Source organism: Hoeflea algicola (assembly GCF_026619415.1).
GTDB lineage: Bacteria > Pseudomonadota > Alphaproteobacteria > Rhizobiales > Rhizobiaceae > Hoeflea > Hoeflea algicola.
Genome location: NZ_JAOVZR010000001.1, coordinates 3336115 through 3393785, shown reverse-complemented (window position 1 = coordinate 3393785; position 57671 = coordinate 3336115). Strand labels below are relative to the sequence as shown.

Below are 57671 nucleotides of genomic sequence, written 5' to 3'. Positions count from 1 at the left end.
CGTCGAGCGCCACGACATCACCATAGCGATGCGTCGCCTCTACAATTTCGAGCATAGGTGGCGCGGCTGGTGAACCGACATCGGCCTGGAATGTTTGGGTTCTTGCCTCTGGCATCATAGCTTCCTTTTGCGCGCCTGTCGCGAGGGAGGTGGTTTGACGAGACGGCTTTGGCATCATGCAGCACCCCGGTTGTTTTGTTTCGAGAGAGGCGAAGTCGCTGCCGCGACCGAGCCAAGCGTGGCAGCCGTAGCGACAGCTCGCGTCAGCGCCTCGACTGTGATCTCGCATGCGTCGATGATACCGGCCGCATGCAGGTTCGTGATTCGATCGCCGGCGGCGTCATAGCCGGTTGAGGTATCGGAGGAGAGGGCTACGAGGCCGACCATGTGCGCGGCGTCGCGCCCTCGGTTGGAGACGATGGCCCGCATCGGCGCGCCCAACGCACCCGCCAGGACTTTGGCGGCCATCAGTTCGGTCTCGTTGCCGCTTGCTGCTGCGGCCGCCTGAACGGCAGCTCGAAAGAAGCTTGTACCGCCACCCTGCACCACGCCGGCAGCGCGAGCGCTTCTTGTGGCGGCAACCGCACGTTTGGCTACTTCCAACCTTTGGTCATGTATGGGCTTTGTTGCAGCGCCGATCCGCAAGAGGGCAATTGCACCGGAAAGACGGGCAAGCCGCAGTTCATGCTGCTCACGATCGTAGGCGAGATACCGCGCGCTTGCGATTTCGCTCCGGATGTGGGCCATGCGTGCTTCAAGCGTTTGTGGATCGGCACCGCCGCCGACAATCGCCGTATGGGATCTGCCGATCTCAATCCGGCGGGCGCGCCCGACCATTGCAGGCTTGATTTGGGCCAAGCTATGACCTGTCTCGTCACCGATCAAGGTAGCGCCGGTGGCCGCCGCGATATCGCCCAGGTTCATGGTTTTCCAGTCGCCAGCGCCCGGCGCCGCCACCGCGCAAACCAGCGCTCTGCTCTTGCGCCGGTTGAGTACCAGCGTCGCCAGGGCTTCACCAGCCACCTCACCGGCAATGACGATCAACGGTTTCTTGCGCTGGGAAAAGACTTCCAACATCGGCAGGATGTCGTCGAAGCGATCGATGCGACCACTGGCGACGAGGATATAGGCGTCATCGTAGATCGCCTTGCCCAGTGCGTCTTCGTTGACAAAATCCTCCGAAAGCCACCCGGAATCGAAATGCATTCCCGGCCGCGTCTCGATCTCATCGCCCATGCCGTGCCCAGCTTCGACGATGACTGTGCCTGCCCTGCCGACAGCATGAAAGGCTTCACCGATCGCGCCGCCCAACTCGACATCGCCTCCCGCTGCCGTCGTCGCAACCGCTTTCAACGTGCCGATATCGTTTGCCGTTACTGCGCTCGCTTCGATCTGCGCTGCAATCGCCTTGGCACGGCGAACGACCGCCTCGCCGAGATGCTGCGGATCGTAACCTGCGTCCATCATGTTGACCAGCTCGGCCAGAACGGCACGGGCAAGCACGATCGCGGTTGCCGCACCATCTCCGAAATCGCGCGACATTTCCCAGGCAAGGTGGCGAAGTGTCTGGACACCGCATTGCGCCACCGGGTCGGCAATATCGAAGTGTGTCGCGACCGCATAGCCGTTGTCACCTACAAGGGGTATTGCCGCGCCGCGATCAATCAGCACGGCGCGACCGACTGGTCCCAGCGTCAACTCGACCAGATCGGCGAGTTGATCTGCGCCGTGTAGGATGCGCCGAAGCGTTTGGTTTTCGAATGGGGGGCGGTGCTGCAGCATGACGTCAGAGCATCACGTCGCCGCCGTTAGGCGACAGTGTCTGACCAACGAAATATGAGCCCGCCGCCGAGGCAAGTAGTAGTGCTACAGGCGCAATCTCGTCGACGGTCCCGAACCGGCCTATGGGCAGCTCGGCATGTTTCAAGCGCCTCCACCCATCCGTCATTCCGGCAAGTTGCGCCGTTTCGATCGGTCCAGGCGCGATGGCATTGACCGTCACTCCATGGGGCGCGCCGTCATAGGAAAGCGCCCTGGTGAAGCCAACGACACCACCCTTAGAGGCGCAATAATGCGCCATCGCCGGTGCACCCTTATAGGCGAGCTGCGAGGCAAGATTGATTACCCTGCCGAATTTTCGCTCGACCATCTCTGAGAAAAATGCCTGCGTCATCAGAAACGTTCCGCGCAGATTGATATCAATCATGTGGTCGAAGTCCGCGACCGTGATCGCTTCGAAAGCCTTGTCGCCACTCACTCCGGCGCTGTTGACCAGAATATCCACATGACCCAGTTCAGCCTTTGCGAATTGCGCGAAGGCAGCAACCGCCGCCTCGTCGGCGACGTCGCACTCCTGGCCGGATACGGAAAGGCCTTCGCCGGCGAGCCGCGCTGTTAGGGCCTGTGCCTCGGCATCGTCACGGGCGTGGCAAAAAACGACCTTGGCGCCGTAGCGAAGGAAAAGTTCTACGATGGCGGCGCCGATGCCACGGCTTCCACCGGTCACGACTGCCGTGCGCCCGGTGAGAGAGAAAATGTTGATACCCAAGTTTCCCACGTATTACCTCTGCTCTTTAATGGTTTCGGCGAAGCGCCGGATTCCCTCTTCGAGCGAGATAGCCGGCACATAGTCGAGATCTCGCCTGGCTGCCGTGATGTCGAAACGGTGCTGCACGTCATCACCGGGATCGTTGCCCTCGCCGAACCGGATATCAGCTTGCGGCAAAACGCGCCGTACCAGTTCCGCCGTTTCGGTGAGCGTCTGATAGGTGTCACCGGTGATATTGTAAGCGTGCTGGTCGATGCTTGCGGCGTCGACCGCCGCGATCAACGCCGCCGCCGCATCGTCCGCATGGATATATTGACGATGGAACCCCGCACCCCAATCGACCCGGGTAGGCTTTCCTTCAATCGCATCGTCTACCATGCGACGCAGCAGGCAGTTTGTCGTCCTGTTCGGCCCGTATACCCACGAAAGCCGCAACGACACAGCGGCCAGCCGATGCTCTTTCGCATAGGCGGTCACCAGATATTCGGCAGCGAGCTTGGTCGCGCCATAGACCGTGGACGGATGAAGCGGCACGTTCTCCACGACAGGCCCGGCCACCGTTGCTCCATAGACGCTAACCGAGGAGCAGTTGACGAAGCGACGCAGCCGGCGGACGCGGGCAATTTCCAGCACGTTGGCGGTGCCAATCACATTGACAGAAACCAGATCATACGGATTGTCCCGCGCCACCATGGGACCGGAATGAGCCCCACAATGGATGATCGTGTCCAGATCGTGGGCATACGCCAACTGGTGTAGGCGATGCGTGTCGCGCAGGTCGCAATCGATAATGCGCCCGTCGCCCTCGCCAGACGCCATCCGATCAATGCCGATAACGCGATCCCCACGGGCGCGCAGTTGGTCCGTTACCGCCCGCCCTACCAGTCCGCCTGCGCCTGTCACCAAATGAACCCGCGTGCTCACGCCGCTACCTCGAAATTTTCGTATTGAAAACGTTGCGTTCCGCTGCATGGCATCGATCGGAGCAGACGTCCGTACAGCCTCGTGCGCAAAGGCAACCGATCAGCGCAACGGCATGGCGATGGGCCGCATCGGCGAACCAGTCGCCCCGCGAAATCGGATACAGGCGCCAAAAAAAGCGAATTCGTAAACTTTGTCATCGGCGAGATCCTCCAAGTTAGCGATCTCCAAGATTGGCACTCCGGCTTCCGCCAGCAGGTAGGTGTGCACCACCTGCCAGTTTTCTGGATCGGCCGAAGGAGCCTGCTCGAGGCAGTGGTTGTCCGCTCCGATGATGATGGCGCCGGCCTTGGCCAAGAACTCCGCGCCCTCGCGATTGAGACCAGGAGGATTTGGAAGGTAGGCGTCGCGATCGGGCCACAGCCGCATGCGTCCAGTGCGAATCAGCACCACATCACCGGGGCGTAGCTCAACGTCCTGATGCTTCAGGCAGCCGCGCAGATCCGCTTCGCCGATGCCATAACTCGGCGGCAGCACATCGACACCGAGGAGCGCAGCCACATCCAGCATAATGCCGCGTGCGACGACAGGCGGATGCTTGTCGGCGCCGGACTTGCGCCAGGCACGACTACCCAGATGTTCCTTTGCGGAGAAACCGTTGAAGATTTTGCCGTCGTATCCAAAGTGGTTCAGCGCATCGATATGGGTGCCGGTATGGGTGTACATTGAGATAGAGTCACCCGAATAGGAAACTAGATCGTTCGCCTCCTTGCCGACACGCATGATGTCATCAATTTTCTCGCCCTCGGGCGTGTGTGTCATCCAGATTTGATAGGGCTGATCCTCGGCGCCAAACCAGCCAGGCATACCGACAAAGTTGTCGACCGAAAGGTCGTAGACCTTAGTCGGATCGGCACGATCCATGATCGCCTGACGCGAGGCGGCGTCCATTAGGTTGAGCATACCGACCTCATCATCGGAGCCGAACGGGCTGGCGGTCGCCTTGCGGAAAGCCGCACCATGGGCGGCGATGCGCGACTTCATGGCCGCAGTTACAAAGCATTCTGAGCACATGACCCAAACCCCGCTGAGCGATTCGTCACCCATCAACCGGCAGGCGACCATCGAAAATCATTTACGTGACGTGTCTGACACCACTAGTGGGCCAGAGGATTTGAATTGTCAACTATTGTATCAATAATATTGTCGATAATCCATTCGACAATTCAAATCGGATGTGCGAAAGGGAGTGTGATAATTGAGTCAGTCACTACAATCTCATAAGGTAAACATGTCGGAGCCAGCACCTTGAATACATCAGCAACAACAAATGCACTGGCGGCGCCAAAGGGCGCACAGGACGACCAAGTGGGCACAGGGACGGCACTTGATCGCGTCGTAGCCGCGATGGAAGAGGACATCGTCCTCGGTAAACTGCACCCGCGCGAACGACTGATCGAGGAAGAGCTTTGCGCGCGCTTCGGCGTGACGCGTCATATTCTACGGCAGGTCTTTACCGAACTGAGCCGCATGGGTATCGTCGAACGTATCCCCAATCGCGGCGCGCTGGTACGGGCCTTTTCGACCCGTGATGTCGAGCAGCTCTATTCCTTGCGTGAAATGCTTGAAACCTCCGCTGCTGCGCAGATCGAGTTCCCCGTGAAGCCGGAAGACCTCGAAGAGTTAACGGCCATCCAGTCTGATCACGACCACGCCATCGAACAGGAAGATCTCGTTGAGGTGTTTCGCTCGAACCAGCGGTTTCACAGCAAGCTATTCGACCTGTGTGGGAATGCCTACCTCGCCGAAGCGATCAAAACCTATGCCCAGCGGGCGCACGGCATCCGCTTCCATGTCTTGATAAGTCCGGCGAAGCGCCGCAAGGCCCGCGATGAGCATCACATGATGATCGACGCGATCACCCGTCAGGATCGTGGAGCATTGATAGACCTGTGCCGTGGCCATCTCCCTCCATCGAAGAACGCTTATTTGCGGACCTTCGGAACTTTGATCGACTAATCGGCGGCAATCTCTCCCTAACAGCATTTTCATTAATTTTGAGGCGAACAATGATGACCGAACCGTCGGAAACAGGTCTTTCTCGCGGCCTGACCAGCTACGGGGATAAGGACTTTTCCAATTATCTGCGCATGTCGTTTGCGCGCTCCATGGGCCACTCGAACGAAATGTTGGCGCGTCCGGTGGTTGGTATTGCCACCACCTACAGCGAATTCAATAATTGCCATCGACTGGTCCCCGAACTGGTCGCCGCCGTGAAGCGCGGCGTCATTTCGGCAGGCGGCTTGCCACTCGAGTTTCCAACCATTTCGCTTGGCGAAGTCTTTCTCAATCCAACCAGCCTCTTCTTCCGCAACCTGATGGCCATGGATACTGAGGAAATGGTCCGCGGCCAGCCGATGGACGCGGTGGTTCTGATCGGCGGATGCGACAAGACTGTTCCAGCCCAACTGATGGGTGCAGTTTCTGCCAACGTTCCCGCCGTCCAACTCGTTACCGGACCGATGATGACCGGACGCTGGCGCGGCGAGAAGCTCGGTGCCTGCACCGATTGTCGTCGTTTCTGGGCGCGGTATCGCGGCGGCGAATTCGATAAAGACACGATTAACGAGATCGAGGGGCGCCTAGCGACTACTGCGGGCACCTGCGCGGTGATGGGAACGGCCAGCACCATGGCCTCGCTTGCCGAAGCACTCGGCATGATGCTGCCCGGCACGGCCGCAATCCCTGCCGTCCACGCCGACCGCATCCGCGCTGCCGAGGCTTCCGGCGTCGCTGCAATGCAATTGGTCAAGTCGCGCATCACCCCCACCGACATCATAACCCCGAAATCGATTGATAACGCACTTCGCGTGCTGCTGGCCATCTCCGGCTCCACCAACGCCATCCTGCACCTAACTGCTATCGCAGGACGAGCAGGTATCAAGGTCGATCTCCATCACCTTAATGAACTGTCCGATACAACGCCGGTGTTAGTCGACCTGAAACCGACGGGCGCCTACTACATGGAAGACCTATTCGCTGCCGGCGGTATTGGCGCCGTGCTGCGCGAACTGAAGCCGTTGCTTCATCTCGACTGCTTGACCGTCACTGGGACGACCCTGGGCGAACGGCTGAACGACGACGTTCCGCCCTATGTCGACCACAACGTTGTTCATGCCCTAGAAACGCCACTGCAGCCGGTCGGCGGCCTCGTTGCGCTTTTCGGATCGCTTGCGCCCAATGGGGCCATCTTCAAGCGCGCCGCAGCCGATCCGGGGCTGTTCGAGAGCGAAGGCCGTGCCATCGTCTTCACGTCGATCGAAGATATGGCCGAGCGCGTGGATGACCCAGATCTCGACGTACTCCCCAACGACATCCTGGTTCTTCAGAACGCTGGCCCGACCAGTTCTTCCCGCATGCCCGAAGCAGGCTATCTGCCGATCCCCTCCAAGCTCGCACGACAGGGCGTCAAGGACATGCTCCGTATTTCGGACGCACGCATGAGCGGCACCGCCTACGGGACCATTGTCTTGCACGTAAGCCCGGACTCTGCATCTGGCGGGCCACTCAGCCTCGTGCGCAATCACGACCGCATTCGGCTGTCAATCCGCGACCGCCGCATCGATCTGCTCGTCGACGATGCAGAACTGGCGCGCCGTCGCGCCGCCATGCCGCCGCCGGCAGCGCTGCCGGAACGCGGCTATGCTCGGCTTTATAAGCAGGAGGTATTGCAGGCTGAACATGGCTGCGATTTCAAGTTCCTGACGCGATTGCCCAGGGAGGCATGAAGGAGGCGCGACCATGGACGTCGTTTGGAAGGGGATTGTCGGTGGTCTTGCCACGGCGCTCATCGTAGCACTCTCGAAACGTGGCAATGTTCTTCCGGGAATTTTGCCGTTGTTTCCGACCTTCGGCCTGATCGCGCTGCTTATTATTGGTGCTAAGGGCGATATGGTCGCCTTTCGAGAAACTTGTCTTGCGGGCATAAAAACCATTCCGGCTTATGTTGCCTTCCTGATGGCCTGCTATTGGACAATTGCCCGCGTCGACTTCGTCACAGCGGTCTGCGTCGGCATCCTCGTCTGGCTGACTGTTGCCGTCGTCATTTTTCTCGGTGCTGGGCTGTTCGGCCTTTCTAGATGATTGATGCAGCGCCGCATTACCCACGGCGCTCATCTGAGTATGGCCCCGATGATGCCCACCGAACCCGCCCTCCAGCGTAACCATTCAACACTTCCAACAGGGTGCGCAACAGCCGGCGCGTGAGATTGGTCTCGCATCCAAACCAGACCAACCTCACGCGCCAGTACACATCCAGCGACGGTAGCTTTACCAGGGAATGTCCCGCCTGCCGGGCTGTGCATGTGCAATTCAATGCCAGGGATACGCCAAGCCCCCTGCCCACCAATACAACGATGGCGTAGAGCGCACCAAATTCCAGACGCTTGCACAACTTGATGCCCGTTGCGGACGGTAGCGGTCAGCAAGCTTGGAGCTCCAGCAATTGCGGTTTTAGCGAGCTAAAGGCTAGGTCACTAGAAGATGGTCGGCGCCGATCCCGATTCCGTAGTCGCTCAGCCAGCAGTTTCACCGCGCCAAATGACAACACAGTTCATGGGTTTGCCGCTGGTACTGCTGATATTTGGCGTGATGGATTAGAACTTGAAATTCGCCAACGCACTGAATCTGGTTTTCGAATTTGCCACGCCGGCAATAAGACAGCGAAGTTGACGTCTCGATCCACAGATACCTAACTGTCGACAACGCAACGGTCTCGGGCAGCCGGGTTGACCAGGATGGCAATGAGGTCGCCGGGAGAAATACCCTCAACATCGATACGACCTGTAGGAACCCGCTTGATCGTTCGTCTGATGTCTCCATCGTAGAAGGACACATCAACCAGCGCAAAGACGTTCTTGCCCCGCGCTTCATAGTAAGCCGCATCGACAGTCGCGTCGATTTTCATCCATCCAGCCCGGCGCCTTTTCTGGATAACGCTAGCCCCCCCAGAATGGCTACTGCAACCAAAACCATTCCAGAAAGGACCAGATATTCTCCCATTGGGCCTACATACTCGGTTGACTATTTCGACGGTAAATGTGTCGGCGCTAGGTGGCTTTCGTACATGATCAGGTTCCTCGGAAGCAGCCCACCACACGGACCGATCACTTAACGAACCAAATGGCGAAGACACAGTAAACGTGCGTTTGAACCCCTCTTACTGTGTTGCCTTCCAGTGCTCGTAACGAGCCTTGTTTTCGGCATTGGCAGGATAGAGTCCCATCAGCTGATGGCCCGCCTCAACCTCGCCCAGGATCCAACTTTCCAACCGCTCCTGCTCGCTGCCCATTTCGATCACCTCCTCGACCATTTTCGCCGGAATAAGCACCGCCCCATCGTCATCGATAACCACCAGATCATCCGGATAGACCGCAACCCCGCCGCAAGCGATGGGTTCCTGCCAATTGACGAATGTGAGACCAGCAACGGAGGGAGGAGCCGCAACACCCGCACACCAGACAGGCAAGCCGGTAGAAAGGACACCGGCCACATCACGCACCACGCCATCGGTTACCAACGCTGCCACCCCGCGTTTCGCCATGCGTGCACAGAGGATGTCACCAAAGACGCCGGCGTCGGTGACGCCCATCGCATCGACCACTGCGATTACCCCTTCCGGCATTGCCTCAATGGCGGCACGGGTCGAAATCGGTGAGGACCAGCTTTCGGGCGTCGCTAGGTCCTCCCGCACGGGTACAAAGCGCAAGGTGAAGGCGCGCCCCACGAGGCGGGGCTGGCCTTCTTTGATCGACGCCGCACCGCGCAGCCAGACATTGCGCAGCCCTTTTTTTAACAACACCGTAGTCAACGTGGCTGTGGTGATCTCCTTGAGCGCTTCGATGGCCTTTTTCTCGTTATAGGGAAGTTTATTCTCGGTCATATCCGTTCTCTCAGTTCAGGTCAGATACTGGGGATCAGCCCGCCATCCACGCGGATGGTGCAGCCAGTGATGTAGCTTGCCCGCGCACTGGCAAGAAAAGCGACCGCATCACCATACTCGGCCGGGTCACCATAACGGCCCACCGGAATCATGGCGATACTTTCGGCTGAGATCTCCTCAAGGCTGCGGCCTTCGCGCTCGGCCTTTTGATCATCAAGAAAATTGATACGCTGTGTGGCGATACGGCCCGGCAAGATGATGTTTGCCGTAATTCCGTCGCGGCCGATCTCACGCGACAACGTCTTGGACCACCCTACCAGTGAGGTACGCAGCGTATTCGACAGACCCAAGTTTGGAATGGGCGAAATGACGCCCGACGAGGTCGAGGTAATAATCCTGCCCCAATTCTTTGCCCGCATTCCAGGTAAAACACGGTCTGTCAGTGCTATTACCGACAGCACCATCGACTGAAAGCTCGCTTGCCAGACTCCAGATTCTTGCCCTGAAACAGGGCCGGGCTTTGGCCCTCCGGTGTTATTCACAAGAATGTCGATGCTGCCATAGGCTGCCTCGATCTCGGAAACTCGCGCGCTAATTTGTGACAAATCCCCCAAGTCCCAGATGACAGGGATTGCTTGGCCACCCGCGGCACGGATTTCGGCAACAGTACGCTCCGCACCCTCAACCGAGCGGTTACAAACCGCCACGCGTACGCTCTCGCGCGCCAACGATTTTGCAATGGCCCCGCCAAGTCCGCCGCCAGCTCCCAAAACCAGCGCGGTTTTATCTTTGATCCCGAGATCCATTGGATACTCCTTAATCCTGTGTCAGTCGATCGCAAGCGTCCGCGCTGCGCACCACCGCTGGAAACTAGGCACAATAAAACCTCATTATAGATGTTAAGGAAATACGCTAAGTATCGCATTCAAAATTAAGGAAAACTGTCGATGGAGACCCGTTTCCTACAGACCTTGCTAACTGTAATCGAGACCGGTTCGGCTGCCGAAACCGCGCGTCGAATGAACATCACAGCCTCGGCCGTCAACCAGCGGATCAAAGCGCTGGAAGCTGAGATTGGTCAGCAACTGTTGCGAAGAGTGGGGCAAAGGATGCAACCCACCGCTCCCGCGCATGCGCTGGTGGCAAGCGCTCGACAAATGCTGGCGCTGGAAGAGGACATGAAGGCTGTTGCGTCGGCAGATACCGGAACCGGTCGGCTCAGGATCGGTGTAATTCAGACTGTGCTGACTGGGTTGATGCCGGATATTCTGCTCAAGCTGCGCCGTAATCAGCCGGGCATTGACCTGTATCTCGTCCCCGGAACCTCAGGAGATCTCTATACCAGACTAACACAAGGTGAACTGGACCTCGCCATTCTCGTGAAACCACACTTTCTGCTGCCCAAGTCACTCAACTGGACAACCCTGCGCAGAGAGCAGCACCTATTCATTTCACCTCCAGGGCTGGGCGAAGTCGATGCCACGGTCATGCTACGGAAGGAACCTTTTATCCGCTATGATCGCAACCACTGGGGCGGACGCATCGTCGATCAGTATCTTCACGCACAGAGAATTCGACCATGCGAGCAACACGAACTGGATTCGCTCGAGGCTATCGTGATCATGGTGTCGCGGGGGTTGGGCGTTTCAATCATACCCAACTGGCCTGCACCTTGGCCTCAAGGTGCACGGATCAATCAGATGGAACTGACGGACGCCCCTTTGCGGGAAGTGGGTGTTATTTGGTCACGGTCTGCTATCCGGTTACCATTGATCCGCAATTTTATCCGAGAGGCAAAATCGTAGGCTGGTCGCGACTTGTCTACGATGAAAAAACTACTGGAGGGAACTCGAGTCTCAGGTCAAACTAACGACTTTAAATCAAAGAACTCCGAATTTGTGCCTGCTGACCACTCGTTAAAGAACGCTTCCTCTCGGCGCTGATCTGAATTGAACCATCTCTCGCGTGGATGCCAAATCGTTTCAAGCAGCCGATTCAGTGATCTCGTCCTGAATGTGTTGATTTCCACTCAGAACTGAACCGGGTGGGCGCGATTACGAGATTGCCGAGCGCAAACCCCAAGAATGCGCCAACTATCTCACAAATGCAGGATATGCGTCCGTCAAAACATGAAACGCTTTAGGCAACCTGCTAGAGTCGTTGATCTTTAAATGGAAGCAGTTTGATGGAATGGGTTTTCCGCGTCAGTTAGGAAAACACCGCAGCCACGATGCCGCGCATCGTGCGAGGATTTTGACGACGCTGGCGTGGAAAAGACATCCAAGCGAGGCGCGCGGCGGTGCTTCCGACACCCTCAGAGCCAGCGTTGAGAGGCGATCGTGTGAGCTTGTTCTTTCGCGTTCGGGACTGCGTGGCGCACGGCTAACGGTGCTGGCGCCGCGTCACCGCACGCTTCTTGCCAGATCACGAAATTGCGGCGCTCAAACGATTCCATTTAAAGATGAACGGCTCTAAAGGGGCTGTGAAAGCCGCACAAACAAAAGCGCTGCACGCCCGATTGGACGCGCAGCGCTGTAAGAACCTGAATCAATGCATGTCGCAATTGCACGCAGGTTGAGATCAATCGCAAATTCACTCCTCAAAACCAGGAATCCACGGCGACTTCAATTCAATGCGTAAACACAGTTGCTAGGAAATGGTGATGCCGCTGTCGATGGCCAGTATCTGCCCGGTTGTGACCCGAGATTCATCGCTGGCCAAATACAATGCCGCATTGGCAATATCGATGGGTTGCGGATAGCCAAGCAAATAATTCTCGGCAATTTTTGCAGAGACACCATCCTGTTCAAGAATTTTCACGACACGATCCGTCAATGTCGCCGCCGGCGCGAGGGCGTTCACCCGGATCTTGTGCTTGCCGAATTCGACGGCCATCGACCGCGTCAACGATGCCACGGCTCCCTTCGCGGCTGTATAGGCATCCTTGCTCGGGGTTCCCATAAGCGCCACCATTGACGTGGTGTTGATGACCGACCCGCCGCCCCGCTCGATCATCTTGGGAATCGCGTAGTGACATCCGAGCCAAGTGCCAAAGACATCGATCTTGATCTTGCTCCAGAATTCCTCGAACGGCGCAGTTGTCACCGGGCCGTCCCGCAAGGTTGATCCGCCGACATTGTTGTAAAGCACATCAATGCCGCCATAGACTTCAACGGTGCGCTCGACCGCCGCCTTGACCTGAAGATCCTCGGTCACATCCGTCTGCACGAAAATGGCGTCTCCGCCGGCAGCGATGATTTCACGCACCGTATCTTCACCCGCGGCCGTATCGCGCTCGGCCACCACGACCCTGGCGCCTTCGGACGAAAACAACACTGCCGATGCCCGGCCAATTCCTGCTCCACCACCGGTGATCAGCGCGACTTTATTCTTGAGTCTCATATCGTCCGTTCCCTCACTAAAGCATCCATCCGGCACGCTCTCCATCCAGGATCGCGTCGGTGATCAGACGGGGGGTATTGCAATCACCAACCAAATGAATTTCCACAGATGCTCCCGCCAACTCGTCAAACAAACCTCGATCCGCGCGCTGCCCAACACCGAAGATAACCGTGTCGACATCCTCCAGATGCTTCCCGTTCCCGTCGAAACGGTCCTCCAGACGCACACCGTCGTTTCCGACCGACACGACGAGCATGTTGGCCAGGACATCCACGCCCTTGGGGCGCAGACGGCGATAAAAATCAGGAACATGATCTGGATGCAACGCCGATCCGGCATGCAAATAGGGCGTTACAACCATTACGTCATGGCCCTCATCCGCCAGATGTTCGGCGACATAGGCCGCAGACAGATGCGGGTCCTCGTCGATCACCACCACGCGGTGCCCGATATCCTCGGGCCGGCGGAACACATCCCAGGTGGTATGCACACCCGCCCAGTCAGCACCCTGGATACACTCCAACCCCGGCCTGAAAGCGGATCGCCCCTTGCGGATCGGCTGCGATCCGGTTGCCAGCACGATCGCCTCAAATCCCTCGAGTTGCGCCGCTGTTGCCGTGACACCAGTCCGGATATCCACCGGGGACTTGCGGAGCATGTGCTCCTGCCAGCGGGTCACCTCGGCAAACTGGCGGCGCGAGCGCATCGCCGCGGTCATCAGATTTTGCCCGCCCAACCGGTCCGCCGCCTCAAACAGCGTCACCCGGTGTCCGCGTTCATGGGCGATGCGGGCTGCAGCCATGCCGGCTGGACCTCCGCCAACAACCGCAACATTGCGGGAGCGCTCAGCCGGCCGCATGGTCCCGATTCCGAGCTGACGTTCGCGGCCCACGGCGGTGTTATGAACGCAGCCAACGCCACGCCCCTTGTCGATCCCCATCAGGCACGCCTGGTTTGAATAGGTGCACAAACGTATGTCATCGAGCAATCCGGCCCGGGCCTTGTTGGGCCATTCCGGATCGGAAATCAGCGGCCGCACCAGACCGATCATGTCGGTCTGCCCTGACAGCAGCAGAGATTCCGCCAGATTCGGGGTTGGAATCCGGGAAACGAGGCAAACGGGCAGGCCGCCGGCCACTTTCCGAATTTCGCCGGCACCGGCGGCGAATTGCGCCTCGGGCGCGGTCATGTCAGAAATCCAGCCCGGATAGGAAGCCGAGGTCAGGCCGCTGACGTTAAGATAATCAACGGCGCCGGTTGCCGACAGGCGGCTGGCTATTTCCATGGCCGCAGCCAGGTCAATCCCGCCGGGCAACCTGTCTTCAGCGTTCATCCTGACGCCGATGACAAAGCCTGAGCCAACACGCTTGCGGATCGCCGCAATGCTCTCCATCAGGAACCGCATGCGTCCTTCCAGATCGCCGCCATACCGGTCGGTACGCTGGTTGGTGTTCGGCGACAGGAATTCATGCAACAGGTACCCCTGCGCGGCAAACAACTCGACACCATCTCCACCGGCTTCAGCGACATTCCAGGCAGAGGTCGCGAATGCTTCGAGATATTCCTCGATGTCGGCAATTTCCATCGCGCGCGGAATTTCATGCGTCCTGGGACAAGGGATGGCCGAGGGCGCGTACAGCGGAATGGTATAGTTTTTCACACCCGGTGGATGGATTTGCCGGCCACTGGCATTGAGCTGGGATATGAAGCGCGCACCGTGGGAATGGACACCTGAAACCAGACGTCGGTAGTCGGGAATCAGGGCGGGGTCGTCGATCCGGTCCAGCGTTCCCAATGGCGATGTTTCCATTTCGCCGCCCCATGTCGCAAGTCGCCGCCACGAAGGCAGGAACAGGAAATTGGACATGACGATCATGCCCACCCCGCCCTTGGCGCGTTCGACGTGATAGTCAATCACCCGATCGACCGCGCCTCCGTAACCGGGAAGGAAGCCCACGGCATGCGGCGCCATGACAATCCGGTTGGGAATCGTCATCGCGCCTATTTTGAGCGGGGAAAATAATTTCTCGAACATCAGATGCGCCTTGGTTCAGCTTCAGCCAGGAAACTTGGTGAAATCCGGCTCCCGCTTCTCCCGGTGCGACGCCAGTCCTTCGACCACTTCTGGTCCACCAAAACCCATCATCTCGAGCGCCAGCGAGGTATCGAATGCAGGTCCGGCCATGCGCAGCCAGTTGTTCATCGCGTATTTGGTCCAGCGGATGGCGTTAGGCGCGCCATTGGCCAAGCGGATGGCGATCTCAAGCGCCTTGTCCTGAAGCTGATCATCCTCAACCGAGAGCGAAACCAGACCGATCTCTTCGGCCTTCTCGCCACTCACCGGTTCGCACAGCAGGAGGTGGTACTTGGCCTTTGCCATGCCGCAAAGCAGCGGCCAGATGATCGCGGCATGATCGCCGCCGGCAACTCCGAGCCGGGTATGGCCGTCGACAATTTTTGCGCTTTTGGCGGCAATCGAAATATCGGCCAGAATGCCCGCAACCAGGCCCGCACCGACGGCGGGGCCATGGATAGCCGAGACTATCGGCTTGGAGCAGTTGATGATGTTGTAAACCAGATCCTTGGCGTCTTTCCACATTCGGCTGCGTGCCTCGAAACTGTTGATCAGATCGTCGACCACCTCGAGATCGCCACCGGCGGAAAAGGCACGCCCGGCGCCGGCCAGAATGACGGCACGAACCTCCGGATCCGCGTCGATCAACCGCCAGACTTCCGCAAGCTCGGTATGACCGACCCAATCCAGTGCATTGAGCTTCTCGGGCCGGTTCATGGTCAACCGCAAAACACCCTCGGCAGGGCGGTCAAACAAAATCGTCTTGTAGTCGGAATAAGTCTGGGTCACGGAAATCTACTCCAGTAGTGCGATGGCGCTGAACGCTCCGGCAGATGATTTTTTCAGATCGACCGGCGGGAGGTGATCCCGCCGTCGACGGTGAAGATGGCACCGGAACTGTATCCCGAGCGGTGCGACGCCAGATACACAAACAGGTCGGCCACTTCCCGGACGGTCGCAGCGCGACCGAGCGGATAGCTGAGCAGATACTCTGCATAGCGTTCGGCATCGCCAAGGCGTGCGGCTGCGCGGGTCTTCAGCATGTTATTGATCCGGTCGGTCGCCACTGGGCCGGGATTGATCCCGAGAACGCGAATGCCATCGTCGAGACTGCGGCCACCAAGAGCTCGAGTGAGTGCCATGAGCGCCGCATTGCCGGTGCTCCCGGCGATGTAGTCGAAGTCAGGGTTTTCGCCACCATTGCCGATATTGTTCAGGATCACACCGCTACCACGGGCTTTCATCAGCGGATAAATTTCGCGGCACAGGTCGATATAGCCGAAGACTTTCAACTCCCAGCCAGCGCGCCAGTTTTCGGCATCGACTTTCCAGAGATCGCCACCCGGGATTGCACCCGCATTGTTGACGAGAATATCGACATCGCCGGCATTGGCCACAACTTCGGCGACCGAGCCGCTGGCGGTCAGATCCAGTGCCTGCACCCGGACATTGACACCGTGATCGCCGCCCAGGCGGTTCGCAAGCTCGCCCAATCGTTCCGCCGACCGCGCAACGAGATGTAGATCCGCGCCCTCCTCTGCAAAGGCTTCGGCGAGGCCGGCGCCAATCCCTTGTGACGCTCCGGTTATGAGAACCCGTTTTTGTTTCAGTCCAAGGTCCATAAATCAGTTCCCTCCCGCGCAAGCATTCGACGTTCTGGATTTGGCGCAGCCTGGCGCTTCACCATCTGGCAATACCGGCTCCATGCCGGGCCGTCCCGGAAGCGCAATGACGAAAACCGCCCGCATCACGCCCGCGTGGCAGGTCATGCCGGCGGCACAACACTGGCGATTTCATCCAATGCCGATGGGTTGTCGAGCGACGACAGGTCCCCATGTGGCAATCCGCAATAGGCGCTGCGGATCAATCGGCGCATCACCTTCGAACTCTTGGTTTTCGGCAGATCGCGGACGAGATGTACGTTGCCGGGGCGGAACGGTTTGCCCAGACGCTTTTCCACATGCTGGGCGATCTGTTGCGGCAAGGCAGCCATATCGGCCGTCTTTCTGGGAATTGCGAACACCACCAGCTTCTGTCCTTTGACCGGATCATCGACACCGATCGCGGCAACCTCCGTGACACCCGGAAGCTCTAGCAGGACTTCCTCGACCTCTGCCGGGCCAAGGCGCTTGCCGGCGACCTTGATGGTGTCGTCAGACCGGCCACGCATGAAGAAGCCGCCATCGGTGCTTCGAACTGCAAGATCTCCATGAACCCAGGTACCAGGCACTGTGCTCCAATAGGTTTCGAGGTAGCGTTCGTCATCCTCCCAGAACGAATGGGTCATGCCGATAAACGGTTCGCGCATCGCCAGTTCGCCGACGTCACGCTCAAGCGAGTTGCCCGCGTGATCGACAATGTCGATGGCAACTCCCGGCGACGCCGTATTGAAACCTGCCGGAGCGATCGGCTTGATGATCACGCTGCCCAGAAGCGCGCCAGACACCTCCGTGCCTCCGGTATAATTGATTACCGGGCACTCTCCGCGGCCAAAGGTCCGCTGGTGCCAGAGATAGTGTTCGGGTGCGATCCCTTCGCCCGCGACAATAAGCATTCTGATGCTGGAAAAATCGCCCTGAAGCGCCTCAGCCTCGTTGGCTGCCAACCCACGGACCAAGGTCGGAGCAGAGCCATAATGGGTGACATTGTGCCGCTCAATCAGCCGCGACATCCGCGACCAGTCGGGGAAATCGGGCGCGCCATCATAGCAAACCAGCGTAGCGCCTCTTAGCAGCGAACTGGAAATGATCAGCGCACCGGCAATCCAGCCCATATCCGCAGGCCAACAGAATACGTCACCCGGCTTGGTATCAAAGTGGATTGCTGAATCATGGGCGATCTTCAACGGGAAGCTGCCATGCGTATGGACAACTCCCTTGGGCTTTCCGGTGGTGCCGGAGGTATAGATCACCATGAAAGGATCGTTCGCAGACATGCGCGCGGCTTCTCCACCCGGATCTTCCGTGGCAGCGATTTCGCTCCATGCAGTCGCCCCTTCGGGGAGGCCTGAACCATCCTTTGAGAGCTTCATGATCAGGAGCTCGACCGAGGGAAGGCTCTCCATCGCTTCGGCTATGGCAGCGCTTACATTGATATAGCGGTTGCGGCGTTTGAAGCCTTCGGTGGCGATGACCGCGCGTGCGCCGCTTGCGCTGAGCCGTGATATTATGGCATCGGCCCCAAAACCGCTGAACAGCGGCACCACAATGGCGCCCATGAACGAAAGCGCCATCAGGGAGACGGTGGCTTCAACGCCATTTTCCATCAACAGACCGACACGGTCACCGCGCTTGATGCCTTGCTGTTTGAGCCCTGCAGCAAAGCGACGAACCGTCGATTTCAGATCCGCAAACGCCAGTTCGGTGAGCGATCCGTCCTCGTGTTCCGCAACAATGGCCATACGTGACCGGAGCTGTGGTTCGTCAGCCCACTGGAAAACCGTATCAGTCCAGTTCAGCTCCCCACCGGGAAACCACTCGGGGAACTCCTTGCCACGCGAAAGATCGACATAGGCGTCATAATCCTTCGTCCATACGATTTGTAAAAAGTCGACAACTTCACGCCAGTAGCGATCCGGGTGCTCGATCGAGAACCGATAGAATTCGTCGTAATCGGCAATCCCAAATCGCTGCATCAGCGCAATGACATTGGAGTTGCTCAAATCCTCGGGGCGCGGCTGCCAAGTGTCTTGGAGTGATGATGTCATGTCTCTTCTCAAAATATGGAGGGGCGTGGTGCGGCGACGCCGAAACTCAGATACCCAGATATGCCCTTTGAATTTCTTCGCTCTTGGCAAGTTCCGCCGAAGGTCCTTCGGCTGTGATTACCCCATTCTCCAGAATGTAGGCGTATTTCGCGATCGCCAGCGCTACTTCGGCGTTCTGTTCGACCAGCAGAATATCCACGCCGGACTTGGCGATGGTCGTGACTATCTCCGCGATCGTATCGACAATCGCCGGGGCCAGACCGATCGTCGGCTCGTCCAGCAGCAGGATTTTCGGCTTGCTCATCAGTGCGCGCGCGACCGCAACCATCTGCTGCTGTCCGCCGCTCAAGGCGCCTGCCGGTTCGTGCAACCGTCCCTTCAAGGCCGGGAAATAGTCCAGCACCATTTCGATGTCGGCCGCGATTTCCGAATCCCGCCGCGCATAGGCCCCCATGTCGAGATTTTCATGCACACTCATAGGGCCGAACAGTCGGCGCCCTTCCGGGACCAGCGACAGCCCGCGTGTAACGAGATTGTGCGGAGCCAGGCCAGTCACATCCTCGCCAAACAGTGTGACCTTTCCGCCGGTCGGTTTGACTAACCCGCAAATGGCCTTCATCAAAGTCGATTTGCCAGCCCCGTTACCGCCAATCAGAGTAACAATTTCACCCTTCCGAATGCTGACGGAAACGTCACGGAGAACGGGAACCTTGCCATAGGATGCAGAGAGCCCGTCAATACCGAGTGATACATCTTCATTACGCATTGCGAGTCCCCAGATAGGCCGCGATGACCTTTTCGTCACGTCTCACGTCAAGTGGTGAGCCCGTGGCAAGCTTCTTTCCGTGGTGCAGGACCACGATCCGATCACATATCTGCATCACCGCCTTCATATTGTGTTCCACCAGGAGAATGGAGGCACCATGCTCGGTGCGAATGCGCTCAAAAACCTTGAGCGTATTGATCACTTCGGTCTGGTTGAGCCCGGTCAGGGGCTCATCCAGGCAAAGCAGGCGTGGCCGCGTGGCAAAAGCAATCGCAATACTCACCAACCGCTGGATACCGTGCGGTAGCGTGCCGGCCTCCTCGTCGAGGTAGTCCGAAAGACCCAGCATCTCTGCCGTTTCCTCGGTGCGAACCATGCGCGCCTTGTGGGAGCCCCGGCGCAGGGATCCGATCGCGCCGATCAGCACGTTGTCCCTGACTGTCATCCCACGCATCAGGCTGCTGTGCTGGAATGTGCGCGCCAACCCGTGGACACAGATTTTTTCAGCGGGTTTTCCGGTGACGTTGACCCCGTCAATAAAGACTTCGCCGGACGTCGGCTTGTAAAAGCCGGAGATCAGGTTGAATGTCGTGCTCTTGCCAGCTCCATTGGGACCTATCAGCCCGAGTATTTCGCCGCGGTTGAGTTCAAACGAGAGGTCCGAGACCGCGACGAGCCCGCCAAACCGGCATGTCAGGTTTGCCGCACGAAGCAGGGGAGTTTGAATGCTCATGTTCATGCCTCACCTTTTTGCGTTGCAGCTACAGCGGTTGTATTTGTCGCACCGCGATCCCGCCACTTGCCCACCGTGTCCTTTGCGAACCCGATCATGCCCTTGGGGAAAAACAGCACCGCCAGAGCGATCGCCGCTCCGTAGAAAATATGTTCCCCCGCGCCGAAGGTCAGCGCGATGCTGCCAAGGCCAACAAGAACGATGGATCCGGCCACCGGGCCAAGGGGAGAATCTTCTCCGCCGACCTTGAGATAGGCAAGCGCGAAGACCGACAGCATGAAGCCGAAATCTGCCGGGCTGATCACATTATTGACGAATGCCTGCAGCGACCCGGCCAGACCAGCCACGAAGGAGGCCAGCACAAAGCAAAGAATCTTGATCCAGTGCACATTGATCCCGACGGTGCGAACCACATCATCGTTTTCCTTGATGGCAAGCAGCAGCTTGCCGAAATCGGAGCGCTCGACAGCATAGAGGCCCAACAGAATGACAACCGCAAAACTGACCACAAAAAACGTCATCCAGGGATCGAGAGCCAGCGGCGGGAAGACACCAATGATTCCTGAATTTCCGCCAAGGGTGTCGGACTGCGAGTAGCAAATCCGGACGACTTCAGCGAAAGCAAAACCGATAAGCTTGAAGTATGGTCCCTTCACCTTGAGCGTTATGAAGCCAAAGAAGAAACTGACAAACGCAGCCGCGAGGCCAGCCAGCAATATCGCTAGCGGGAAAACGATCTGGTATTCGGTGGTTGCCATGCCGGCGGTGTAGGCACCGATGCCGACGAAGGCCGCGACAGCGAAATTCAATTCCCCGAAGAGCAGCACAAAGCGCATGCTCGAAGCCATCAGTGCCCCGATTGCCATCCAGCTGATCAGACTGGCCGCATAGGGGCCAGTTGGAAACATTGCGATCAGAAGTACCGCGACAATCGCGAGCGGAAGCAGAAACTTTCGACGATTAGACATTACCCATCAATCCTTTCGGCCGAACCACCAGAACCACCATCACCAGTACAAAGACTGCGATGCTTGCGCCCGAAGGATCAAAATAGAAACCGCCAAAACCTTCGATGAAGGCGACAAAAAGGCTCCCCACAATGGCACCCGGAACACTGCCAAGCCCGCCAATAATCACTGCGATAAAGCCCTTCAGCAGATAATCGGTACCGATTGTCGTCGTCACTGCCGAAGTGGGGGCAATCAGGATCCCCGCGACACCGGCGAGAAGTGCGGCGATCAGGAATCCCTGAAGCGCTATGCGTTCATAAGGAATGCCCTGAAGCATAGCCGCTTCATGATCGATCGACGCGGCGCGAAGCGCCTTGCCTGTCCGGGTCTTGGCAAGCGCAAAATAGAGAATGAGGGTGAACACGATGGCAGCGACGCACAATACCAATCGCTGAGTTGTCATAGGCGCGCCGAATACATCGACCGTACCGGTGATCAAGGGCGGGATGGACCGCACCTGGCCGCCAAAGACATCCAGATATATGCCCTCAAGCAGCAGCACAAACCCGAGCGACAAAATGAATGACCCGACGAGATTGCGTTGATAGAACCGGAAGCCGTACTGGAACATCACGAACCCGAGCGACACCGAGGACAGGAGAGCGACCACCGCCGAAGCTGCGAATGCCACCGGTGGGGACCATCCCCATCCGGTCAACATCGGCAACATCACTGCGACGATGATTGCTGAAAGCGTGAACACCTGGCCGTGAGCGAAATTGATAATCTTCATGACGCCAAAGATGAGCGTCAATCCAAGAGAAAACAGGATATATACGGCTCCTATTTGCAGGCTAACTAGACTTATCTGGATAAAATTCTGCATATCAACTCACTCACAGCCAGATTATTCTCACTTATTACTTCGCGAGACGTGCTTTCAGCTCATCAGGAATGATGCGCTCCAGTTCGACCAACTTCCCGTCTTGAATCTGACTGACGATGATTGGCAGCAACATCTGCTGGGGCGAGCCATAGACTTCAGCGCCGCCGAATGCAGTTGTTCCGTGGAACCCTTCAAAAGTGATCTCGGGAAGAGTTGCTGCCACCACCTTGGGATCAAGGCTCTGGGATTTCTCCATCGCAGCCTTTAGCGCAAACAGCGAGTCATAAGCGCCGAGCACGACCGAGTTGACATGCTCACCGGTAGCTTCTTTCAAACCTTCGCTGAGCGCTTTCTGCTTTTCAGTTCCCAGCTTGCCATCGGACGGGATTGCCGCGCCGATATAGGTGCCATCAGCGGCCGCTCCACCGAGCGTGACCAGACCCTGGGTTCCCGTGCCGGTTCCCGAAACCTGAATGCCCTTCCAGCCGAGGATTGCAAGTTCCTTGTATGCCAGACCAGCATCACCGGGCGGCAGCGTCGAAAGATCAACAGCATCCGGGTTCAGTGCAGCGATTTTGGCCGCGATAGGCTGAAACTCGGTGGTGCCGCGTTCATAGGTGTCGCTGGCAACGACATCAACGCCGAGATCGCCCCAGACTTCATAACTAACAGGTGCCGCTTCTTGGCCCGATGCATCGTTGGGGCTGAGCATAGCCACGGTCTTGAGGTCCGGATGCGCGTTCTTCACATATGTCAAGAACGGCTTGAAGAGCTCGAATGGCGTGTTCATCTGGGTGAATGTGAGCGGGAATTTCGGACCCTTGATGCTTGTTCCCCAGGCCACAGTGAACATGAGCGCACCGCTGCGTTCACTCAGCGACTGCAGAGCACGGACCGGCGCGGTGCCAATCGCCTGGGATATGAAGCGAATGCCGTCCCGGTTGAGCATCGCCTGGGCGACCTTGGCGCCTTCGGCGGCGCTGTACTTGTTGTCGTAGGAATAGCATTCGAAATTGTAGACCTTGCCGTCAACGGTCACGCCACCGTCAGCGGCGATTTCCTTGGCTGCAGTATCGCAAAGCCAGTCAGTTGCCTGGCCCCACATCGCCGCGGCACCGGAATGCGGCGCAGACATGCCGACCTTGATTACTTCCTGCGCATAAGCGGACGTTGAAAGGGTCAGGGCTGAAACCAGTCCCGCCAGTACCATTACTTTTTTGATAGTCATATGCTTCCTCCTCAGGGTGTCATTTTGGAATTCAGACTTGCGAATCAATCACCCCCGTGTTCATCGCAATTGGCCAATCCATCCTCCACAAGGATAGAAATTTCTTCTTCGCCATGCCCAAGCGCTTCCAGAATCGATCTGGTGTCGGCTCCCAACCGGGGAGCCGGCCTGAGCGGAGTCATTCCGTGTTCGGAAAGCGACACCGGCGAGCGCATGATGGGGACCGGCGCATCCAGCCCCTCGCGTTCCTGCCAGTCAAAGAACTCACCTTCACTGACTTCGCGTGCCTCGAGGGCTTCGGCCGGCGTCAGCACCTGATAACCCGGAACCCGGCTCGCATGAAGCTTAGTAAGGCACTCCCGGGTGGTGAACTTGCGGCACCACTTGGCGGTCAGTTCACTGAGAATTTCGCCATTCTCGCCACGGGAAATGTCGTCCTTGAACCGGGGATCACCGCGCAACATTTCAGCGCCCACGAGATCAATCCAGCGCTCGAACATGTCCTGGCCTATGACCTGGACAAACATCCAGCCATCGCGGGTGGCAAACAAATCAGAAGGGCCGGAAATCGGGCTGCGATTGCCGGTCGGCACCCTGCTACGTGAACCCGACGCCTCTTCGATCAACATGGAATTGGTCATGGTCAGCGCACTGCCGAGCAGTGATGCCTCGACATGCTGGCCACGCCCGGTTGTCTTGCGCTCCAGCAACGCCGCCATTGTCCCGAAGGCTGCCGACATTCCCGTCGAATAATCAACATAGGATATTGCGGACCGGTAAGGCTGATCTTTGGTGCCGGTGAGGTAGACCGCCCCGCTCAAGGCCTGGCCCGACACGTCAAACCCAACACGGTCCCCGTAACTTCCTCCGGTTCCGAAAGCCGAAACCGTGGTGAGAATGATATCGGATTTGATGCTGCGTAAGGTGTCGTAGTCCAGGCCGAGCTTGGTCCTGGCCTTGGGAGGCAGGTTGACCACGATGACATCGGCCGTCGCCACAAGCTGACGAACAATCTCGGCGCCGCGCCCCTGGGTGATATCGAGCGCCAGGGACTTCTTGTTGCGGTTCATCTGAAGATAGAGAGCGCCCTCTGCTGAATCGCCGAGCGGCATGACATAGCGGTCATCATTGCCGTTGACGCGTTCAATACGGATAACTTCCGCACCTTGGTCAGCCAGCAATGCCGAGCAATATGGCCCCGCAATATAGCGACCAAAATCGAGTACACGTATTCCAGACAAGACACTCTTCGTCATATTATATTATTCCTCTCTCCGGCATCTTCCGTCTCCAGGCAATAGGAACGCGATCCTATCGGAGATCACTTTCCAGCCAACCGCCGCATGGTTGCGATCCGCGACTTACTCTGCCCGGGCCTCCTTCGATAGACGCCGTTGGGGTATATGACTGCCCTATCGGAACCGATTAGGATAGCGCCGAATAAATCGTCCTTTGGAGACCATAGGCATGCCCTATGGGAATGACGCTTCCCTGTTATGGGTGTGATACCTATTGTCGGACGGGCTGGAGAGAGGCTTGTCAGTTCAGGTCTGCGCTATGCTTTTCTGAACGCTTGGAGGAAGCTTGAAGATGACGGACGAGGCAAAGCATTTTCGCTGGGAAGAGCAAAGGGTCGACCATCTTCGCGGCGGTATCACGCGCCGGTTGGTCACCAGCGACAAAGCCATGATCGGCGAAGTCCGATTCGAAAAAGGCGCCACCGTCCCGCTCCATTCTCACGAACATGAGCAATTCACACATGTGGTGGAAGGCGCACTCTGCGTCACGCTGGGAGACGAAGGCGACCAGAAGACAATGATCGTCCGCGCCGGTGAGGTTATCCTTATCCCCTCCCATATGCCGCATGCGGTGGAGGCACTCGAAGCTACCCTCGAATATGACGTATTCACCCCGCCCCGCCTCGACTGGCTGGATCCTGACAGCCAGTTTCTGAGAGCGGACGCGAACACGAATGGATGACAGCATGACCATCGCCAGCGACGAAGAGCTGCAAGGCTGGGTCGGACGCCAGCAGATCGACCAGGTCCCCATCAATCTGCTCCAGGCGGCGCAGATGGCCGCACTTCTGGATCACCCGACAGCGCCAGCCGCAGGAGAGGAAACCCCTCCGCTTTGGCACTGGGTCAACGTTTTTCCACCCCGCAGACACTCGATGGTCGGTGAAGACGGGCACCCGGTCCGAGGCGGCTTTCTCCCGCCGGTGGCCTTGCCGCGACGGATGTGGGCGGGTGGAAAGCTTCGCTTTGGCAAACCGATTGCCGTGGCCGAGGATGTCACCAGAACATCGACGATTCTCAGCGTGACGCCGAAAACCGGCGCCAGCGGCTCGCTGGTCTTTGTGCAAATCAAACATCAGTTCGAGGGGGCTTCAGGCGGCCATATCACCGAAGAGCAAACCGTCGTATATCGTGATGAGCCAAGCCCGGATCAGCCCGCACCTGTCTATGCAACGGCCCCGGATGATTACGACCACAGGGAAATGTTCCGGCCAGATCCGGTGCTTCTGTTTCGCTATTCCGCAGTCATGTTCAACGGCCATCGCATCCATTATGACCGCGATTACGCGACCAAGGTTGAGGGCTATCCCGACATCGTCATGCCTGGCCCCCTGACCGCAACACTGCTGGCAGCGGCAGTGGAGCGCCATGCAGGGTGCAAGATGGCGAGCTTTTCCTATAGGGCCGTCAAACCACTGTTTTGCGACCGGGAACTGGGACTGTGCGTGAAACTGGATCTGGCGCAAGATACGTTCGACTGCTGGGCTCATGACGATGAAGGCCATCTTGCCATGACAGGCCGGGGTGAACTCGCAAACCGGCCCTGACCGACTTTGCGGACACCCTCCACCTGGCAAGCGCAAACAGCGAACGCTTTGCATCTGAAGTGCATGCATGACAGCAATTCGCCGCCGAAGTATAGGTTCGGCTTAATCGCCACCCGCATGGGCTTGGCGCGCCAGTTCTTCGCGATGATCGGGATGAGCAATGCCGATCATCAACTTGACCCGTGCCGAAAGCGATTGCCCGCGCAGATCGGCCACCCCATGCTCGGTCACGAAAATTCCGGCATCAGCCCGGGACGTGCTTACGGGGCCGTCCAGGGTGGCAACGATGCGGCTTTTCGACCGCCCATCCGACCGCAGCATGCTTGAGGGCAGCGCGATGATTGGCAGCCCGTTGCGGGAACGATGCGCACCTCTGAGAAAATCCGCGGCACCGCCAACAGCACCGACATATCTTCCCCCGCACATTCGGCGTTGATCTGTCCGGTCAGGTCAACCTCGATGGCCGAGTTGATCGCCGTGAAACGGTCAAGCTGCGCCAACAGGGACTGCGCGTGGGTATAGGCCGTCGCGCGCAGAGAGATGGCCGGGTTGTCATGGGCAAGATCACAAAGTTTCTGCGATCCAGCCAGAAGCCCGGTCACCGATTGACCGGTGTCGACCGGCTTGCGTTCATTGGTAATCACTCCCGAGATGATGAGATCGGCGATCCCATCATTGATCAAACCGGAATGTACGCCAAGATGGCGGTGTCCGGAGAGCTCCCGTATCACCTGATCGGGAATTGCGCCCAATCCGATTTGCAGTATCGCACCGTCTTCAACCAGCTCTGCGACCCGCCGAGCGATCGCGACATCAGCAGGCCCAACCTTCGCTGCCGGCATGGCCGGGAGAGCGCGTGAACTTTCAATCCGAAAATCAATCTCATCGGCTTTGACCAGCCGCTCGCCATGGGTCATGGGAGCCTGGGTGTTGATCTCGGCGACCACGACCCGCGCGCTCTCGATGAGCGGCGCGAGATATTCGCAAGCCATGCTGAGGCTGAACACATCTGGATCGCCGGTCGGGGCGAGCTGCAGCAGCAGGACATCAACCGTTCCCGTCAGCCGCGCTGCCATGTCGGAATAATGAAGCGGCAAGATATCCAGCTTGCCTGCCGCGCTTAGCCTGCGATTGTTAGCTGCGCCGCAATAGGACGAAAAACGGACATGGTCACAGAACGACGGATCCGATGTTTCACTCCAGCTCATACCGAGAAAGACCGAAAATTCGCCGATGGCAGCGCGGTGCGCCAACAGCGCTCGGGTCAGCAACAATGGTTCGGCAGGCCCCTGCCCCCAACAGACCAGATCACCGCGCCGGACAATGTCGGCCATGTCAAAGCCGGAAACCTTCGTCATGTCGAACATCCCCGCATTCTCCGGTGCCCGCTAAGCCCGCTCGAAGACGGCAGCCATCCCCTGACCGCCGCCAACGCACATGCTCTCCAGACCATAGCGGACTTGCCGGCGCTGCATCTCGTGCAACAGTGTGGTCATGATGCGAACGCCCGTGGCGCCAATCGGATGCCCGAGCGAGATGCCCGATCCGTTGACATTGACGTGGCTGTGGTCTTCCAGCTCCCAGCTTTTCAGAACCGCCAGCACCTGGCAGGCAAAGGCTTCATTGACTTCGATCAGGTCCATGTCCCTGATGGAAAGGCCGGTCTTGGCAAACACCCGCGCTGCGGCCGGAACCGGGCCAATCCCCATTCTCGACGGCTCGCAGCCGGCCGCCGCCCAGCCCGCCAGAAATCCCATGGGTTCCAGTCCCAGAGCTTCAAGCCGATCCTCGGCAACGATCAGACAAGCCGCCGCAGCATCGTTTTGCTGACTGGCATTGCCAGCCGTTACAGTGCCACCGGCAACAAGCGGTCGCAGACGCGCCAGCGATTCCATTGTTGTATCTGATCGAATTCCCTCATCGCGGGCGAACTGAACCGGGTCGCCACGGCGCTGCGGAACACTGACCGGAACAACTTCCTTGTCGAACGCCCCCGACGACCATGCCGCGGTCGCATTGGCATGGCTTCGCACCGCAAATTCGTCGGCTTCCTCGCGAGATATCTGGAAATCCACTGCAAGGTTTTCCGCGGTTTCGATCATGCCCGAAATATGGCCAAACCGTTCCACCGGCTGCGAGCGCTCGCGCCCTCTCTCAAGTCGGTCATACAGCATCATCGACCCGGAACGGCCGCCCCAACGCGAACCGGTCGTGTAGTACTCGATATTGCTCATGCTCTCTACGCCGCCGGCAATGACCACATCGCAGGCACCACTTTGCACCATCATTGCCGCCGTGGCGATCGACTGAAGTCCGCCACCGCATCGCCGATCAAGCTGCATCCCCGGCGTTTCAACCGGCAAGCCGGCTTGAAGCGCGACCCAACGGCCGACGCAGGGCGTCTCGCTGTTGGCATAAGACTGGGCAAAGACGACATCCTCGATCAACGCCGGATCAATTCCCGTGCGCTTGAGCACTTCCTTGACGACAATGGCACCGAGTTCTTCCACGGCGACCGGGCGCAGTGAGCCACCGAATGTACCCACAGGAGTGCGAACAGGATTAACTATAGCTGCGCGACGCATGGCAATTTTCCAATTTCAGAATGTGCAGGCAATCCGTGAAGCCAACCGGCTGAGGCTTGCCGCGAAAGAGCAATACATGGATCCGGCTCAATAACTCCTCGGCATACCGAGAACATGTTCCGACAGATAGGCCAGGATGAGATTGGTGGAGACCGGTGCTACCTGGTAGAGCCGGGTTTCGCGGAACTTGCGCTCGATGTCGTATTCTTCAGCGAAGCCAAACCCGCCATGGGTTTGAATGCAGGCGTTGGCGGCCTCGTTGGACGCGTCAGCGGCCAGCATCTTGGCCATGTTGGCCTCGGCGCCGGCGTTCTCCCCCGCCTCGTAACGGCGCAAGGCTTCCCGCACCATCAACTCGGCTGCGCGCATGTTTGCGTAGGCTCGGGCGATCGGAAACTGAATGCCCTGGTTCTGGCCGATGGGACGCCCGAAAACCCGGCGTTCACTGGAATAGGCGACCGATTTGTCGATGAACCATTTCGCATCACCGATGCATTCGGCCGCAATCAAAATCCGCTCGGCATTCATGCCCGACAGGATATAGCGAAAACCCTTGCCTTCCTCACCAATCAGATTGGCGGCCGGGATCTCCATGTTGTCGAAAAACACCTCGCAGGTGCTGTGGTTCATCATGGTCCGGATCGGTCGTATCGTCAGGCCGTTGCCCTTGGCCTCGCGCATATCGACGATGAATGTGGAGAGGCCCTGGGTGCTTTTCTCCACCTGATCGAGCGGCGTGGTTCGCGCCAGCAGAAGCATCAGGTCCGAATATTCGGCGCGGCTGGTCCAGATCTTCTGGCCGTTTACTATATATCGATCACCCTCGAGCCGGGCCACGGTGCGCAAGGCTCCGGTATCCGAACCACTGGTCGGCTCGGTCACTCCAAAGGCCTGCAGACGAAGCTCGCCACTGGCTATTTTTGGAAGATAGGTTTGCTTCTGGGTGTCGGAACCATGACGGAGGATCGTGCCCATCGTATAAAGCTGTGCGTGGCATGCAGCCCCGTTACAGCCCTGCGCCTGCACCGTTTCGAGGATTGCGGCAGCGCCCGACAGTCCGAGCCCGACCCCGCCATATTCCTCGGGAATAAGCGCGGAAAGGTAGCCCGCCTCGGTCAACGCCTTGACGAAGGCTACAGGATAGACCCGCTCCTCATCCAGCTTGCGCCAATACTCGGCAGGGAAATTCGCGCATAGCTTCTTCACCTCTTCGCGAATCGCGGATGTGTCGTCGATCTCTTCGTTGTTCATGGTCTTTCCAATATATTCCGCGAAATGGTCGCAACAGTCAGGCCGGGTCCCAGGTGAAAACATCGCCACTGCGCTCAAGCGGCACATAGGAACCTGACAACGCCGGATTGGCGTGCTCGGCAATGGTCTTCGGGGTCCAGCCCTCGTTGCGGTGAACCGTGCGGATCGGCCTGCTTTGGCTCATCAACATGATTTCGTTATGCCGGACTGCAAATACCTGCCCCGAAACATCCCGCGCCTTGTCGGAGCCCAGGAATACGGCGAGCGGTGCGTTCTTGGACGGCGTCATCGGCATCAGCTTTTCGACGCGCGCCTTTTGTTCCGGATCATTCAGCGGGATCGCATTTGTCATCCGGCTCCAGGCAAACGGCGCGATGCAATTTGACCGAACATTGTAGCGCGCCATGTCGAGCGCGATCGATTTCGACAGTGCGACAATTCCGAGCTTGGCGGCGGAATAATTGGCTTGACCAAAATTGCCTATCAGCCCCGACGTGCTGGTCATGTGAACAAACGAACCAGATTCCTGCTTGCGGAAATGTCCGGCGGCCGCACGACTGACAAAGAACGTCCCGTTGAGGTGCACGTTGACCACCGACAACCAATCCTCGACCGGCATCTTGTGGAAGATTGAATCGCGCAGAATTCCAGCATTATTGACCACCACATCCACCCGACCGAACTGGTCGAGGGCACACTGGATAATGCGCTGGGCGCTTGACCATTCGGACACGCTCTCGGTGCAAACGGCTGCTGTGCCGCCGGCTGCTTCAATCATGGTTTTGGTCTCATCGCCCGGGGCCTCCGAACCGCCGTCTCCAGACAGCGATACCCCGATGTCATTGACCACCACGGAGGCCCCGGCCTCCGCCATTGCCAAGGCTATAGCCCGACCAATGCCTGCCCCCGCTCCCGTAACCACCGCTACCTTGCCCGCCAGGATCATGGCTTCTCTCCCGTATTTGAGTTTGTGTCGCGCCATGCAGCGCTGTTTTTATTTGATGGCTTGTCCGGCAGCCGAAGAACGTTCTTCGAAATGATGTTGCGCTGAACCTCGGAGGCGCCGCCGTAAATCGTTGCGGCCCGGGCTGTCAGAAAGACGCCCGCCGGATTGAGATCGCGATCACCGTTGATGGGTTCGAGGCAGGTGGCTTCCTCACCACCAATCTGAAGCATTGCATCGGAAATCCGCTGATAGAGTTCACTCTGATGGATCTTGAGCAACGACACTTCGGCGCCTAGTTCCTGGCCCTGACGCAATTTGTCGGCAAAGATCTCGTAGAGTGACTTGTGATCTTCGAGATCCAGCCGCAGCTGCGTGTAGCGATCCTGAAACACCGGATCGGACCATGCCCCGACATGCTCGGCGAGCTTTTTCAGCCGCGCGATTGCATGGGCGGACTGGCGCGGCGAGCCCAGGAAAATTCGCTCGAAACCAAGCAGCGCCTTGGCCATGGTCCAGCCCTGGTTGACCTCTCCCACCAGGTTCTCACGGGGCACCCGGACGTTGTCGAAGAAGACCTCGCAAAACTCGTCTTGCAGATCGAGATTGATGATCGGGCGCACCGAAACCCCGGGGCTATCCATCGGCACGAGAAGAAAGCTGATGCCCTGCTGTTTCTTGCCGGTCGAATCCGTCCGGACCAGCATGAAGATCCAGTTGGCGTCGCTGGCCAATGTGGTCCAGGTCTTCTGACCATTGATCAGCCAGTGATCGCCCTCAAGCACCGCCTGCGTTCGCAGGCTGGCAAGGTCTGATCCGGCGTTCGGCTCACTGTATCCCTGACACCAGATGTCCTCGCCGGCGATGATGCGGGGCAGAAATTTCTGCTTCTGCGCCTCGGTGCCGTATTTCAACAGCAAGGGCCCGAACAGCATGATGCCATGATCCGGCGTCCGGGCTGCGCCGAAGCGCTCGAACTCGTCGACATAAATCAGCTGTTTTGAGGGAGAAAGCCCCATTCCGCCGGCTTCACGCGGCCAACCGGGCGCCAGCCATCCATGTGCGGAAAGCGTCATGTACCAGGGCCGCGCTTCATTCCAGTGCAGACGCTTGATCGGGTTGCGCAGTTCGGGTGGGTGGTGCGCATCCAGGAACCGCCGCACCAGCGCCCGGAAGTCGCTCTCGCTCAATGCATTGTAGTCCTGGAAATTGAAGGCTGAATGGCTCATCTCATTGCACCTCCGCATCCGCCAGTTGCCCTGACCGGGCCGGCGAAGATGCCTGCTCATCATGCTCCGCTGTCAGCGCGGCGAAGCGCCGTCGGTGCCAAGTCGAATCGCCGAGCCACGGCGACAGAACCATCGCCTTGCGCAGGAACAACCCGATATCGTGCTCGTCCGTGTAGCCAATTCCGCCATGAAGTTGGATCGCCTGACGGGTCACCAGCATTGCCGCATCGCTGGCGCGCGCCTTGGCGCGGGAGGCCGCCGCCGATTTTGCCGCACGGGTTGTGTCTGCATCGAGAATGCTGGCGGCATCGGTGACGCTGGCCCGGGTCAATGCTGCCTGCAGCTTCAAGTCGACAGCACGGTGCTGCAGAGCCTGAAAACTGCCAAGCTTGGCGCCAAATTGCTCACGCGTATTGAGATAATCCAGCGTCAATTCGAGGGCGGCATCAATCACGCCCAGAAGATAGGCCGACGTAGCGATGATCGCCTGATCCAGGGCGCCTGCGAGATCGCCTTCGGTCGGCGTTGCCAGCGCGCCCGAGAAACTCACAGTGCCCCAATGGCCGCCATCCTGAGCCTGGATCGTCTCCACCAGAACCCCGTCGGCTTTGGCGTCAACAACGGCAAGTCCCCCTCGCGTGGAAACCACAAACGCGTCCGCTCCCGCCGCCATAGGGACAAATACCTTGCGGCCGGAAACACGACCATCCTCAAACCGAGTCAGATCCCCACTCCGCCCCAGATCCTGCGGCTTTTCCTGCAAGGCGGGCAGGATGATTATTTCGCCAGCCATGGCCGCGCTTCGCAATTCGGGCCCGAGCAGGTTGACGGCCAGTGTTGCGGCAATAAAGGGTTCAGGTGACAGCGCAGCGCCAAGTTCCTCCGCCAGCGCCGCCATTTCGACCATGCCGAGACCAGCACCGCCATTGGCCTCGGGAAGCGCCAGGCCGAGCCACCCTAGTTCGCTCATGGTTTGCCAAACTTGTCGATCGAAGCCGGGCAGCGCAAATCGCTGGCTGCGTATGCGCGTCAGATCCTGCTTGTCAGCGACCGCGGCCGCGCTCTCGCGCAACATGCGGACATTTTCCAACTGTTCAGGGCTCAATCCCATGTCGATTTATCTTCCTTCACTGCCCGACCGATCCTGCAGCCAGCGCTACCGGCCAAATGTCGCAAGACCGTTGGTCGCGATCACAACATCTCGCTCGACCACCCGGGAACGAAAGCTCCCGCATTGCCAGATTTCTGTTCGTATTGTCTCTCCGGGATACACCGGCGCCGAAAAGCGGAGCTTCATGCTTTTCAGACGCGCATTGTCATATTTGGCCAGCACCCGGATCAGCGCGTGACAAATGACACCGAAGCTGCAGAGCCCATGCAGGATGGGCCGGTCAAAACCGGCCTGTTTCGCGCTCTCGGGATCAGCATGCAACGGGTTGTCATCACCATTTAGCCTGTAGATCAAAGCCTGCTCCGGGCGCGTGCCCAGGTCGACAACGAAGTCGGGCTCAGTATCCGGAGGTGCGTGCGGCGCCCCGCCAGCTCCACTCGGACCTCCAAAACCGCCATAGCCCTTGAGGAAACTGGTGTTGCGGGTAGTCGCCAGCAACTCGCCGGTTTCTTCCAAGCAAATGCGTTTCTCGGACACGATCAATGCGCCTTTGCCTGCACCCTTGTCGATAACGTCAGTTACCCGTGTGGCGCCAATAACAATCCCGGAGACAGGCAGCGGTTTGTGTAACGTGATATCCTGTTCTCCATGCAACACGCGCGACAGATCAATCCCGACACCGGCCAACCAGAGACCGGGGTAGCCCAGAACCACTGCCATTGACGGCATCGAGACGAGGTCGCGGCGATGATCGACATAATCCAGTTGCCGCTCATCCATCGGGTCCTGACCGAGCCCGACTGACAGCGCATAGAGAATGGTGTGTTTCTCATCGTACTGATGTCTGACCTCGGGCAAAGAGAGGTTACGCAGTCTATCGTAATCGAGCATCACACCTTCCAACGCGCTTCGTCTGGCACATGGTTCAGACCACCGAACCGGGAACCTTCGGGACATATTGAGCATTCAATCGACACAGTGAGAAGTGGGCTTTTTCCAACCCTGAATGGGCCATAGGCTTAAACTATCGTGCAGGTTTTTTCCGACCGCCCTGTTGTGAGACGCCGCATTGATTTGGCAGCGTTATTTCGCAACAAATCTCCATCTTTCGTTTCTGCAGCGGCCGGCACGCACACTGTCTGCGGCAACAATCCGGGCGAAGCAGGAACGTCTGATCCAGCGTCCGCTCAAACGGCTAGTCCGTGGTGGGAGCCTTCATCTTCCTGCGTGTTTCCGCGTAGGTTTCGCGGCTATCGATATAGTCTGCACCAGCGTTCTCCACCGGGCTGTCCGAGGCTGTTGGATAATCCACATAGCCCCTGGCTCCACCGGCGTAGAAGGTGGTCCGGTCCGGCATCGCCAACGCAGCCCCTGTCCGGAACCTGTCGACCAGATCCGGGTTGGAGATAAACGGGCGCCCGAACGCAACGAGATCGGCAGAGCCCTGGTCGATGGCCGCGTTGGCGCTTTCGCTGGTGTGATCGACAGCGCTGATCAGCGTCCCGGCAAAGCGACTGCGGAAATAGGCCGCGACCGAATTACCGGTCAAGGCTGGCGGCAAATGGTCGGTATCGTTGATAGGCTCCATTACATGAAGATAGCCGAGCCCCAACTCACTCAGCCGGGCCGCGACATGGTCAAACAGCGGCAACGTTTCCTCATCGAATTCAATCCCCGACAGGCCATGCAGGGTCGGATTGACCCGCACCCCGATCCGGTCCGCCGGGTAAGACTGGCGCACGGCATCTATCACATCGAACAACAAGCGCGCGCGGTTCTCGATGGAACCGCCATAGGCGTCGGTTCTCAGGTTCATGCTGCGGGCAAAGAATTGATGAAACAGGTAGCCGTTTGCGGCGTGGATCTCTACGCCGTCAAACCCTGCATCGGCGGCGTTTCTGGCCGCCTGCCGGAATTCCCCGATGACTCCGGCAATGTCCTCGCTCTCCATTGTCCGCGGTGTAACCGTCGGCTTGAAGCCACCGAAAGTGTAGGCCGTGCTCTCAGGATTGATCGCGGAAGGGGCGAGCGGCAACTCACCATCAAGCAATTCCGGATGCGAAACCGCCCCGACGTGCCACAGCTGGCAGAAGATGCGACCTTCATTGGCGTGGACAGCGCCGGTGACCTGCCGCCAACCGTCAACCTGCGCCGGGGTGTAAAGTCCGGGAACATTGATGAAACCGATTCCTTTTTTGCTGACAAAGGTGCCTTCGCTGATCAGCAGGCCGGCGCTGGCGCGCTGCGCGTAATATTCAGCCACCAACTCGGTCGGAACGTTCCCCGGATTGTCGCCGCGATTGCGCGTCATCGGCGCCATGACCACGCGATTTGGAAGCTCAAGCGAGCCCATGCGGTAGGGTTGAAGCAATGGCTGGGGCATCAGGAACCTCGAAAATGCGGGCGTCAGCGTGTTGGCAATTCATGCGAATGATCGGATCACACAGGGAAGTCGGGTTAGACACCGTGACCCTTGGTCATCGGAGATTGTGAAAGCGGCCGTTAGTCCTTGAGGTAATACTGGACTTCCATGAGCACGCAGCCGGTGTGCGATATGAATGGACCATGGGGCGTGCCTGGCGGCCTGAGACAATAGGCCATGGTTTCGGCAGAGGCCGGAACCGGATCCTGTTTTGGCGTGAGATCGCCGGAGAGCAACAAAACTTCCTCCCAGTAGTCATGAACCAGGGCCTCCTCGGTCGACACCCCTGGAGCGAACCGGATCAGGCGAGTGCGTGATCCGGTCTTGCGCTTCTCATCGAGATCATTGGCCAACGGCCGATGTTCCAGCCCGCCGGGAAATCCTGGCAGATCCTGCCAACCGGACTCGGGGTCCAGTCTGAGCATTTCTATATGCTGCTTTCTCGAAACCATGACACACTCCTCACCCTCACTGCCCGGCGACAATTTCCACGGTCGCTGCGGACAATGCGCACGTCTTGCAAAGCTGCCTTGAGCCAATACGGTTTTGATGGCAGGGACAAGGGCCTCGACAAGGCGCCCTTGCAAGGCATAGGCTCACCCTATGAGCAAGAAGAACAAACACACATCGATAGATTTGCGGCAACTGGGCTATTTTGTTGCGATTGCCGACACCGGCACGATCTCGAGCGCGGCTGCGCGTATCGGCATTTCGCAGCCCTCGCTGTCTGAAATGCTGGCACGCATGGAAAATCAACTGGAGGTCAAGCTGGTTGTCCGCCGGGTGCGCGGGACGCAGCTCACCGACGCAGGACTGGCGCTGGCAAAATTCAGCCGCGATATCCTGCGCAGCGTTGATCTGGCTCTGGACGAAGTCCGCCATATCGGTGGCGAAGCACGCGGACCGGTAGCAATCGGCCTGCCTCCGTCTGTCGCGCTGCTTCTGAGTGTGCCGCTGGCGGAAACCGTGTGGGCGGACCTGCCTCTGGTCAAACTGCGAATTGTCGAATCGATGTCCGGCTATGTGCTTGAGTGGATCGAGAACGAACACATCGATTTCGGCGTGGTCTATCAAGGCCTTGATGTTGGCCACCTCGACAGCCAGCCTCTGCTTTCGGAAGAACTATTTCTCGTTACAGCGCCCGACAACTGGCCAAATGCCGAACGGATTGATGGGTGCGCGGTCGAGCCGATCGAATTTGAGAAACTGGCAGAACTGCCGCTGGTTATTCCAAGCAGACAACATGGCCTGCGCGAAGTGATCGAGCGCTATGCCCGAGCGCACAATCTGACACTGAACATCGTCATGGAGATCGACGCACTTCGCCATATTGTGGCGATGGTATCGCGCGCAAGCGCCTACACCATTCTCTCGCATGCCGCTGTCATGGATGAGGTGGCAAGAGGCGAGTTGATCCTCGTGCCGGTCGCCAAACCGGTCATGAAACGCACCGCTTCAATCGTTAGGAAACGCGGCCGCCCGATCACCGCGGCGAGCCTTGCGGTGGAAAACCTCTTCTTCTCCATCCTGCACGAGCTGATTCAACGGCACAATCTGCGGGCCGAATTGGCCCGAATGCCATAGGTACGCCCCGCCAACACCTATGACCCAGATTTGAGGTTGCAATTTAACGAGGGAGTGGATCGCCCGAATTTCCCAGCCACCTCCGGTTCTCAATTCCTGCCGCCGTTCGAACCCGACCGATGACAACCACCTGTTCCTCACATGCTTGAAGGACTTTAAATCTTTATCCGTTTTGTATTCTGGTGTGGGAATCGGGACTAACCAGGCGCAATAAATTGCGGACAGGCAATTCGCGGCCATGCCCACCGCACCTATTACCAAGTCCTCGGTAACACCGAACCGCCTTTTGGCGGCGATGGCGGATCAGACTATGCTTGTGGAAAGCGCCATGACCCGTTCGGGGCACTAAGTTCAAACCGAAAGCACCGCAAGCAGATCGGGCGCGCACCCAGCGAAGCCGAAGCCTTGAGTGGCGCGCGGCGCATGAAGCACACGGTTCGGACGCGGGGCAGAGATAAGGCCGGATATGGGAGGGCGGTGCCACTGCGAGCCGCGGGGTATGCCGGGAGATGGCACCGGCCACCGTCGGGATCAGGCGCTTTCCAGCCAGCGCTCCTGATTGGCCTTGACGAAGGCATCGTCGTTGAGCTCCGGGTAGAGCCGGTAAACCCTGTCGATGGCTTCGGATTGTCCGGGGCTGAGGTCCTCATCCGGATCGAGGCACCAGCGGCCCTCCAGCAGCCCCTGCCGCCTGAGCACCTCGTGACAACCAGCGATCACTCCGTGAAAAGCGTTGGCAACATCGAAGAATGCCGCATTGCAGTCGGTGACCGCGCTGTCGAGCGCCAGCACATCCATCGAGACCGCGTCTTGCTGGCGTGCGGCCTTGCAACGTTCGAGAATACCGACAGCCTTCTGGGTCCATACCGACCAATGGCCGAGCAGTCCGCCGGCGAAGTGCAAATTGCCAAGCTCGGTGCGAAACGGCGTCACCAGATCGAGCACGATGTGATCGTCATTGCCGGTATAAAGCGTAACCCGGTCGCCCGCCCTGGCGGCAGCAACGCCGGCCATGACGTCCAGCGTGGCATAGCGGTTGAACGGCGCCACCTTGATGCCGATGACATTGTCGATGCCCGCGAACCGGCGCCAGAACGAGGCGCCCAGCGCCATGCCGCCCACCGCAGGCTGCAGATAGAAGCCTATAAGCGGCATCTCAGCGGCAATGACCTGACAATGTTCGATCAACTCGTCCTCGCTGCACCCCTTCAAGGCAGCAAGGCTCAGCAACACCGCGTGGTAGCCAAGCCCGCGCGCGGTTCTGGCCTCGGCGACAGCCTGCGCGGTTCTGCCTGCCACACCGGCAATCATCACCAGCGGACGTTCGGTCCACTCCGATACCGTTTGAGCGGCGGCCTCCAGCACCGGCTGGTAGAGCCCAACATCGCGGATGGCGAACTGGGTCGTATGCACGCCGACCGCCAGCCCCCCGGCCCCTGCATCGGCATAATACCGGGTCAGCGCTCGTTGACGCCGAACATCGAACTGCCGCTGGGCATTGAGAGCCAACGGTTGGGCCGGGATCACGACGCCATCGCGAAACCGAGCGAGGACATCTGCGGGAATGTCGGAAAAATGCATCTGACGTCCTTTGAACGGGCAGGTGGTTTGAAACTCAATAGGCGCCGTCGCGCACCTCGAAGCCGGTCGGCTTGCCCAGACTCGGCATATCGCGCGTAACCCAGTCGGCAACCCAGTCCAGCATCTGCTCGAGACTGACCTTCGGATATCCCATCAGGCCGAAAGCCTTACCGGCATTGTTGAGCCAGGCCGTCTGCGCCTCTTCGCCAGAAAAGATTGGCTTCTTGCCGATCTTTTCGCCCAGTCGCTCCGCCAGAAAGCGGATCGAAAGGGTTTCCGGGCCGGTGATGTTCAGGGCGCGGGCAGGGGTTGCGCAATGCCGCAGCGATCGCAAGGCCATCGCATTGTTGTCGCCCTGCCATATGACATTGACATAGCCCGTGGTCAGATCCACCGGCTTATCGGCCAGCACTTTGCTGGCGATATCGTGCAGCACGCCATAGCGGCAATCGATGGCGTAGTTGAGCCTGAACATCAGCGTGTCGGTGTTGTTTCGCGCCGCTTCCCATTCAATGGCGCGCTCGCGCCCGACGCAACTATTGGCATATTCGCCCAGCGGTGTGAGCGGATAATCCTCGGTCGCCCCACCTGAGGTGATCGGCACGAACGGATAGACGCAGCCGGTTGAAAACGCCACCAACCTGCGGTCAGACAAGCCGCCCGCTACTTGCGCCGGCAGCAATGTATTGGTGGCCCAGGTGAGCGCCGGCGTGCCCGAGGCGCCAAATTTGAAACCGGCGATGAACAGCACGTTCTTCACGTCTGGCAATGCCGCGATTTGGTCCCGGTCCAGAAGGTCGGCCTTGATCGTCTCGATCCCCTGCGACTGAAAACGCTCCAGCAATGAAGGATCGGAAAACCGGGCGACGGCAATGACGCGCTTGTCGGGTGCGGCCCGCTTTGCCATCCGTGTCAGGCTCGGGCCGATCTTGCCGGTGGCCCCCAGCACCATGATATCGCCATCGATACTGGCAAGGTCGGCGATGACATCGTCATCGGGGCGCGACAGCCTCTCCTCCAACGCCTCGATGTCGGCAAAGCCGGTCGGCACGCGGTCTGCGTCGTCCTGGTGCTGCATTCTTCGGCTCCCGTTTGCAGAGATGATCTGAGTGTCAACTAATTAGTTGATAATCGAGCCGATAATGGATCATGTCAAGTGGATGGAGTTGCCGGAGCACGATTTCGTATGGCATTGAGCGCGAAGTCGACGATATGCGCCCTGCGCTCATCCATCTCCGCCTTGCCATCCAGTGAACGGCTGAAGGCGTAGCTCAGCGTGTGAATATTGGCGAAGTAGAAGAACGACATTCCGGCGATCGACAGATAGACATGCAGCGGGTCAAGACCGCGGCGAAACACGCCATCTTCCACGCCGCGCTCCAGCGTCTGCGCGATCAGGTCGATGATCGGCTTATTGACGGCCTGCACCGCCCCTGCGTCTTTCAGATGGCGGCCATAATGAATGTTCTCATCGACCAGAATACGCACGAATTCGGGCGATTGACGCAGGTAATCGAAACTGAACTCGACAAGCTTGCGCATCGCTTCTTCCGCCGGAAGCGAACCGAGTTTGAGTGCCGCCTCCTGTTCGCGAATCTCTTGATAGACCTGTTCGAGCACGGCGGTGTAGAGCCCGTCCTTGTTGCCGAAATAATGGTAGACGAGCTGCTTGTTGCTTCCTGCGCGCAGGGCGATATCGTCGACGCGCGCGCCTTCGAGCCCTCCGACCATGAAAGCCTCACGGGCTGCCGCGAGCAATTGCTGGCGCGTGGATTCGCTTGTCTCGCGCCTGGCTTTGCGCTTTTTCGGAGCTTCGGACATTTTTCAACCATTCAGTTGGATACTGTTGACTTAGGTTCTAACCTACAGCATGCTCAGCGACAACCATGCGCCGATAATCGTGGCGCCGCAATCGGGGATGAGGCTATCTTGCCTGAGGTCGCGAGCAGCAATTCGACAGGGCCGGGAGCAATGCTTCGACTGCGCTGGGGCGTGCTCGATCACAATGTGATCTGGCTGATCCTCGGCCTTGGCGTGCTGGCGGCGGCGCTGTGGGTGCCGGCCTTCCGCGATCCCGAAAACCTCGCCAATGTGCTGCGGCAGGCCGCTGTTCTAGGCGTGCTCGCCATCGGCCAGACCTTTGTCATCACCGCCGGCATGATCGATTTGAGCATCGGCCAGATTGCCGGGCTGGTGGTGGTGCTGAGTTCCGCGCTGCTCAATGGCGAGGCAGCGATGACACTCCCCGTGGTCGCGCTGATGATGCTGATTGGCGCAGGCATCGGCCTCGTCAACGGAACGCTACTGAATATCTTGCGGCTGCATCCGCTGATCCTGACATTCGGCATGCTCTCTGTGCTGCAGGGGGCGATCTTCACCTACACGGACCGGAGCATCGGCCGCACCTCCGAGTTGCTCGCCACACTTGCCAATGGCTCCGTGCTGGGATTGCCGCTATCGGCAATCGCCGTGGCGGTTCTCGCCGCAGCCGGCCACCTCGTGCTGACACGAACCCGCTTCGGCTATCATCTGGTGGCCGCCGGCGGAAACCCCGAGAGCGCGCGCCGGGCGGGCATCAACCTGCCGCGCGTGCGGCTCGCTGTGTTCATTATTTCCGGCGTAACCGCGGCACTGGCCGGATTGCTGCTGGCAGGGCGGCTGGGGACCGGATATCCGCTGGCCGGCAATGGGCTGGAACTGGACGCCATCGTCGCCGTGGTGCTCGGCGGCACCGCCCTGTCGGGCGGACGCGGCAGCGTTGTCCGCTCGCTTGGCGGCGTGATGCTGCTCGCCTGCATCTCGAACCTGCTCAATCTTCTTGAAGTTTCCGCCTATCTGCAAATGTTCATCAAGGGCGCGATCGTGATCCTGGCCATTCTGATCAACCAGCCGCGCAAGGGTGAAGCATGAGTGCGGCCACCCCCACAGGCTTGATCTCGCGGATTGGCGATCTCGACCGCTATGCGATTTTCTTCGTGCTGATAGCGATCTATCTGGCGGGCCTGGCGGTTTCTCCGGCATTTGGTGATCCCAAATACCTGTTCAACATGATCCGCCAGGTCACACCAGTGGGCATTGCCGCCATCGGCGTCACCCTGGTGATGATTCTGGGCGGGGTCGATCTGTCGATCGGCGCGGTGATCTCGCTCACCTCGGTGCTGTGCGCATCGATGATGGCGGGCGACGCCGCCAACCTGCCGCTGGCCATCTCGGTCGCTTGCGCGGCCGGGTTAGTGGTCGGCGGGCTCAATGGTGTTCTGATTGCCTATAGCCGGGTGTCGCCGTTCATTCTCACGCTCGGCATGGGCGTCGCAGTTATCGGCCTGACCCAGCTTTATACCGGCGGCACCGCCAAGGGCATCGTCGCGCCGGGCTTTCGCGAGTTCTTCAATTTCCGCATGGCTGGCATGGTGCCGGTGCTGACACTGGCGCTCATCCTCTTGGTCGGCGCCGGGTTGCTGATCGAGAAGACCACCGTGTTCGGGCGCCAGCTGTTCCTGATCGGATCGAACCGGCGCGCGGCGGTATTGTCAGGCCTGCCGGTTCGCGCGGTAACCGTCGGCGCCTACATGCTCTCGGGCCTGTTCGGGGCATTTGCAGGCATTGCGCTGCTGGCGCGCTCCGGCGTGTCGGGAACCTCCGCCGGGCAAGGCCTGGAATTCCAGGTACTGGCCGCGGTCGTTCTGGGCGGCACTACTTTCGAGGGTGGGCGCGGCGGCATTGCCGGTACGCTGGCCGGTGTGCTGATCCTCGTCATCGCCTTCAACCTCGTCAATATCGGCGGTCTGCCCTACCACATGCAGCTCGTCGTCATGGGCATCATCATCATTCTTGCCTCAGCGCTGCACGGGCGCCTGAGCGAGCGCAACAGCTAACCAAAAGCAAAGAGGGAAACCAACATGAGCATTACACGACGATTTGTCCTGACACTTGCCGGCATTTCAGCGGCTGCGCTGATGACCAGCCCGGTTTTCGCAGATCAGGCTGCTGACGCTGCACGAACAGCCAAGGCTGCTGAAATGGTCGACACCACCCAGTTCAAGAAGGAAGGCCCGCTCAAGGTCGGTGTTTCGGCCGGCTATCTCGCCAACTCCTGGGTCGTCTTCGCACTGCAGCACGTCTACTGGGAAGCCTCGCTCCACCCCGAGGTCGAGAGCGTGGTCGTGACTGATGCCTCGTTCAATCCGGCCAAACAGGTCTCCGACATCGAAGATCTGATGCGCCAGGATATTGATCTGCTGGTTTATTGGCCGGTCGATGATGCTTCCGTCGAAGACGTGCTCAAGCGTGCGGTCGCCGCCGGCATTCCCACCGTGCAGGCAGGTGGCGGTTTCACCGATTCCGAGGGCACCATCGCCAATGCCTATATCAGCCAGTACAAGCTCGGCGAGATGGTTGCACGCCAACTGATGGCCGATATCGGCGGCAAGGGAAAGATTGTGGCAATGCTGCCGATCCCCGGCACCACCGCGGCAGTTGAACAGCTCGAAGCGCTGGAAACCGTGCTCAAGGAATTTCCCGAAGTCGAATTGCTGAGCGCAGAATATGGCGACTGGAACCGCGGCAAGGCCAAGCAGATCACCGAAAACCTGCTGCAGCGCTTTCCCACCATCACCGGGGTCTATTCACCCGCAGGCCAGATGTCGCTGGGCATGGTCGAAGCCTTTGACGAAGCGGGCCGTTCTGACGAAGTCACTTTCTCCCCCGGCGACGAATATAATGGCTGGCTGAAATGGGTGGCCGCCAACAATCAGGGCGGCGCAGTCACGTTCCCGACCCGCGCCGGTCAGGTTGCGCTGCAGGTAGGACTTGAAATCCTGAAGGGCAATGAAGTGCCGCGCGGCACCGCGGTGCCGTCGGAATATGTCAGCCCCGCAGATATCGGCACGCTGGTCAGCCCGGATGCGCCGGACGACTGGTGGGCCAGCGCGCTGCCCGCTGAATTCCTGCCCAAGCAGTAGAAAGGGTCGCCGCCATGCCCATGCTCGAGGTCACAAACCTCTCCAAGCAGTATTCCGGCGTGGCGGCGCTCACGGACGTCACATTCGCTGCCGAGGCGGGCGAAATTCACGCCATTATCGGCGCCAATGGCGCAGGTAAATCAACCCTGATGAACCTGCTCTCCGGCGTAACGCCGCCCAGTGGAGGCAGTATCATTCTTGCCGGGGAGACCGTTCGCTTCGCCAGCCCGCAGGCAGCCCAGGCCGCCGGCGTTGCCACGGTGTACCAGGAATTCAGTCTGGTTCCGCAATTGTCGGTCGCCCGCAACATCTTTCTCGGACGCGAGCCGCGCACCCGTTTCGGACTGATCGACCCGGCCCGGCTCACCGCCGACACGCAAGCTCTGCTTGAGCGGTTTTCAATTGAGCTCGATCCTTCCGCAGAGGTCAGCAGCCTCAGCGTTGCCCAGCAACAAATGGTCGAGATCGCACGAGCGCTGACCTATGCATCGCGGATTCTCATTCTCGACGAACCTACCGCGGTACTGTCGTTGACTGAGCAGGAAAACCTGTTTGCGATCATGCGACGGCTGCGCGCCGATGGTCTCCTGATCCTTTTCGTGTCGCACCGGCTTGAGGAAGTGCTCAGCATTTCCGATCGCATCACCGTGATTCGCGATGGCCGCAAGATCGATACACGCCCCACACCCGGTTTGACGATTGCCGACATCGTCAGCCTGATGATCGGGCGCACGCAGAACGCCACCCCGGCTCCGCATTTCGCCCCGGAAGACGCTGAACGTTACACCATTGATTACACCACCAGCCGCGGCGCGCAGCGCATCGATATAAGGCGCGGTGAAATTCTCGGGCTTGCCGGTCTGGTTGGCGCCGGACGAACCAGTTTCGCCCGCGCCCTTGCAGGCAATCCGGGCCCCGGCGTCACGGTTGAAGCCCGGATCGACGGAGCGCCATTATCGCTGAAAACACCGCATGAGGCGATGCGCTCCGGCGTGGTTTATCTCACCGAGGATCGCAAGCGTAACGGCATATTCGCAAGACTTGATCTGGTCGCCAACGCAACGGCTGCGGCATTGCCGGGCATCGCACGCTGGGGGATCCGCAACCACCGCGCCGAGCTTGCCCGCTCGCGGGCGATGCTGGAGCAACTGCGGCTGGTGGCCTCCGGTCTGACAATCCCGATCAGCAAGCTTTCGGGCGGCAACCAGCAAAAGGTCGTGCTCGCCCGCGCGCTGCTGACCAAGCCGCAACTGTTGATCTGCGACGAACCCACGCGTGGCGTCGATGTCGGCGCCAAGTCCGAGATCCACGACATTCTGCGCGCACTTGCCGCCCAGGGAACGGCCGTTCTGGTGATTTCATCGGAAAGCGAAGAACTGCTTGCGCTCAGCCACCGGATCCTGACCATGCACGACCGGCGCTTCGTCGCCGAAATTCCGATTAATCAAGCCAGCGAACTCGACATCCTCTTGGCAGCATCCGGCGGCACGCCGGCAAAGGAGTTTTCATGACTGCGTCCCAATCCCGTACCCCGCGCGTGGCTGTTGCCCAGTTCAACTGTGTGGCTGACGATGTGGCCGCCAACCTGGAACGAATCGGCGAACTGATCCGGGCGGCCTCAAACGATGGCGCCGATCTCGTGATCCTGCACGAAACCGCTACGACCGGCTATTTCATCGCCGACAAACTCGACCGCCTTGCCGAAACCGAAGACGGCCCGTCCGCCACGGCTATCGCCGGCTTCGCCAAGGCCGGCGCGATCCATGTCGCCATCGGCATGGCCATCCGCGAGGGCGAGAAGGTCTATGATGCGCAATTGCTGTTCGGGCCGGATGGCACCCGCCTTGCAACCTACAAGAAAGTGCATTTGTTTTCCGCGGAGCGTGAATGGTACGCCTATGGCAACGAGGCGATGGTCATAGACACAAGCATCGGCCGCATCGGCTTGAGTATTTGCTACGATCTCATGTTCCCCGAATATATCCGCAAACTGGCCGATCTTGGCGCCGATCTGGTGATCAACAGCACCAACTGGATCTCCGATCATTTCCAGCGCGAGACCTGGGGCTGGACCGGGTCCGCGGTTGAATCGCTCGCCCGCACAAGAGCGCTGGAAAATGGCGTGTGGGTGGCGATGGCAAACGGCATCGGGCCAGAACAGGGTTTTGACTCGCTCGGCCATTCCTGTGTTGTCGCCCCGTCGGGCAAGGTGTTGGCTTCCGCCGCTGCCGCGCAAGGCATTGCCGCAGCGACGCTTGATTACGACAGCGATGACCTTGCCCGCTGGCGCGCGATCGCCACCTACCGGGCAGACCGACGACCCGAACTCTACTGAAACAGGATCTGGTCTTGATGATCGGGACTGTTATGCCCCGCACCGGCTTGATTACAGATACCCGGGCGGCGGACATCAGGGAGCACGGTGCGAGGAACCTCCGCATGAATATCGCCGGTGGATTGCAACTGGACTCTATTTGGTTCTAAATAGGTGCTATGAGTCTCAATGCACTGATCGAACAACTCCGCAGCGGCCCGTTCACCGACGCCAAACAAGGCGGCCCGATCTACATCCGGCTGGCGCGGGCGCTTGAAGGCCTGATCGAATCACGATGGCTGGCACCGGGCCAGCCGCTGCCGCCCGAGCGGGAACTGGCGCAGGGATTGTCGATCGCCCGCATTACTGCTCGTAACGCCTATAAAATGCTGCTTGAGGCGGGACATCTTGACGTCCGCCAGGGAAGCGGCACCTTCGTGGCTGAACGCCCGGTCCGCATCGAACAGCCGTTGTGGGACCTTTCATCGTTTTCGCAGGACATGCGGTTGCGCGGCATGGAACCCGGCACCCGGGTTCTGGGTTCGGATGTCCGACTGCCCTCACCGGAGGAGGTTCTCCTGTTCGGGGTCGCACGGAAGGAAATGATGCTGCGGCTCGACCGGCTGAGACTTGCCGACGGCATGCCGGTGGCGGTCGAACGCGCGGTGATGCCGCAGCGCCTGGTTGGTAGCGAGCAGATCGGCGCCGGCTCACTTTATGACGCGCTTGCCCGTCACGGACACCGCCCGGTTCGCGCCTTGCAGAAACTCACTGCTACTGTTTTCGAACCGGTCGAGGCCGAGCTGCTCGGCGTTGAGCCCGGCGCGCCATGCCTGCTGATCGAGCGAGTGTCACGCAGCATCGACCAGCAGGTGGTGGAACATACGCGATCCCATTATCGCGGCGATATCTATGATTTCGTCGCCGAACTGACGACAGGAGAATAAGCTTGGTTCAACCATCCCTGATGCTGGCAGAGGCGAATGAATCGCCGGCCGCGGTCGCCCGTCTGTTTTCGAGCGAGGCCGAGGTGATCAATGAGGTTGGCGCATGGCTGCGCGACCAGCCGCCGGCTTTGGTGACCATGGCCGCGCGCGGTTCTTCCGATCATGCCGCCACCTTCTTCAAATACCTGATGGAACTGTCGACGGGGATTCCGGTGGCCTCGATCGGACCGTCGGTGGCGTCGGTCTACCGGCGGCCGTTGCGCCTGCCCTCAGCGGTGCATTTCACGGTTTCCCAATCCGGCGCCAGCCCCGACATCGTCGCCCTGCAGGCGGCGGCAAAGGCCGGCGGCGCACGCACTGTGGCAATCGTCAACGTTGCCGACAGCCCGGTGGCACGCGAAGCCGATATCACCATCGTGCTTGGCGCAGGGCTGGAAAAAAGCGTGGCGGCGACCAAGAGTTTCATCACCTCGGCAGCGGCACTGGCGGCAATTGTCGGCGCCGCTACCAGGGACGAAGGGTTCAGTCGAGCGCTGGACGCGCTGCCCGAGGCCTTGGCCAAAACAGCACAGATCGACATGGGCGAACCGCAACAGATCCTCGCCGCCGCCCGCTCGCTCTATACCTGCGGCCGCGGTACTGCGCTCGGCATCGCCATGGAAACCGCGCTCAAGTGCAAGGAAACCGCCGGGCTGCACGCCGAGGCATTCTCGATGGCGGAAATCATGCATGGCCCGCTCAGGCTGGTCGAACACGGTTTCCCGGTGATTGGTTTTGTTCAAGATGACAGCGCACTTGACAACAGCCGCGAAGCGATGGGCAAGCTGGCTGATCTCGGCGCCAGGACCATCACGTTTTCCTCAAAACCGGCCTCTGGCGTGTCGGTGATGGTGCCATCGACCGGCAACGGGCTGCTGGACCCGCTTGTGGCCTTGCTGCCTGCTTACCGGCTGGTCGAGGCGGTAACGATCGAGAAGGGGCTGGATCCGGATCAGCCGGCAAACCTGCTCAAAGTAACGGAGACCATTTAATGACAAGGCAGGCCCTTATCGGCGCGCGGATCTTCGACGGTACCCGCTTTTTCGATGACCATGCGCTGCTGATTTCGAATGCCAAGGTCGAAGCCATCGTGCCGCAGGCCCAGGTGGCAACTGATTGTCAGCGGACCGAGCTTGCGGGCGGCATTCTCGCGCCTGGTTTCATCGATGCCCAGGTCAATGGCGGTGGTGGCCGGATGCTCAACGACGATCCGTCGGCAGCATCGATGTACATGATTGCCGATGGCCATCGCCCGTTCGGCACCGCCAGCGTGCTGCCGACGCTGATCACCGATGAAAGCGAGGCAAGCGTGCGCGCCATTGCGGCAGCCGTGACGGCGGTTGCGGCAGACCGCGGCGTGGCTGGGCTGCATCTCGAGGGGCCGCATCTGGCGCCCGCCCGCAAGGGGACGCATCTGGCAAAATTCATGCGGCCGATGGAAGAGCGCGACGTCGAGCGGCTGAGTGCTGCGGCAGCGGAAATCGGTACGCTGGTTCTGACCGTCGCCGCAGAGCAGGTCACCGAACTACAAGTGCGCCGCCTCAGTGAGGCCGGCGCGACCGTCTGCCTTGGCCACACCGATTGTGACGCGGTCAGCGCCCAACGGCTGTTCGATGCCGGCGCACGCGGTGTCACCCACCTGTTCAACGCCATGAGCGGGCTTGGCCACCGGAAACTCGGTTTGGTTGGCGCAGCCCTTGATCATCCCGATGTCTGGGGCGGCATCATCGCCGACGGTCATCATGTTGATCCGCTGGCGCTGAGGATCGCGTTGAGGGCCAAACGCGGGCCCGGTCGGCTTTATTTCGTTACCGACGCGATGTCGCTTGTCGGCCAGAACGCCGATCACTTCACCCTCAACGGTCGCACCATCTGGCGCAAGCAGGGCGGCTACTGCTCACGCCTGGCGCTTGACGACGGCACACTCGCCGGCTCCGATCTGGATATGGCCTCGGCGGTTCGATTCGGGGTCACCTATCTCGACCTATCTCTGGGCGAAGCGTTACGAATGGCGTCAGCCTATCCCGCTGACTTTCTCCGCTTGCGCGACCGTGGACGGCTGGCGCCGGGATTGCGCGCCGATCTAGCCCATCTCGGCGAGGATCTGCATGTGCGGCAGACCTGGCGGGGCGGCACACCGGCAACGGGGAGCGCATGATGGGCAAGGCTGGTTTCCTGCTTGGCATTGATGCCGGGACATCGCGCTGCAAGGCCGCCGTGTTCGATGACGAGGGAAACCAGATCGCCACCGCGTCACGGCATACGCCGCTCCAACGGCCCCACCCGGGCTGGAGCGAACTCGACCCGGACGACGCCTGGAACGCGGCGGTCACGGTCATCCGCGAAGCGGTGGAGAACGCCGGTATCGACCCCACCTCGATCCGCGCCGTCGGGATCTCGGCCGCTATGGTCGGCGCCTGGGTGCTTGATGCCAACGGCACGCCACTCAGGCCCGGCATTGTCTGGGAAGACAGCCGCAGCCAGCCGATACTCGATGCGATGCAGGAGCAAGATCCCGCGATAATGTCACGGATTTTTGCCTCCTCGGGCTCCGTGTTGCAGCAAGGCTGCACCCTGCCGTTGCTGGCCTGGCTGAAACGCCATGAGCCGGGCCTGATCGGCAAGGCGGCGCATGTTGTCAGTTACAAGGACTTTCTCCGCTTCCGGCTGACCGGGCTGATGGCGACCGACCGCAGCGAAGCCTCAGTGATCCCCGGCGACGCCAAGACCCGTTCACGCAGCGACGAGATGATTGCGCTTTTCGGGCTTGCCGATTGCGCCCACCTGCTGCCACCAATCCGCGATTCCGAAGAGATCATCGGCGGTCTGACGTCGCGGGCCGCCCGCCTGACCGGCTTGGCAGCAGGCACGCCGGTGGCTGTCGGGGCGGGCGACGTGGTCTCGACTGTGATCGGTGCCGGCGGTGTCGACACCGGAGTGGCAACCGCCGTACTCGGCACCACCTGTCTTGTCGGCGTGTGCCATGACCGGCCGGTGTTCGAACCCCGCGATCTGGGGCTGTTGTTCTCGATGCCCGGAGATCTGTGGTACCGGGCCATGGTCAATGTCGCCGGCACACTCAATCTCGACTGGGCAATCGGCGTGCTGGCGCCAGACCTTCAGGGTAGGGATGATTGCTACCAGCAGGTGACCGCGCTGGTGGACGCCGTGGCGATCGGTGCCAATGGCGTGAGCTACCTGCCCTATCTCAGCGAGAGCGGGATCATCGCCCCGGTGGTGGCACCGGACGCGCGCGCGCAATTTTCGGGCCTGTCGCCAGCGCACGGGCGAGCGCACATGCTGCGCGCGGTCTATGAAGGGGTGGCGTTTGCGCTCTACGACCTGGTATCGGCGCTCGGCTTTGACGACGGGTGCATCAAACTGACCGGCGGTGGCAGCCAGAGCCCTCTGTGGTGCCAGATGATCGCCGACATGCTGCAGAAGGACGTGATCGTTCCCGCCGGGACCGAATTCGGGGCGCGTGGTGCAGCGCTGATTGCCGCCACGGCGCTGGGTGATTTTGCCGACATTCGTGCAGCCTCGATGTCAGCCACCGGCGAGGATCGCCGCTACCTGCCTTCGGCCGCTGTCGCCGACGACTACCGGCACGCCTATGCGCTCTACGCAGCCCGGCGCGACGCGCTGATTTCGGGAAAATAGCCTTGGCCTGAGGGGCGGCACGACAAAACTGTTGCAATTCTCAAATTGGTATATACCATTATAAAAGTGGACTATACCACATGTGATTATTGCTGAGGCCTCATGAGCGAACCGACTGCCCCGGTCTACCGACGGATTGCCTCCGCACTGGAAGCGGATATCGCCGCGGGCAAGCTTAACGTCGGCGACAAGCTCCCCTCCGAGCGGGTGATGGCGGAAGAACTCGGCATCAGCCGGATGACCGCCCGCCAGGCGCTCCAGCATCTGACAGCGCGCGGCATTCTGGTAACGCGTACCGGCCATGGCACCTTTGTCGGCCGACCGGTGATCCAGCAGAAGCTGTCGACACTGAGCGGGTTTACCGAGGAAATCGAGCAGCAGGGACGTCACGCCTCGAGTGTCGTGATGGAATTCGGCGCTCACAAGGCCGACGACCTGTGCTCGGTGGCGTTGAATCTGCCGCTTGGCGGCGACGTCTACCGGCTGGTTCGGGTGCGTCTGGTCGATGGCGAGCCAGTGGCCATGGAGACCACGGAAATTCGCGCGGACGTGGCGCCGGGCCTGCTTGATGTCGCCGACTTTGCCAATGAATCGCTCTACGCCATTTTGCGCGAGCATTACCATGTCTTGCCTGCATCGGCCGAGCAGACCCTGCAGGCAGCACTTTCCAGCCCGGCCATCAGCCGCACGCTTCAACTTGGCGAGCACGCACCTGTTCTCGAACTGACCCGCCGCACCTGTGACGCCAACGGCAACCCGTTCGAATATGTGCGCTCAGTCTACCGCGGCGATTCCTTCGTCATGAAAGCAAACCTCACACTTGGAGCCAACGCGACCCAATGACTTCCATGACCGATGGCTATTTTGACAACGTGATCGAACGCCTGACGGCGTTGAAAACCGACATCTCTGCGCAGATGGAAGCCGCGGCAGATGCCGTGACTGCCGCCGCCCGCTCCGACCACCGGGTTTACATCTTTGGCACCGGCCATTCGCACGTGATGGCCGAGGAAATGCATTACCGCGCCGGTGGCCTCGCCATCACCGTGCCGATCCTGGCTGCGCCGATCATGCTGCACGAGGGCGCAATCGCAGGTACCGCCTATGAGCGGACCGAAGGCATCGTTGCGCCGATCATGGATCGTTACAATATTCGTTCTGGCGATGTTCTGTTCGTCATATCCAATTCCGGTGTCAACGCAGCGCCGCTGGAGGCAGCCCGCATCGGTCGCGAAATCGGCTGCACCGTCATCTGCATCACCTCGGTCGCCTATTCGACCGCCAGCGCCGCCGGACGCGAACGCCTTGCCGATCTCGCCGACATTGTGCTCGACAACGGTTCGCCTCCGGGAGACGCAGTGATGGCGGTGCCGAGATCGGAACTCAAGGTCGGGCCGGTGTCCACCGCCATCGGGGTGACAATCATGAACGCGATCTTTGTCGACGTCGCCGCCCGGCTTGCCGCCGACGGTGACGCGCCAATCTACCTCAGCGCCAACATGCCCGGCGCCAGGGAGATCAACCGGAAGCTGGTCGAACGGTTTCGGCCACGCAATCCGCATCTTTGAGGGAACAGGGCAGTTTTGCCTGCAAACGGGAGTTTAACGACATGAGAATATCACTGACGACATTGCTGACAAGCGCAGCCCTGCTGCTGCCGGTTTCCGCCTGGGCGGCTCCGGTCGAAATCACTCTCTGGCACATGGAGCAGCCGCCGCACCGGGTGGAGCGCATCCAGAAACTGATGGATGCCTTCAACGAAGCCAACCCTGACATCGTCGTCAGTCAGGAGCCGCAGAACTGGGGCGAGATCTATGCCAAGGCACCGGCCGCCCTGTCGGCAGGTGCCGGCCCGGACATGCTGTTTGCGATTCCGGATTTCACGCCGATCCTCAAGAACATCGGCGCGCTTACCTCGGTCGAGGACTTTGTCACCGAACTCGACAAGAAACATGAATTCCTCGACAGCGCGCTTGAATCCTACACCTATGACGGCGGCGTCTGGGCGGTTCCGCTTTACAACATGTCGATGAACCTCTGGTATCGCAAAAGCGTGTTCGCGGAAGCCGGCCTCGACGTGCCGACTACCTGGGCAGACTGGAAAGCGGCAGCGGAAAAGCTGGCATCGGATCTCGACCTATGGCATCGGTTTGCCGGCGAACAAGCAGCTTTATACCGACCAGACCGTCTATTCGATCCTGGCCAATGGCGGGGCGACGGAAATCTACGACGAGAACGGCAAATTGCGCTTCGACAACCCGCAAACCGTTGCCGGCTACGAGTTCTATGCCGTCCTGCAGAAGCTTTCACCGCCAGACAACACATCCTGGACCTGGGGTGAGGCGGAATCCTGCTTTGCCTCGAAGAGCTGCGGCATGATCCTGCAGTTCTCGGTGATCTCGTCCTATGACACCCAGGCCGAAGGCGATGCCGACGATCTCGGCGTGGCAGCGATCCCGCATGCCGAGGGCGAAAGCCAGCACAACACCATCGCCTATCCGAATGCGGTGATGCTGCTGTCGACGGATGAAGCCAAGCGCAAGGCGTCGGAGAAGTTCATCAGCTACCTGTTGGAGCCGGAAAACTATGGCCAGTTCCTCAACATGGAGCCGGGCCTGTTCATGCCGGTCACGGCAGATGGTGCCAAGGCTGAGAGCTTCTGGAATGACGCCACCGTGCAGAAGTACCGCGGGCAGATCGAAACCGTGATCGAGAATTCGAAAAACGGCAGGCTGTTCGGCTTCACCAGCGGCCGCGTGTTCCCGGCGATTGCAGCGATCTCGGCGCAAAACATTCTTGCCGAAACGCTTCAGGCCATCGTGGTCGGCGGAAAGACTGCCGCCGAAGCGGTGTCTGACGGCCAGGCACGCATGACCGAAGCCTCCGAGTAAACGAGGAACCGATCCGGATGCGACAATCACGGTTTTACGCCTTCGTCTTTGTCGCACCGGCATTGCTGATGCTGGTGGCCATCCTCGGATGGCCACTGCTCTCGGCGGTTCTGCTGAGCCTGCAGGATGTCCGCACCGTCGGCTCCGAGGGGAACTGGGTAGGGCTGGCCAACTACCGCAAAGTGCTTTCCAACGCGGCTTTCTGGAATGCTTCCTGGCTGAGTGTTGTCTGGGTCGTGGCCAATGCAGCTTTGCAGACCGTGCTGGCGCTGGCTGCGGCATTGGTCTTGAACCAACGTTTTCCGGGCGTGCGGATCGCCCGAACCTGGATCATCCTAACCTGGATCGTACCGACCGTTGTGGTGGTGATGATCTGGAGATGGCTGTTCAGCACATCGGGCGGAATGATCAATCCGTTGCTGATACAGATCGGCATCATCGACCGACCGATCGGTTTCTTTTCGTCGAAATGGTCGGCGATGGCGACTTTGGTGTTCATCAATTCATGGCGCTGGTTCCCCTTCATCGCGCTGATGATGCTGGCCGGGCTGACACGTATCCCCTCTGACCTCTACGAAGCTGCGCGGATCGACGGCGCCAGCACCTTCAAGCGCTTTACGCGCATCACCTGGCCGCTTCTGGCGCCCACGCTGGGCGTTCTGGTGATTGTCGGAACGCTGCTGTCATTCAACGTCTTCGACATCATCTGGCTGCTGACCAGCGGCGGGCCGGCCGGCGGCACCAAAACCCTGCCGATCCTGATCTACGAGACCGCATTCAAGGGTTACCGCCTGAGCGAAGCGGCGACAGTGGCGGTTCTGGCCTCGGTGCTGTTGATGGCGTTCGCCTTCTTCGCGACCCGCTCGCTGGCCCAGCAGGGAGATGAGCGATGAGACGCGGCATCGGCTGGAACATTGCGCTTGGCGCTGTTGTGCTGTTTTTCGTGGCGATCGTCACCCTGCCGTTCTGGTGGGTGGTGACGGGGTCGTTCAAGCTGCCGCAGGAGATCATCGCGCGGGTGCCGACGATGATCCCGGAATCGTTCACGCTGCAGCACTATGCCAAGCTGCTGTCGAATTCCGACTACCCCACCTACATGGTCAACAGCCTGGTGGTCGCCTCGCTTTCCACGCTGATCACGCTGGCGCTGTCGGTGCCCGCCGCCTACGCCTTTTTCCGGTTGCGGTTTCCCGGCCGCGAGACGCTCTACCGGGTTATCCTGCTGGCCTATGCGTTTCCCAGCATCGTCGTGCTGATCCCGCTGTTCGGGATGTTTGCCAAGCTCGGGCTGATCGACACACGCACGGCGCTGGTGGTGGTCAATGTCAGCTTCGCGCTGCCGTTTGCGATCTGGATGCTGCGCTCGTTCTTCGGCTCTGTGCCAATGGAAATCGAGGAAGCTGCGGTCATGGACGGTGCGCCGCCGCTCGTGATCCTGAGGCGGGTAATGATACCGCTGATCGCGCCGGGCATCGCCAGTGTCGGCATCTTCGCCTTCATCATGTCCTGGACCGAATATGTGTTCGCATCGGTGCTGATCCTGTCGGATACCAAACGCACCGTTCCGGTCGGCTTTTCCGGCATCATCGGACAATATCAAATCGACTGGGGCTTGCTGCTGGCAGGCGCCAGCCTCGCCACCCTCCCCGTCATCCTGCTCTTCGCGCTGATCGGTCGCTGGTTTGTCTCCGGCCTGACCGAAGGCGCGGTGAAGTAAAGCCATCAGACCGCGACCGGAGCCCCCATGGCCGACATCCAGCTTTCCGCCTTGCAGAAGAAATTCGGCCCGATCGAGGTCATTCGTTCGATTGATCTGAAGATCAAGAGCGGCGAATTCATTGTCTTTGTCGGCCCCTCGGGCTGTGGCAAGTCGACCCTGCTGCGAATGATTGCAGGGCTGGAGAACGTGACGGCCGGCACGGTTTCGATCGACGGTGCCGATGTCACCCGGGCGGAACCGAGCAAGCGCGGAATCGCGATGGTGTTTCAAACCTATGCGCTCTATCCGCACATGAGCGTCGAAGAGAACATGGCGTTCGGCCTGGAAATGGCCGGCATGCCGAAGCAACAGCGGCTTAAAACCGTGCGCAAGGCAGCCGAGACGCTGCAGTTGGTGCCCTATCTCGACCGCAAGCCTAAGGCGCTTTCGGGTGGCCAACGCCAGCGCGTGGCGATTGGCCGGGCGATTGTCCGCGACCCAAAGATATTCCTGTTCGATGAACCATTGTCCAATCTAGACGCCGCACTCAGGGTGCAGATGCGGCTCGAGATCGCCAAGCTGCATGACGAGTTGGGGGCGACGATGATCTATGTCACCCACGACCAGGTCGAGGCGATGACGCTGGCAACCCGTATCGTGGTGTTGCGCGACGGCCGCATCGAGCAATTCGGAACGCCGGACGAACTCTATTCCAATCCCGACAACATGTTTGTCGCGGGCTTCATCGGGTCGCCGAAGATCAATCTGGTGCCGGCCCACGTCACCGGCCGGACCGAGCAAGGTGCGGTACGCCTGGATGTGCCGGAGCTGGGCCTGTCGGGGCTTGACGTCATGCCCCGGGAACCGGGCACCAAGCTGCCTGAAGACATCGTTCTGGGTATTCGCCCAGAACATTTCAGCACCGAGCCGGGCGAGCATCAGGTGGCGCTCAAATGCAGCATCATCGAGCGGCTGGGCGGTGTGTCTTACGTCTATACCGATCCCGGTCGTGACTATGCAGTGACCATGGAACTGCGCGGCGCGACCAAGGTCAGGACCGGCGACACGGTGACGGCATCAATCAAGGCAGAGGATTGTTTTCTGTTCACCCCGGCAGGCGAGCGGCTGTAAGCGGCACAAACGCCAACCGGATGACAGAATCGAACCGGGCAGCAAACGCTGCCCGGTGTTTGCACACAGACTGGAGTCAGCTGTTGGCGAAATCGCGAAGCTTGGTAAAGAAATCCCTCAGGATTGCATCCCGGTCGACATAGCGCACATAGCGCATGGCGTGGCGCGAGGAATCAGTTTCCCAACCGATGGTGTCGGTGAGGATCGGCGTGGGGACGATGATGCTTGGCGTCCATTCGGGCTCCAGCAGCCAAGCCACCGCCGCCATGTCCCAGATTTCCTTGGACCAGCCGAAATGATCGGTCGAGTATTCCTTGAAGCGCTGCGCCAGAAACGCGCCGATGGCACCGTGCGGCTCGACTTCCTTTTCGATCTCCGGAACATTGCTGATGAGGTGCGAGGTCACTCCCATCGCCGGCACCAGCACCACCGGCACGCCGCAATCGAACAACACCTGGGCGCCGCCAATATCCTGCATGAGATTGAATTCGGCGTTCTTCTTGAACGACCGCGGCCAGTCGAGCGCATTGCCGCCAAGCCAGATCACCACCACGCGATCAATGATTTCGGGGGCTTTCAGCAATGCCGAGGCGACGTTACTGATCGCGCCGATAGCGATGATGTAGAGCGGATCTTCCGGCGATCCGGCGCGTGCACGTTCGATCATGTGATCGACGGCTGCGGCTTCGCGCGGCTTTTTCTCGAAACCAACATATTCGGTAACGCCGCGATGAACCAGGCCATCGGCAGGCACATTGATGCGGTCGAGCAGACGGTGGATTTCCTCGTAGCTCATCTCCATGCCCTGGCCGGGCGAATCGGCCCGGGCATTGAGGAACGGCGCAGCATAGATTGCCTCGACATCGAACCGGTCGCGCGACAGCATCATCTGGACAAGTGCGAACTGGTCATCAATCTCGTTGTAGGTATCGGTATCGAGAACCACACGCACCTTGCCTTTGGGCGGCGTCAGCAGCGCCAGGCGCTGTTCGTTGCCTAGTGTCGTCATCAGTCTTCTCCTCAATGCATCAAGAATGGGCGGCGCCATTGACCCGCTGAGCGCTGTCGCGGTCAAACAGGTGCAAGCTCAGCGGATTGAACGAAACTTGGACCGTCTCGCCGAGCTTGTAGGTGGCGATGCGGTTGACCACCGCGCGAATGATCTTGCCAGCGACCTCGACAACCAGTTCGGTTTGCGCGCCGGTGATTTCGGCCTGGACAACCTTGGCCGGAGTGCCCGGCCCGTCGCTGGAGACAGACAGATGTTCCGGGCGAATGCCAACGCTGAGCGCCATTCCTGGCCGTGCCTCAGTGGCCGGAACC

The 57671-nt window shown here is 59.6% G+C and carries 54 protein-coding genes and 2 pseudogenes (2 of these 56 only partly in view); 23 read left to right on the top strand and 33 right to left on the bottom strand.

Going from position 1 to position 57671, the window contains the following annotated elements:
• The 5 genes from OEG84_RS16595 to OEG84_RS16575 all read right to left on the bottom strand — a co-directional run.
• Positions 1-115 carry the start of an ABC transporter ATP-binding protein gene (locus tag OEG84_RS16595; protein WP_267654784.1) on the bottom strand. It extends 1010 nt beyond the left edge of the window, so the window shows 115 of its 1125 coding nt (coding positions 1-115); the start codon lies at positions 113-115; its stop codon lies off the left edge, out of view.
• 59 nt (positions 116-174) lie between these two features.
• Positions 175-1782, bottom strand: a complete 1608-nt coding sequence (gene groEL / locus OEG84_RS16590; RefSeq protein WP_267654783.1) for a chaperonin GroEL — start codon at positions 1780-1782, stop codon at positions 175-177.
• A 4-nt stretch (positions 1783-1786) separates the two neighbouring features.
• Positions 1787-2548 (bottom strand): SDR family NAD(P)-dependent oxidoreductase, encoded by a 762-nt coding sequence (locus OEG84_RS16585; protein WP_267654782.1) that lies wholly within the window; start codon positions 2546-2548, stop codon positions 1787-1789.
• A 12-nt stretch (positions 2549-2560) separates the two neighbouring features.
• A complete protein-coding gene (locus OEG84_RS16580) occupies positions 2561-3472 on the bottom strand; it encodes an NAD-dependent epimerase/dehydratase family protein (protein WP_267654781.1) in 912 nt (303 codons plus the stop codon).
• A gap of 99 nt (positions 3473-3571) precedes the next feature.
• Complete coding sequence (locus OEG84_RS16575) at positions 3572-4513, bottom strand: cyclase family protein (RefSeq protein ID WP_324288217.1); 942 nt, start codon at positions 4511-4513, stop codon at positions 3572-3574.
• A 264-nt stretch (positions 4514-4777) separates the two neighbouring features.
• Between OEG84_RS16575 and OEG84_RS16570 the strand changes: the two genes are divergently transcribed.
• From OEG84_RS16570 to OEG84_RS16560, 3 genes are read left to right on the top strand one after another with little or no spacing between them, the layout of a single operon-like run.
• Entirely contained in the window at positions 4778-5488 is a 711-nt protein-coding gene (locus OEG84_RS16570) for a GntR family transcriptional regulator (protein WP_267654780.1), read from the top strand.
• A 50-nt stretch (positions 5489-5538) separates the two neighbouring features.
• Positions 5539-7257, top strand: a complete 1719-nt coding sequence (locus OEG84_RS16565) for a dihydroxy-acid dehydratase (RefSeq protein WP_425602923.1) — start codon at positions 5539-5541, stop codon at positions 7255-7257.
• A gap of 13 nt (positions 7258-7270) precedes the next feature.
• Positions 7271-7612 (top strand): GlpM family protein, encoded by a 342-nt coding sequence (locus OEG84_RS16560; RefSeq protein ID WP_267654779.1) that lies wholly within the window; start codon positions 7271-7273, stop codon positions 7610-7612.
• Between the two features lie 607 nt (positions 7613-8219).
• Here the strand turns inward: OEG84_RS16560 and OEG84_RS16555 are convergent.
• The 3 genes from OEG84_RS16555 to OEG84_RS16545 all read right to left on the bottom strand — a co-directional run bounded on the left by OEG84_RS16555 (position 8220) and on the right by OEG84_RS16545 (position 10216).
• Entirely contained in the window at positions 8220-8435 is a 216-nt protein-coding gene (locus OEG84_RS16555; protein WP_267654778.1) for a hypothetical protein, read from the bottom strand.
• Between the two features lie 252 nt (positions 8436-8687).
• Positions 8688-9410, bottom strand: coding sequence for a ribonuclease activity regulator RraA (locus OEG84_RS16550; RefSeq protein ID WP_267654777.1), 723 nt, complete (start codon positions 9408-9410; stop codon positions 8688-8690).
• A gap of 20 nt (positions 9411-9430) precedes the next feature.
• Positions 9431-10216, bottom strand: coding sequence for an SDR family oxidoreductase (locus OEG84_RS16545; protein ID WP_267654776.1), 786 nt, complete (start codon positions 10214-10216; stop codon positions 9431-9433).
• A 141-nt stretch (positions 10217-10357) separates the two neighbouring features.
• Between OEG84_RS16545 and OEG84_RS16540 the strand changes: the two genes are divergently transcribed.
• On the top strand, positions 10358-11215 hold the full coding sequence (locus OEG84_RS16540; RefSeq protein WP_267654775.1) for a LysR family transcriptional regulator: 858 nt from the start codon (positions 10358-10360) through the stop codon (positions 11213-11215).
• 844 nt (positions 11216-12059) lie between these two features.
• Here OEG84_RS16540 and OEG84_RS16535 read toward each other — a convergent pair.
• The 11 genes from OEG84_RS16535 to OEG84_RS16485 form a co-directional block, all read right to left on the bottom strand.
• Complete coding sequence (locus OEG84_RS16535; RefSeq protein ID WP_267654774.1) at positions 12060-12812, bottom strand: SDR family NAD(P)-dependent oxidoreductase; 753 nt, start codon at positions 12810-12812, stop codon at positions 12060-12062.
• A 16-nt stretch (positions 12813-12828) separates the two neighbouring features.
• A complete protein-coding gene (locus OEG84_RS16530; protein ID WP_267654773.1) occupies positions 12829-14847 on the bottom strand; it encodes an oxidoreductase in 2019 nt (672 codons plus the stop codon).
• 21 nt (positions 14848-14868) lie between these two features.
• A complete protein-coding gene (locus tag OEG84_RS16525) occupies positions 14869-15675 on the bottom strand; it encodes an enoyl-CoA hydratase/isomerase family protein (RefSeq protein WP_267654772.1) in 807 nt (268 codons plus the stop codon).
• Positions 15676-15728: 53 nt separating this feature from the next.
• Positions 15729-16508: an SDR family oxidoreductase gene (locus OEG84_RS16520; protein WP_267654770.1), complete on the bottom strand. Its 780-nt coding sequence runs from the start codon at positions 16506-16508 to the stop codon at positions 15729-15731.
• A 143-nt stretch (positions 16509-16651) separates the two neighbouring features.
• Complete coding sequence (locus tag OEG84_RS16515; RefSeq protein WP_267654769.1) at positions 16652-18592, bottom strand: AMP-binding protein; 1941 nt, start codon at positions 18590-18592, stop codon at positions 16652-16654.
• Positions 18593-18638: 46 nt separating this feature from the next.
• On the bottom strand, positions 18639-19358 hold the full coding sequence (locus tag OEG84_RS16510) for an ABC transporter ATP-binding protein (protein WP_267654768.1): 720 nt from the start codon (positions 19356-19358) through the stop codon (positions 18639-18641).
• Positions 19351-20097, bottom strand: coding sequence for an ABC transporter ATP-binding protein (locus OEG84_RS16505; RefSeq protein ID WP_267654766.1), 747 nt, complete (start codon positions 20095-20097; stop codon positions 19351-19353). Before OEG84_RS16505 ends, OEG84_RS16510 begins: the two co-directional genes overlap by 8 nt.
• The gene (locus OEG84_RS16500) at positions 20094-21059 is read right to left on the bottom strand and encodes a branched-chain amino acid ABC transporter permease (RefSeq protein WP_267654765.1); all 966 of its coding nucleotides are present in this window, start codon (positions 21057-21059) and stop codon (positions 20094-20096) included. Before OEG84_RS16500 ends, OEG84_RS16505 begins: the two co-directional genes overlap by 4 nt.
• On the bottom strand, positions 21052-21927 hold the full coding sequence (locus OEG84_RS16495; RefSeq protein WP_267654764.1) for a branched-chain amino acid ABC transporter permease: 876 nt from the start codon (positions 21925-21927) through the stop codon (positions 21052-21054). The genes OEG84_RS16500 and OEG84_RS16495 overlap by 8 nt, the downstream gene beginning before the upstream one ends.
• Positions 21928-21961: 34 nt before the next feature.
• On the bottom strand, positions 21962-23155 hold the full coding sequence (locus OEG84_RS16490; RefSeq protein WP_267654763.1) for an ABC transporter substrate-binding protein: 1194 nt from the start codon (positions 23153-23155) through the stop codon (positions 21962-21964).
• Positions 23156-23199: 44 nt separating this feature from the next.
• Positions 23200-24411 (bottom strand): CaiB/BaiF CoA transferase family protein, encoded by a 1212-nt coding sequence (locus tag OEG84_RS16485; RefSeq protein ID WP_267654762.1) that lies wholly within the window; start codon positions 24409-24411, stop codon positions 23200-23202.
• A 334-nt stretch (positions 24412-24745) separates the two neighbouring features.
• Here OEG84_RS16485 and OEG84_RS16480 point away from each other — a divergent pair, with 334 nt between their 5' ends.
• Both OEG84_RS16480 and OEG84_RS16475 read left to right on the top strand, forming a co-directional pair.
• On the top strand, positions 24746-25135 hold the full coding sequence (locus OEG84_RS16480) for a cupin domain-containing protein (protein WP_267654761.1): 390 nt from the start codon (positions 24746-24748) through the stop codon (positions 25133-25135).
• A complete protein-coding gene (locus OEG84_RS16475; RefSeq protein WP_267654760.1) occupies positions 25128-26000 on the top strand; it encodes an HTD2 family dehydratase in 873 nt (290 codons plus the stop codon). Before OEG84_RS16480 ends, OEG84_RS16475 begins: the two co-directional genes overlap by 8 nt.
• 102 nt (positions 26001-26102) lie before the next feature.
• Here OEG84_RS16475 and OEG84_RS16470 read toward each other — a convergent pair.
• The 9 genes and pseudogenes from OEG84_RS16470 to OEG84_RS16430 form a co-directional block, all read right to left on the bottom strand.
• Positions 26103-26842, bottom strand: a pseudogene (locus OEG84_RS16470) (acetyl-CoA hydrolase/transferase family protein).
• A 546-nt stretch (positions 26843-27388) separates the two neighbouring features.
• Positions 27389-28585, bottom strand: coding sequence for an acetyl-CoA C-acetyltransferase (locus tag OEG84_RS16465; protein ID WP_267654759.1), 1197 nt, complete (start codon positions 28583-28585; stop codon positions 27389-27391).
• An 87-nt stretch (positions 28586-28672) separates the two neighbouring features.
• A complete protein-coding gene (locus OEG84_RS16460; RefSeq protein WP_267654758.1) occupies positions 28673-29836 on the bottom strand; it encodes an acyl-CoA dehydrogenase family protein in 1164 nt (387 codons plus the stop codon).
• Positions 29837-29873: 37 nt separating this feature from the next.
• The gene (locus OEG84_RS16455; protein ID WP_267654757.1) at positions 29874-30782 is read right to left on the bottom strand and encodes an SDR family NAD(P)-dependent oxidoreductase; all 909 of its coding nucleotides are present in this window, start codon (positions 30780-30782) and stop codon (positions 29874-29876) included.
• Positions 30779-32008, bottom strand: coding sequence for an acyl-CoA dehydrogenase family protein (locus tag OEG84_RS16450; RefSeq protein WP_267654756.1), 1230 nt, complete (start codon positions 32006-32008; stop codon positions 30779-30781). The genes OEG84_RS16455 and OEG84_RS16450 overlap by 4 nt, the downstream gene beginning before the upstream one ends.
• A 1-nt stretch (position 32009) precedes the next feature.
• Positions 32010-33119 (bottom strand): acyl-CoA dehydrogenase family protein, encoded by a 1110-nt coding sequence (locus tag OEG84_RS16445; protein ID WP_267654755.1) that lies wholly within the window; start codon positions 33117-33119, stop codon positions 32010-32012.
• Between the two features lie 45 nt (positions 33120-33164).
• Positions 33165-34010 carry a MaoC/PaaZ C-terminal domain-containing protein gene (locus OEG84_RS16440; protein WP_267654754.1) on the bottom strand — a complete coding sequence of 282 codons (846 nt, stop codon included), beginning with the start codon at positions 34008-34010 and terminating at the stop codon, positions 33165-33167.
• A 304-nt stretch (positions 34011-34314) separates the two neighbouring features.
• The gene (locus tag OEG84_RS16435; protein WP_267654753.1) at positions 34315-35502 is read right to left on the bottom strand and encodes an alkene reductase; all 1188 of its coding nucleotides are present in this window, start codon (positions 35500-35502) and stop codon (positions 34315-34317) included.
• Positions 35503-35621: 119 nt separating this feature from the next.
• Positions 35622-35993, bottom strand: a complete 372-nt coding sequence (locus tag OEG84_RS16430) for a cupin domain-containing protein (RefSeq protein ID WP_267654752.1) — start codon at positions 35991-35993, stop codon at positions 35622-35624.
• Between the two features lie 151 nt (positions 35994-36144).
• Between OEG84_RS16430 and OEG84_RS16425 the strand changes: the two genes are divergently transcribed.
• On the top strand, positions 36145-37125 hold the full coding sequence (locus tag OEG84_RS16425) for a LysR family transcriptional regulator (RefSeq protein WP_267654751.1): 981 nt from the start codon (positions 36145-36147) through the stop codon (positions 37123-37125).
• A 531-nt stretch (positions 37126-37656) separates the two neighbouring features.
• On the opposite strand, the gene OEG84_RS16420 is transcribed toward OEG84_RS16425, so the two are convergent.
• The 3 genes from OEG84_RS16420 to OEG84_RS16410 all read right to left on the bottom strand — a co-directional run bounded on the left by OEG84_RS16420 (position 37657) and on the right by OEG84_RS16410 (position 40527).
• Complete coding sequence (locus tag OEG84_RS16420; RefSeq protein WP_267654750.1) at positions 37657-38706, bottom strand: dihydrodipicolinate synthase family protein; 1050 nt, start codon at positions 38704-38706, stop codon at positions 37657-37659.
• Between the two features lie 34 nt (positions 38707-38740).
• Complete coding sequence (locus tag OEG84_RS16415; RefSeq protein WP_267654749.1) at positions 38741-39784, bottom strand: NAD-dependent epimerase/dehydratase family protein; 1044 nt, start codon at positions 39782-39784, stop codon at positions 38741-38743.
• 74 nt (positions 39785-39858) lie between these two features.
• Entirely contained in the window at positions 39859-40527 is a 669-nt protein-coding gene (locus OEG84_RS16410; RefSeq protein ID WP_267654748.1) for a TetR family transcriptional regulator, read from the bottom strand.
• Between the two features lie 150 nt (positions 40528-40677).
• Here OEG84_RS16410 and OEG84_RS16405 point away from each other — a divergent pair, with 150 nt between their 5' ends.
• From OEG84_RS16405 to OEG84_RS16330, 16 genes and pseudogenes are all read left to right on the top strand, one after another.
• Entirely contained in the window at positions 40678-41616 is a 939-nt protein-coding gene (locus OEG84_RS16405) for an ABC transporter permease (protein WP_267654747.1), read from the top strand.
• Positions 41613-42581 (top strand): ABC transporter permease, encoded by a 969-nt coding sequence (locus OEG84_RS16400; RefSeq protein WP_267654746.1) that lies wholly within the window; start codon positions 41613-41615, stop codon positions 42579-42581. The genes OEG84_RS16405 and OEG84_RS16400 overlap by 4 nt, the downstream gene beginning before the upstream one ends.
• Before the next feature lie 24 nt (positions 42582-42605).
• Complete coding sequence (locus OEG84_RS16395) at positions 42606-43667, top strand: substrate-binding domain-containing protein (RefSeq protein ID WP_267654745.1); 1062 nt, start codon at positions 42606-42608, stop codon at positions 43665-43667.
• A gap of 14 nt (positions 43668-43681) precedes the next feature.
• The gene (locus OEG84_RS16390; RefSeq protein ID WP_267654744.1) at positions 43682-45178 is read left to right on the top strand and encodes a sugar ABC transporter ATP-binding protein; all 1497 of its coding nucleotides are present in this window, start codon (positions 43682-43684) and stop codon (positions 45176-45178) included.
• Positions 45175-46002, top strand: coding sequence for a carbon-nitrogen hydrolase family protein (locus OEG84_RS16385; RefSeq protein WP_267654743.1), 828 nt, complete (start codon positions 45175-45177; stop codon positions 46000-46002). The genes OEG84_RS16390 and OEG84_RS16385 overlap by 4 nt, the downstream gene beginning before the upstream one ends.
• A 158-nt stretch (positions 46003-46160) precedes the next feature.
• Positions 46161-46928 carry a GntR family transcriptional regulator gene (locus OEG84_RS16380; protein ID WP_267654742.1) on the top strand — a complete coding sequence of 256 codons (768 nt, stop codon included), beginning with the start codon at positions 46161-46163 and terminating at the stop codon, positions 46926-46928.
• A 20-nt stretch (positions 46929-46948) separates the two neighbouring features.
• The gene (locus OEG84_RS16375; protein ID WP_425602922.1) at positions 46949-47959 is read left to right on the top strand and encodes an SIS domain-containing protein; all 1011 of its coding nucleotides are present in this window, start codon (positions 46949-46951) and stop codon (positions 47957-47959) included.
• Positions 47959-49125: an N-acetylglucosamine-6-phosphate deacetylase gene (gene nagA / locus OEG84_RS16370; protein ID WP_267654740.1), complete on the top strand. Its 1167-nt coding sequence runs from the start codon at positions 47959-47961 to the stop codon at positions 49123-49125. Before OEG84_RS16375 ends, nagA begins: the two co-directional genes overlap by 1 nt.
• Positions 49125-50627 (top strand): FGGY-family carbohydrate kinase, encoded by a 1503-nt coding sequence (locus OEG84_RS16365; RefSeq protein ID WP_267654739.1) that lies wholly within the window; start codon positions 49125-49127, stop codon positions 50625-50627. Before nagA ends, OEG84_RS16365 begins: the two co-directional genes overlap by 1 nt.
• Before the next feature lie 102 nt (positions 50628-50729).
• The gene (locus OEG84_RS16360) at positions 50730-51470 is read left to right on the top strand and encodes a GntR family transcriptional regulator (RefSeq protein ID WP_267654738.1); all 741 of its coding nucleotides are present in this window, start codon (positions 50730-50732) and stop codon (positions 51468-51470) included.
• On the top strand, positions 51467-52195 hold the full coding sequence (locus OEG84_RS16355; RefSeq protein ID WP_267654737.1) for an SIS domain-containing protein: 729 nt from the start codon (positions 51467-51469) through the stop codon (positions 52193-52195). Before OEG84_RS16360 ends, OEG84_RS16355 begins: the two co-directional genes overlap by 4 nt.
• 41 nt (positions 52196-52236) lie before the next feature.
• Positions 52237-52698 (top strand): annotated as a pseudogene (locus OEG84_RS16350) (ABC transporter substrate-binding protein); the annotation flags it as partial.
• A gap of 79 nt (positions 52699-52777) precedes the next feature.
• Positions 52778-53518: an ABC transporter substrate-binding protein gene (locus OEG84_RS16345; protein WP_267654736.1), complete on the top strand. Its 741-nt coding sequence runs from the start codon at positions 52778-52780 to the stop codon at positions 53516-53518.
• A 17-nt stretch (positions 53519-53535) separates the two neighbouring features.
• Positions 53536-54411: a carbohydrate ABC transporter permease gene (locus OEG84_RS16340; RefSeq protein WP_267654735.1), complete on the top strand. Its 876-nt coding sequence runs from the start codon at positions 53536-53538 to the stop codon at positions 54409-54411.
• Complete coding sequence (locus OEG84_RS16335) at positions 54408-55235, top strand: carbohydrate ABC transporter permease (RefSeq protein ID WP_267654734.1); 828 nt, start codon at positions 54408-54410, stop codon at positions 55233-55235. Before OEG84_RS16340 ends, OEG84_RS16335 begins: the two co-directional genes overlap by 4 nt.
• Before the next feature lie 27 nt (positions 55236-55262).
• On the top strand, positions 55263-56348 hold the full coding sequence (locus tag OEG84_RS16330; protein WP_267654733.1) for an ABC transporter ATP-binding protein: 1086 nt from the start codon (positions 55263-55265) through the stop codon (positions 56346-56348).
• Between the two features lie 76 nt (positions 56349-56424).
• Here OEG84_RS16330 and OEG84_RS16325 read toward each other — a convergent pair whose 3' ends face one another.
• Both OEG84_RS16325 and OEG84_RS16320 read right to left on the bottom strand, forming a co-directional pair.
• Positions 56425-57357, bottom strand: coding sequence for a nucleoside hydrolase (locus tag OEG84_RS16325; protein ID WP_267654732.1), 933 nt, complete (start codon positions 57355-57357; stop codon positions 56425-56427).
• A 19-nt stretch (positions 57358-57376) separates the two neighbouring features.
• Positions 57377-57671 carry the 3' end of an ABC transporter ATP-binding protein gene (locus OEG84_RS16320; protein WP_267654731.1) on the bottom strand. It continues 797 nt past the right edge of the window, so 295 of the gene's 1092 nt are visible here — the last part of the coding sequence; its start codon lies off the right edge, out of view; the stop codon is at positions 57377-57379.

Excerpts from the sequence above, each read along its gene's own strand:
- OEG84_RS16395 (WP_267654745.1), top strand. The coding sequence starts at position 42,606 with ATGAGCATTACACGACGATTTGTCCTGACACTTGCCGGCATTTCAGCG.
- OEG84_RS16405 (WP_267654747.1), top strand. The coding sequence starts at position 40,678 with ATGCTTCGACTGCGCTGGGGCGTGCTCGATCACAATGTGATCTGGCTG.
- OEG84_RS16325 (WP_267654732.1), bottom strand. The coding sequence starts at position 57,357 with ATGACGACACTAGGCAACGAACAGCGCCTGGCGCTGCTGACGCCGCCC.
- OEG84_RS16530 (WP_267654773.1), bottom strand. The coding sequence starts at position 14,847 with ATGTTCGAGAAATTATTTTCCCCGCTCAAAATAGGCGCGATGACGATT.
- OEG84_RS16380 (WP_267654742.1), top strand. The coding sequence starts at position 46,161 with ATGAGTCTCAATGCACTGATCGAACAACTCCGCAGCGGCCCGTTCACC.
- OEG84_RS16465 (WP_267654759.1), bottom strand. The coding sequence starts at position 28,585 with ATGCGTCGCGCAGCTATAGTTAATCCTGTTCGCACTCCTGTGGGTACA.
- OEG84_RS16455 (WP_267654757.1), bottom strand. The coding sequence starts at position 30,782 with ATGATCCTGGCGGGCAAGGTAGCGGTGGTTACGGGAGCGGGGGCAGGC.
- OEG84_RS16510 (WP_267654768.1), bottom strand. The coding sequence starts at position 19,358 with ATGCGTAATGAAGATGTATCACTCGGTATTGACGGGCTCTCTGCATCC.
- OEG84_RS16375 (WP_425602922.1), top strand. The coding sequence starts at position 46,949 with ATGCTGGCAGAGGCGAATGAATCGCCGGCCGCGGTCGCCCGTCTGTTT.
- OEG84_RS16535 (WP_267654774.1), bottom strand. The coding sequence starts at position 12,812 with ATGAGACTCAAGAATAAAGTCGCGCTGATCACCGGTGGTGGAGCAGGA.
- OEG84_RS16335 (WP_267654734.1), top strand. The coding sequence starts at position 54,408 with ATGAGACGCGGCATCGGCTGGAACATTGCGCTTGGCGCTGTTGTGCTG.
- OEG84_RS16330 (WP_267654733.1), top strand. The coding sequence starts at position 55,263 with ATGGCCGACATCCAGCTTTCCGCCTTGCAGAAGAAATTCGGCCCGATC.
- OEG84_RS16545 (WP_267654776.1), bottom strand. The coding sequence starts at position 10,216 with ATGGATCTCGGGATCAAAGATAAAACCGCGCTGGTTTTGGGAGCTGGC.
- OEG84_RS16445 (WP_267654755.1), bottom strand. The coding sequence starts at position 33,119 with ATGGGATTGAGCCCTGAACAGTTGGAAAATGTCCGCATGTTGCGCGAG.
- OEG84_RS16500 (WP_267654765.1), bottom strand. The coding sequence starts at position 21,059 with ATGTCTAATCGTCGAAAGTTTCTGCTTCCGCTCGCGATTGTCGCGGTA.
- OEG84_RS16490 (WP_267654763.1), bottom strand. The coding sequence starts at position 23,155 with ATGACTATCAAAAAAGTAATGGTACTGGCGGGACTGGTTTCAGCCCTG.
- OEG84_RS16475 (WP_267654760.1), top strand. The coding sequence starts at position 25,128 with ATGGATGACAGCATGACCATCGCCAGCGACGAAGAGCTGCAAGGCTGG.
- OEG84_RS16485 (WP_267654762.1), bottom strand. The coding sequence starts at position 24,411 with ATGACGAAGAGTGTCTTGTCTGGAATACGTGTACTCGATTTTGGTCGC.
- nagA (WP_267654740.1), top strand. The coding sequence starts at position 47,959 with ATGACAAGGCAGGCCCTTATCGGCGCGCGGATCTTCGACGGTACCCGC.
- groEL (WP_267654783.1), bottom strand. The coding sequence starts at position 1,782 with ATGCTGCAGCACCGCCCCCCATTCGAAAACCAAACGCTTCGGCGCATC.
- OEG84_RS16430 (WP_267654752.1), bottom strand. The coding sequence starts at position 35,993 with ATGGTTTCGAGAAAGCAGCATATAGAAATGCTCAGACTGGACCCCGAG.
- OEG84_RS16355 (WP_267654737.1), top strand. The coding sequence starts at position 51,467 with ATGACTTCCATGACCGATGGCTATTTTGACAACGTGATCGAACGCCTG.
- OEG84_RS16425 (WP_267654751.1), top strand. The coding sequence starts at position 36,145 with ATGAGCAAGAAGAACAAACACACATCGATAGATTTGCGGCAACTGGGC.
- OEG84_RS16435 (WP_267654753.1), bottom strand. The coding sequence starts at position 35,502 with ATGCCCCAGCCATTGCTTCAACCCTACCGCATGGGCTCGCTTGAGCTT.
- OEG84_RS16400 (WP_267654746.1), top strand. The coding sequence starts at position 41,613 with ATGAGTGCGGCCACCCCCACAGGCTTGATCTCGCGGATTGGCGATCTC.
- OEG84_RS16560 (WP_267654779.1), top strand. The coding sequence starts at position 7,271 with ATGGACGTCGTTTGGAAGGGGATTGTCGGTGGTCTTGCCACGGCGCTC.
- OEG84_RS16565 (WP_425602923.1), top strand. The coding sequence starts at position 5,539 with ATGATGACCGAACCGTCGGAAACAGGTCTTTCTCGCGGCCTGACCAGC.
- OEG84_RS16480 (WP_267654761.1), top strand. The coding sequence starts at position 24,746 with ATGACGGACGAGGCAAAGCATTTTCGCTGGGAAGAGCAAAGGGTCGAC.
- OEG84_RS16515 (WP_267654769.1), bottom strand. The coding sequence starts at position 18,592 with ATGACATCATCACTCCAAGACACTTGGCAGCCGCGCCCCGAGGATTTG.
- OEG84_RS16520 (WP_267654770.1), bottom strand. The coding sequence starts at position 16,508 with ATGGACCTTGGACTGAAACAAAAACGGGTTCTCATAACCGGAGCGTCA.
- OEG84_RS16555 (WP_267654778.1), bottom strand. The coding sequence starts at position 8,435 with ATGAAAATCGACGCGACTGTCGATGCGGCTTACTATGAAGCGCGGGGC.
- OEG84_RS16550 (WP_267654777.1), bottom strand. The coding sequence starts at position 9,410 with ATGACCGAGAATAAACTTCCCTATAACGAGAAAAAGGCCATCGAAGCG.
- OEG84_RS16440 (WP_267654754.1), bottom strand. The coding sequence starts at position 34,010 with ATGCTCGATTACGATAGACTGCGTAACCTCTCTTTGCCCGAGGTCAGA.
- OEG84_RS16575 (WP_324288217.1), bottom strand. The coding sequence starts at position 4,513 with ATGAAGTCGCGCATCGCCGCCCATGGTGCGGCTTTCCGCAAGGCGACC.
- OEG84_RS16390 (WP_267654744.1), top strand. The coding sequence starts at position 43,682 with ATGCCCATGCTCGAGGTCACAAACCTCTCCAAGCAGTATTCCGGCGTG.
- OEG84_RS16420 (WP_267654750.1), bottom strand. The coding sequence starts at position 38,706 with ATGCATTTTTCCGACATTCCCGCAGATGTCCTCGCTCGGTTTCGCGAT.
- OEG84_RS16540 (WP_267654775.1), top strand. The coding sequence starts at position 10,358 with ATGGAGACCCGTTTCCTACAGACCTTGCTAACTGTAATCGAGACCGGT.
- OEG84_RS16410 (WP_267654748.1), bottom strand. The coding sequence starts at position 40,527 with ATGTCCGAAGCTCCGAAAAAGCGCAAAGCCAGGCGCGAGACAAGCGAA.
- OEG84_RS16460 (WP_267654758.1), bottom strand. The coding sequence starts at position 29,836 with ATGAACAACGAAGAGATCGACGACACATCCGCGATTCGCGAAGAGGTG.
- OEG84_RS16360 (WP_267654738.1), top strand. The coding sequence starts at position 50,730 with ATGAGCGAACCGACTGCCCCGGTCTACCGACGGATTGCCTCCGCACTG.
- OEG84_RS16450 (WP_267654756.1), bottom strand. The coding sequence starts at position 32,008 with ATGAGCCATTCAGCCTTCAATTTCCAGGACTACAATGCATTGAGCGAG.
- OEG84_RS16365 (WP_267654739.1), top strand. The coding sequence starts at position 49,125 with ATGGGCAAGGCTGGTTTCCTGCTTGGCATTGATGCCGGGACATCGCGC.
- OEG84_RS16415 (WP_267654749.1), bottom strand. The coding sequence starts at position 39,784 with ATGCAGCACCAGGACGACGCAGACCGCGTGCCGACCGGCTTTGCCGAC.
- OEG84_RS16340 (WP_267654735.1), top strand. The coding sequence starts at position 53,536 with ATGCGACAATCACGGTTTTACGCCTTCGTCTTTGTCGCACCGGCATTG.
- OEG84_RS16505 (WP_267654766.1), bottom strand. The coding sequence starts at position 20,097 with ATGAACATGAGCATTCAAACTCCCCTGCTTCGTGCGGCAAACCTGACA.
- OEG84_RS16385 (WP_267654743.1), top strand. The coding sequence starts at position 45,175 with ATGACTGCGTCCCAATCCCGTACCCCGCGCGTGGCTGTTGCCCAGTTC.
- OEG84_RS16495 (WP_267654764.1), bottom strand. The coding sequence starts at position 21,927 with ATGCAGAATTTTATCCAGATAAGTCTAGTTAGCCTGCAAATAGGAGCC.